General features: G+C 64.6%; 49 protein-coding genes and 1 tRNA gene (2 of these 50 cut by a window edge). 39 read left to right on the plus strand and 11 right to left on the minus strand.

Annotation, left to right across the window (positions count from 1 at the left end):
* From holB to gyrA, 32 genes are all read left to right on the plus strand, one after another.
* Positions 1-31, plus strand: partial view of a DNA polymerase III subunit delta' gene (gene holB, locus OUZ49_RS14740; RefSeq protein WP_266151248.1) — the 3' portion only. It extends 905 nt beyond the left edge of the window; only the last 31 of its 936 coding nucleotides appear in the window; the start codon falls outside the window, past its left edge; the stop codon is at positions 29-31.
* Positions 32-111: 80 nt separating this feature from the next.
* Entirely contained in the window at positions 112-1737 is a 1626-nt protein-coding gene (locus OUZ49_RS14745) for an ArnT family glycosyltransferase (protein ID WP_266151249.1), read from the plus strand.
* Position 1738: 1 nt separating this feature from the next.
* Positions 1739-2668 (plus strand): PIG-L deacetylase family protein, encoded by a 930-nt coding sequence (locus OUZ49_RS14750; RefSeq protein WP_266151250.1) that lies wholly within the window; start codon positions 1739-1741, stop codon positions 2666-2668.
* A 157-nt stretch (positions 2669-2825) separates the two neighbouring features.
* Positions 2826-3182, plus strand: a complete 357-nt coding sequence (locus OUZ49_RS14755; protein WP_266151251.1) for a PilZ domain-containing protein — start codon at positions 2826-2828, stop codon at positions 3180-3182.
* Between the two features lie 270 nt (positions 3183-3452).
* On the plus strand, positions 3453-3809 hold the full coding sequence (locus OUZ49_RS14760; protein ID WP_266151432.1) for an NADH-quinone oxidoreductase subunit A: 357 nt from the start codon (positions 3453-3455) through the stop codon (positions 3807-3809).
* Positions 3800-4357, plus strand: a complete 558-nt coding sequence (locus OUZ49_RS14765; protein WP_266151252.1) for a NuoB/complex I 20 kDa subunit family protein — start codon at positions 3800-3802, stop codon at positions 4355-4357. The genes OUZ49_RS14760 and OUZ49_RS14765 overlap by 10 nt, the downstream gene beginning before the upstream one ends.
* A 14-nt stretch (positions 4358-4371) precedes the next feature.
* Complete coding sequence (locus OUZ49_RS14770; RefSeq protein WP_266151253.1) at positions 4372-5100, plus strand: NADH-quinone oxidoreductase subunit C; 729 nt, start codon at positions 4372-4374, stop codon at positions 5098-5100.
* A 2-nt stretch (positions 5101-5102) separates the two neighbouring features.
* Positions 5103-6356, plus strand: a complete 1254-nt coding sequence (locus OUZ49_RS14775) for an NADH-quinone oxidoreductase subunit D (RefSeq protein WP_266151254.1) — start codon at positions 5103-5105, stop codon at positions 6354-6356.
* A gap of 18 nt (positions 6357-6374) precedes the next feature.
* Positions 6375-6902, plus strand: a complete 528-nt coding sequence (nuoE, locus tag OUZ49_RS14780) for an NADH-quinone oxidoreductase subunit NuoE (RefSeq protein ID WP_266151255.1) — start codon at positions 6375-6377, stop codon at positions 6900-6902.
* Positions 6903-6914: 12 nt separating this feature from the next.
* Positions 6915-8225 carry an NADH-quinone oxidoreductase subunit NuoF gene (gene nuoF, locus OUZ49_RS14785; RefSeq protein WP_266151256.1) on the plus strand — a complete coding sequence of 437 codons (1311 nt, stop codon included), beginning with the start codon at positions 6915-6917 and terminating at the stop codon, positions 8223-8225.
* Complete coding sequence (gene nuoG, locus OUZ49_RS14790; RefSeq protein ID WP_266151257.1) at positions 8222-10543, plus strand: NADH-quinone oxidoreductase subunit NuoG; 2322 nt, start codon at positions 8222-8224, stop codon at positions 10541-10543. Before nuoF ends, nuoG begins: the two co-directional genes overlap by 4 nt.
* A gap of 4 nt (positions 10544-10547) precedes the next feature.
* Positions 10548-11576: an NADH-quinone oxidoreductase subunit NuoH gene (gene nuoH / locus OUZ49_RS14795; protein WP_266151258.1), complete on the plus strand. Its 1029-nt coding sequence runs from the start codon at positions 10548-10550 to the stop codon at positions 11574-11576.
* Between the two features lie 8 nt (positions 11577-11584).
* Positions 11585-12076: an NADH-quinone oxidoreductase subunit NuoI gene (gene nuoI / locus OUZ49_RS14800; RefSeq protein ID WP_266151259.1), complete on the plus strand. Its 492-nt coding sequence runs from the start codon at positions 11585-11587 to the stop codon at positions 12074-12076.
* A 13-nt stretch (positions 12077-12089) separates the two neighbouring features.
* Positions 12090-12740, plus strand: coding sequence for an NADH-quinone oxidoreductase subunit J (locus tag OUZ49_RS14805; RefSeq protein WP_266151433.1), 651 nt, complete (start codon positions 12090-12092; stop codon positions 12738-12740).
* Complete coding sequence (gene nuoK, locus OUZ49_RS14810; protein ID WP_266151260.1) at positions 12737-13042, plus strand: NADH-quinone oxidoreductase subunit NuoK; 306 nt, start codon at positions 12737-12739, stop codon at positions 13040-13042. The genes OUZ49_RS14805 and nuoK overlap by 4 nt, the downstream gene beginning before the upstream one ends.
* A 4-nt stretch (positions 13043-13046) precedes the next feature.
* Entirely contained in the window at positions 13047-15092 is a 2046-nt protein-coding gene (nuoL, locus tag OUZ49_RS14815) for an NADH-quinone oxidoreductase subunit L (RefSeq protein WP_266151261.1), read from the plus strand.
* Between the two features lie 13 nt (positions 15093-15105).
* On the plus strand, positions 15106-16614 hold the full coding sequence (locus tag OUZ49_RS14820; RefSeq protein ID WP_266151262.1) for an NADH-quinone oxidoreductase subunit M: 1509 nt from the start codon (positions 15106-15108) through the stop codon (positions 16612-16614).
* Between the two features lie 12 nt (positions 16615-16626).
* Positions 16627-18066 (plus strand): NADH-quinone oxidoreductase subunit NuoN, encoded by a 1440-nt coding sequence (gene nuoN, locus OUZ49_RS14825; RefSeq protein ID WP_266151263.1) that lies wholly within the window; start codon positions 16627-16629, stop codon positions 18064-18066.
* A gap of 112 nt (positions 18067-18178) precedes the next feature.
* Positions 18179-18255: transfer RNA gene (locus OUZ49_RS14830), tRNA-Met, on the plus strand.
* Between the two features lie 220 nt (positions 18256-18475).
* On the plus strand, positions 18476-18994 hold the full coding sequence (locus tag OUZ49_RS14835) for a ribosome maturation factor RimP (RefSeq protein WP_266151265.1): 519 nt from the start codon (positions 18476-18478) through the stop codon (positions 18992-18994).
* A 47-nt stretch (positions 18995-19041) separates the two neighbouring features.
* The gene (gene nusA / locus OUZ49_RS14840; protein WP_266151267.1) at positions 19042-20547 is read left to right on the plus strand and encodes a transcription termination factor NusA; all 1506 of its coding nucleotides are present in this window, start codon (positions 19042-19044) and stop codon (positions 20545-20547) included.
* Positions 20548-20672: 125 nt separating this feature from the next.
* Positions 20673-23555: a translation initiation factor IF-2 gene (gene infB / locus OUZ49_RS14845; RefSeq protein WP_266151268.1), complete on the plus strand. Its 2883-nt coding sequence runs from the start codon at positions 20673-20675 to the stop codon at positions 23553-23555.
* 161 nt (positions 23556-23716) lie between these two features.
* Positions 23717-24100 carry a 30S ribosome-binding factor RbfA gene (gene rbfA, locus OUZ49_RS14850; RefSeq protein WP_266151269.1) on the plus strand — a complete coding sequence of 128 codons (384 nt, stop codon included), beginning with the start codon at positions 23717-23719 and terminating at the stop codon, positions 24098-24100.
* Positions 24100-25053: a tRNA pseudouridine(55) synthase TruB gene (gene truB, locus OUZ49_RS14855; protein WP_266151270.1), complete on the plus strand. Its 954-nt coding sequence runs from the start codon at positions 24100-24102 to the stop codon at positions 25051-25053. The genes rbfA and truB overlap by 1 nt, the downstream gene beginning before the upstream one ends.
* 138 nt (positions 25054-25191) lie before the next feature.
* Positions 25192-25461 (plus strand): 30S ribosomal protein S15, encoded by a 270-nt coding sequence (gene rpsO / locus OUZ49_RS14860; RefSeq protein WP_266151271.1) that lies wholly within the window; start codon positions 25192-25194, stop codon positions 25459-25461.
* Between the two features lie 80 nt (positions 25462-25541).
* The gene (gene pnp, locus OUZ49_RS14865) at positions 25542-27647 is read left to right on the plus strand and encodes a polyribonucleotide nucleotidyltransferase (RefSeq protein WP_266151272.1); all 2106 of its coding nucleotides are present in this window, start codon (positions 25542-25544) and stop codon (positions 27645-27647) included.
* Between the two features lie 269 nt (positions 27648-27916).
* Positions 27917-28996 carry a poly(R)-hydroxyalkanoic acid synthase subunit PhaE gene (locus tag OUZ49_RS14870; RefSeq protein ID WP_266151273.1) on the plus strand — a complete coding sequence of 360 codons (1080 nt, stop codon included), beginning with the start codon at positions 27917-27919 and terminating at the stop codon, positions 28994-28996.
* Positions 28997-29005: 9 nt separating this feature from the next.
* A complete protein-coding gene (locus tag OUZ49_RS14875) occupies positions 29006-30073 on the plus strand; it encodes a class III poly(R)-hydroxyalkanoic acid synthase subunit PhaC (RefSeq protein WP_266151274.1) in 1068 nt (355 codons plus the stop codon).
* Between the two features lie 26 nt (positions 30074-30099).
* Entirely contained in the window at positions 30100-30285 is a 186-nt protein-coding gene (locus OUZ49_RS14880; protein ID WP_266151275.1) for a PspC domain-containing protein, read from the plus strand.
* Positions 30286-30352: 67 nt separating this feature from the next.
* The gene (mtnA, locus tag OUZ49_RS14885) at positions 30353-31366 is read left to right on the plus strand and encodes an S-methyl-5-thioribose-1-phosphate isomerase (RefSeq protein WP_266151276.1); all 1014 of its coding nucleotides are present in this window, start codon (positions 30353-30355) and stop codon (positions 31364-31366) included.
* Positions 31363-31773 (plus strand): GtrA family protein, encoded by a 411-nt coding sequence (locus OUZ49_RS14890; RefSeq protein WP_266151277.1) that lies wholly within the window; start codon positions 31363-31365, stop codon positions 31771-31773. The genes mtnA and OUZ49_RS14890 overlap by 4 nt, the downstream gene beginning before the upstream one ends.
* A 138-nt stretch (positions 31774-31911) precedes the next feature.
* Entirely contained in the window at positions 31912-34530 is a 2619-nt protein-coding gene (gyrA, locus tag OUZ49_RS14895; RefSeq protein ID WP_266151278.1) for a DNA gyrase subunit A, read from the plus strand.
* A 99-nt stretch (positions 34531-34629) separates the two neighbouring features.
* On the opposite strand, the gene OUZ49_RS14900 is transcribed toward gyrA, so the two are convergent.
* Complete coding sequence (locus OUZ49_RS14900; RefSeq protein ID WP_266151279.1) at positions 34630-35109, minus strand: peroxiredoxin; 480 nt, start codon at positions 35107-35109, stop codon at positions 34630-34632.
* Between the two features lie 230 nt (positions 35110-35339).
* Between OUZ49_RS14900 and OUZ49_RS14905 the strand changes: the two genes are divergently transcribed.
* Positions 35340-36242 (plus strand): DnaJ C-terminal domain-containing protein, encoded by a 903-nt coding sequence (locus tag OUZ49_RS14905; RefSeq protein WP_266151280.1) that lies wholly within the window; start codon positions 35340-35342, stop codon positions 36240-36242.
* Positions 36243-36301: 59 nt separating this feature from the next.
* On the opposite strand, the gene pilH is transcribed toward OUZ49_RS14905, so the two are convergent.
* From pilH to OUZ49_RS14950, 9 genes are all read right to left on the minus strand, one after another.
* Entirely contained in the window at positions 36302-36667 is a 366-nt protein-coding gene (pilH, locus tag OUZ49_RS14910; protein ID WP_266151281.1) for a twitching motility response regulator PilH, read from the minus strand.
* A 342-nt stretch (positions 36668-37009) separates the two neighbouring features.
* Positions 37010-38014, minus strand: a complete 1005-nt coding sequence (locus OUZ49_RS14915; RefSeq protein ID WP_266151282.1) for an oxidoreductase — start codon at positions 38012-38014, stop codon at positions 37010-37012.
* A 31-nt stretch (positions 38015-38045) separates the two neighbouring features.
* Positions 38046-38642 carry an LOG family protein gene (locus tag OUZ49_RS14920; protein ID WP_266151283.1) on the minus strand — a complete coding sequence of 199 codons (597 nt, stop codon included), beginning with the start codon at positions 38640-38642 and terminating at the stop codon, positions 38046-38048.
* Positions 38643-38818: 176 nt separating this feature from the next.
* Positions 38819-40243, minus strand: a complete 1425-nt coding sequence (gene lpdA / locus OUZ49_RS14925; RefSeq protein ID WP_266151284.1) for a dihydrolipoyl dehydrogenase — start codon at positions 40241-40243, stop codon at positions 38819-38821.
* Between the two features lie 146 nt (positions 40244-40389).
* The gene (gene sucB / locus OUZ49_RS14930) at positions 40390-41592 is read right to left on the minus strand and encodes a dihydrolipoyllysine-residue succinyltransferase (RefSeq protein WP_266151285.1); all 1203 of its coding nucleotides are present in this window, start codon (positions 41590-41592) and stop codon (positions 40390-40392) included.
* 20 nt (positions 41593-41612) lie between these two features.
* The gene (locus tag OUZ49_RS14935; protein WP_266151286.1) at positions 41613-44459 is read right to left on the minus strand and encodes a 2-oxoglutarate dehydrogenase E1 component; all 2847 of its coding nucleotides are present in this window, start codon (positions 44457-44459) and stop codon (positions 41613-41615) included.
* A gap of 258 nt (positions 44460-44717) precedes the next feature.
* Positions 44718-45665: a GNAT family N-acetyltransferase gene (locus OUZ49_RS14940; protein ID WP_266151287.1), complete on the minus strand. Its 948-nt coding sequence runs from the start codon at positions 45663-45665 to the stop codon at positions 44718-44720.
* Positions 45662-46855, minus strand: coding sequence for a cupin domain-containing protein (locus OUZ49_RS14945; protein WP_266151288.1), 1194 nt, complete (start codon positions 46853-46855; stop codon positions 45662-45664). The genes OUZ49_RS14940 and OUZ49_RS14945 overlap by 4 nt, the downstream gene beginning before the upstream one ends.
* A gap of 45 nt (positions 46856-46900) precedes the next feature.
* The gene (locus OUZ49_RS14950) at positions 46901-47650 is read right to left on the minus strand and encodes a sulfite exporter TauE/SafE family protein (protein ID WP_266151289.1); all 750 of its coding nucleotides are present in this window, start codon (positions 47648-47650) and stop codon (positions 46901-46903) included.
* Positions 47651-47849: 199 nt separating this feature from the next.
* Here OUZ49_RS14950 and OUZ49_RS14955 point away from each other — a divergent pair, with 199 nt between their 5' ends.
* The 4 genes from OUZ49_RS14955 (at position 47850) to OUZ49_RS14970 (ending at position 53874) form a co-directional block, all read left to right on the plus strand.
* The gene (locus tag OUZ49_RS14955; protein ID WP_266151434.1) at positions 47850-49619 is read left to right on the plus strand and encodes an assimilatory sulfite reductase (NADPH) flavoprotein subunit; all 1770 of its coding nucleotides are present in this window, start codon (positions 47850-47852) and stop codon (positions 49617-49619) included.
* 1 nt (position 49620) lies between these two features.
* The gene (cysI, locus tag OUZ49_RS14960) at positions 49621-51315 is read left to right on the plus strand and encodes an assimilatory sulfite reductase (NADPH) hemoprotein subunit (RefSeq protein WP_266151290.1); all 1695 of its coding nucleotides are present in this window, start codon (positions 49621-49623) and stop codon (positions 51313-51315) included.
* Positions 51312-52034: a phosphoadenylyl-sulfate reductase gene (locus tag OUZ49_RS14965; RefSeq protein WP_266151291.1), complete on the plus strand. Its 723-nt coding sequence runs from the start codon at positions 51312-51314 to the stop codon at positions 52032-52034. Before cysI ends, OUZ49_RS14965 begins: the two co-directional genes overlap by 4 nt.
* Before the next feature lie 70 nt (positions 52035-52104).
* Positions 52105-53874: a bifunctional sulfate adenylyltransferase/adenylylsulfate kinase gene (locus OUZ49_RS14970; RefSeq protein WP_266151292.1), complete on the plus strand. Its 1770-nt coding sequence runs from the start codon at positions 52105-52107 to the stop codon at positions 53872-53874.
* A 57-nt stretch (positions 53875-53931) separates the two neighbouring features.
* Here the strand turns inward: OUZ49_RS14970 and OUZ49_RS14975 are convergent, their stop codons facing one another.
* On the minus strand, positions 53932-54951 hold the full coding sequence (locus OUZ49_RS14975; RefSeq protein WP_266151293.1) for a LysR substrate-binding domain-containing protein: 1020 nt from the start codon (positions 54949-54951) through the stop codon (positions 53932-53934).
* Between the two features lie 340 nt (positions 54952-55291).
* Here OUZ49_RS14975 and cysG point away from each other — a divergent pair, with 340 nt between their 5' ends.
* Together cysG and cysK are read left to right on the plus strand one after the other, a co-directional pair.
* Positions 55292-56728 (plus strand): siroheme synthase CysG, encoded by a 1437-nt coding sequence (gene cysG / locus OUZ49_RS14980; RefSeq protein ID WP_266151294.1) that lies wholly within the window; start codon positions 55292-55294, stop codon positions 56726-56728.
* Positions 56729-56816: 88 nt separating this feature from the next.
* On the plus strand, positions 56817-57671 hold the 5' portion of the coding sequence (cysK, locus tag OUZ49_RS14985; RefSeq protein ID WP_266151296.1) for a cysteine synthase A. It continues 87 nt past the right edge of the window; only the first 855 of its 942 coding nucleotides appear in the window; it begins with the start codon at positions 56817-56819; the stop codon falls past the right edge of the window.

Below are 57671 nucleotides of genomic sequence, written 5' to 3' on the forward strand. Positions count from 1 at the left end.
GCTGCTGGAATTGCTTGCCCGCTGGCGCTGATGGTGCGCCTTCGGGCGCCTGGAAGGCGGGCCCGGGATCAGGGAAAGCTGGCAGACAGGCCGTCTGCCTAGGCTTGCCGGATGAAGTCCCCGCTGCAGCACCGTGTCCCTGTTTGGCCCTGGCTTTGTTTCCTGCTCCTGCTGGTACTCCGGCTGGTGTGGTTGAACGCGTACACGCTCAATTCCGATGAAGCACAACATGCCCACGTGTCGTGGGCGTGGACGCAGGGGCTGTTGCCGTATCGGGATGTCTTCGACAACCACGGCCCCTTGTTTGGTTGGTTGCACTCGCCGCTGTTGAGGCTGCTCGACGGGCGTGCCGACGTACTGACCTGGCTGCGCCTGGCCATGCAGGTCTGGTATGTCGTGGCGGTCGGCGCCGTCGGCTGGATGGGCCTGCGTCTGTATGGCTGGCGGGTCGCCGTGGTCGCCATGCTCGTCGCCGGATTGTTTCCTCGTTTCTTCATCGTGAGCGGGCAGTTTCGTACCGACGACCTGTGGACGGCCCTGTGGCTTGCCGGCCTCGCCTGCGTGGTTGGCGCACCTGCGCGCACCTGGCGCTATTTCCTGGCCGGACTCTTGGTTGGCTGCGCCCTGTCGGTGTCGCAGAAAACGCTGGTGTTGGTGGTCACCGCCTTGGCCGCCGCCGCCGTGGTCCGGCTGATGCAGCCGACTGAGGTCGTACCGGGCGTATGGCGGCGCTGGACGGCGGCGGCCGTGGGCCTGCTGCTGGTTCCGGCCATTTTCGTCGGCTGGTTCGCCTGGCATCACGCGCTGGGCGACGTTTGGTACGGGCTGGCGGGTTACAACGTGGGCGGTGCGAAAAAGCGCCATGCCGCGCTGAACCTGCTGTGGTTCCTGGTGCTGGCGGGGGCGACGATTGCGGTGGCCGCGCGTGCGATCCGTCAGCGCGGGCTGCGCGACTTTGACTGGCCGGTTTTCCTGGCCTTGCAGAGCGGCCTGTACCTCCTGCTGATCTGGTTTGTCTGGCCCTTGATCACCAAGCAGGATTTCCTGCCGGCGGTTCCGTTGCTGGTCCTGGTGGCGTGCGGGTGGGCTTCGCATTGGGGCTGGTTGAGCGCGCGGCCGCGACTTCGCCGTGCCCTGGTGGTCCTGATCCTTGCCGGCGAACTGGTGACCGTCATCGCCTATGCGCCGCCGTGGCAGGACAATCTGGCGCCGCAGCGCGCCGAACTGGCCCTGGTACTACGCTATACCGACAAGACGGATACGGTGATGGATACCAAGGGCGAGTCGATTTTTCGCGAGCGTCCGTACTACCCGGTGCTGGAAAGCCTGGCCATGCGCCGGTTGCGGCGTGGGGAAATGGCCGACACGATTGTCGACGAGCTGGTGAGCCATTGCACCATGATGACGACGGCGCATCGCTTGCCCGAGGCGAGCAAGCGTTTCCTGGAGGGCAACTACGTGCCGGCGGGTCCGAATGTGTGGGTGGCGGGACGCATGCTTCCCTCGCAATCAGTCGATCAGGTCATCGACGTGGCCTTGCCAGGCGACTACGTGCTGACCGACGGGCAGGCGCGTCTGCGTGCAAGCCTGGATGGTGCGCCGGACGCCGACCACTGGTTTCTTGATCGAGGCCGTCACCATTTGAAGGTGGCCGAGGGCAAGCCCGTGGCCCTGGTCTGGAGCAAGGCGTTTGACCGCGGCTGGCGGCCGCTTTCGTCTTATGGAGAGGGCGGTTGATATGGCGTTGAGTCTTAACGCCGACACACGCTTGCTGGTGGTAGCCCCTCATCCCGATGACGAATCGATTGCGACGGGCGAGCTGATCCAGCAGGTGCGGGAGACGGGCGGTGACGTCCAGATCCTGCTGCTGACGAATGGCGACAACAACCCCTGGCCGCAGCGCTGGGTGGAGCGGCGCCTGCGTATCGGGCCCGACGACCGCCGCCGCTGGGGTGCGCGTCGACGGGCCGAAGTAGAGCGGGCCTTGCATCAGTTGGGCGTGGATCCGGTCGCCTTGCATCCGCTCGGCTGGCCCGACATGGGCGTTACCGAGCGGCTGTTCGAGGACTTCAACCCGTCGGTAGCTGCCTTGAGCGCCTGCCTCGACGCGTGTCGGCCGAATCTCGTGGCGATGCCGGCGCTGGGTGACCACCATCCGGATCACGGTGCCGCACACGTGCTGGTTCGCCTGGCGGTGTCGCAGTGGCAGGCGGGAGCCCCGGAGATGCTTGCCTATCTGGTTCACGGCCGTGAAGGCGAGGTGACGGGCAAGGTGAAGCTCGACTCCTCGGTCGGCCTGCATGCGAACAAGCTGGCTGCGCTGGCATGTCATCAAAGCCAGATGGCGCTCAGCGGCAAACGCATGCGCCGTCTGGCCGGCCGCGCCGAGCGCTATCGGTCGATCAAGGGCGACGGCCCGCGCGAACCTGCGCCAGTGCTGCCCTGGGTTCCGCCAGCGTCGCTGCATCGCTGGCTCCGACTGACCGTGGTCGACAGCAGCGGCGTCCACGACTGGTCCTGGTCGAAGGCGCCGATCAGCCAGGACGGGCAGGGTCGGTACGTGCTGCACGGCTTGGCCGAAGGGCGCTCGGGCCCGGGTTTCGCCAAGTTGCATATGTATGTGCCTTCGCCATGGATCTTCGATCGCTGGGGTTGGTGCGAGCTCTAGGCATCGGTGCCGAGCCTGGCGTGTTACGCGCGGCACCGGTGAGTGCGCCCGGCAGGCCATCACATTCCGTCGACACATCGCTTTACGCTCGCCCCCTGTGATCGCTAGGATGCGGCATGCGGGGTCTGCCACCCCAGCGGTTTGCAGGAGCACAGCCATGAACCCGGCCATTGCCGCCCGCCAGGGCATCATTTCGTTGAAGATCAAGGACACGGCCGCGCTTTACAACGCGTACATGCCCTATCTGAAGCATGGCGGCCTGTTCGCGCCCACGGCGCAGCGCTATGCCCTGGGTGACGAGGTGGTGCTGCTGATCAATCTGACCGACGAGGGCGAGCGCCTGTCCGTGGCCGGCAAGGTGGTCTGGGTCACCCCGGTCGGTGCCCAGGGCAACCGCACGGCGGGCATCGGCGTGCAGTTCAACGAGTCATCCGATGGCGAAGTGGCCCGCACCCGCATCGAGAATATCCTCGCCGGCATGACCGCCTCCGAGCGCCCCACGCACACGATGTAATTCCTTGCGTTGCCGGCGCTACCAAAGTCGCAGACAGATCGTGCGCAAAGTCCCCTGTTGATAGCCGTCAAGGCTTGTTGTTGTTAAGCGCACTGATACAATGTCGCGATTCCCGACCTTGATCGTGGAAAGTCGGACGTTCGTGGCCTGAACAACGCGCGCGATCGTGGCGGATAGCCCTGGCCTTGACTGGCCTGCCGAACCCAGTTGCCGGACCGTTTACCCCGACGGTCACTGATGCGCCATGAAGGCGCGGAGGTACGCTCCATCGTGCTTGCCGAATACTGGCCCATTCTGCTGTTCATCGGCGTCGCCGCCGGCCTTGGCGTGGTCCTGCTGGTCATTGGCCTGCTGGCGGGTCCGCGTCGTCCCGAAGCAGACAAGCTCTCGCCTTACGAGTGCGGCTTCGAAGCATTCGAAGATGCGCGCATGCGCTTCGACGTGCGCTACTACCTGCTGGCGATCATCTTCATCATCTTCGATCTGGAAATCGCGTTCCTGTTCCCGTGGGCCGTGGTGTTCCAGAAGATCGGCCTGACCGCGCTCATCGAGATGGCGCTGTTCCTGCTGCTCTTGGTCATTGGTTTTGCTTACGTGTGGAAGAAGGGAGCACTGGAATGGGAGTGATCTCGTCGCTCGATCGGGTGATGCACAACCCGCAGCCGTTGAACCTGGTGGACGACATCCTGCGTCCGGTCGAGGACAACCCGATCATGCAGCGTGGCTTTGCCACCACCAGTGTCGATGCGCTGATGAACTGGGCACGTACCGGTTCGATGTGGCCGATGACGTTCGGCCTCGCCTGCTGCGCCGTGGAGATGATGCACGCTGGCGCCGCGCGACTGGACCTTGACCGCTACGGCGTGATCTTCCGTCCCAGCCCGCGCCAGTCCGACGTGATGATCGTGGCCGGCACCCTGGTCAACAAGATGGCCCCCGCGCTGCGCAAGGTCTATGACCAGATGCCGGAGCCGAAGTGGGTCATTTCGATGGGTAGCTGCGCCAATGGCGGCGGCTATTACCACTATTCCTATTCCGTGGTGCGCGGCTGCGACCGCATTGTGCCGGTGGACATCTACGTGCCGGGCTGCCCGCCGACGGCGGAAGCGTTGATCCACGGCATTCTGCAACTGCAGAAGAAGATCCGTCGTACCAACACCATCGCGCGTTCCTGAGGACGCAGCCAGCCATGACTGATACACCATCGAACTCGCTGGCCGAGCGCCTTTCTGCGCGATTCGGCGACACGCTGTCGATCAGCGTCGTACGCAACGAAGTGACCGCCGAGGTCCCTGCTGCCGATCTGCTCGCGGTGGCTACCGCTCTGCGCGACGAAGCACCTTTCAGCTTCCGTCTGCCGATCGACGTCTGCGGCATCGACTATATGGGCTACGGCCAGACCGAGTGGGACACCGAAACCGTTTCCGGTACCGGCTTCTCACGCGGCGTGGAAGGCGAGGCGATGGGCCGCTTCAACTGGGCCGATCGTCCGCGTGCCGATAGCCAGCCGCGCCGTTTCGCCGCCGTGATCCACCTGCTGTCGCTGGAACACAACCATCGCCTGCGTCTGCGCGTGTTCTGTGAAGACGACACGCTGCCGATGGTGCCGTCGCTGACCGGCATCTGGCCGGGCGTGAACTGGTTCGAGCGCGAAGCATTCGACCTCTACGGCATCGTCTTCGACGGCCACCCGGACCTGCGCCGCATCCTCACCGACTACGGTTTCGTGGGCCATCCGTTCCGCAAGGACTTCCCGCTGATCGGCAATGTCGAGGTTCGCTACGACCCCGAGCAGAAGCGCGTGGTGTACGAGCCCGTGTCGATCGAGCCGCGCGTGCTGGTGCCGCGCGTGATCCGTGATGACGCCGACCTGGTCCAGGCCAAGGCCGAGTCCGCCGACAAGTGGCGGGAGAATTGAGCATGCAGGAAATCCGCAACTACACGATGAACTTCGGCCCCCAGCATCCGGCTGCGCACGGTGTGCTGCGCCTGGTGCTGGAAATGGACGGCGAAACCGTCGTTCGCGCCGATCCGCATATCGGCCTGCTGCATCGCGGTACGGAGAAGCTGGCCGAGTCCAAGCCGTTCAACCAGTCGATCGGCTACATGGATCGCCTCGACTACGTGTCGATGATGTGCAACGAGCACGCCTACGTGCGCGCCATCGAGAACCTGATGGGTATCGAGGTGCCGGAGCGTGCGCAGTACATCCGCACGATGTTCGACGAAATCACGCGCATCCTGAATCACCTGATGTGGATCGGTTCCAACGCGCTCGACCTGGGTGCGATGGCCGTGTTCCTGTATGCGTTCCGCGAGCGCGAAGAGCTGATGGACGTCTACGAGGCGGTGTCGGGCGCGCGCATGCACGCGACCTATTACCGTCCGGGCGGCGTCTACCGCGATCTGCCGGCACAGATGTCGCAGTATCGCGAGTCGCCCTGGCACAAGGGCAAGGACCTCAAGCGCCTCAACAGCTGGCGCGAAGGTTCCATGCTGGACTTCCTCGACGCGTTCACCGCGGATTTTCCCAAGCGCGTGGACGAGTACGAGGAACTGCTCACCAACAACCGCATCTGGAAGCAGCGCACCGTCGGCATTGGCGTGATCTCCCCCGAAAAGGCCCAGGCCTGGGGCATGACCGGCGTGATGCTGCGTGGGTCCGGCATCGAATGGGATCTGCGCAAGAAGCAGCCGTATGCCAAGTACGCCGAAGTGGATTTCGATATCCCGGTGGGCGTGGGTGGCGACTGCTACGACCGTTATCTGGTGCGTGTGGAAGAAATGCGCCAGTCCAACCGCATCATTGCGCAGTGCGTGAAGTGGCTGCGGGCGAATCCCGGTCCGGTGATCGTGCAGAACTTCAAGGTCGCGCCGCCGCATCGCGAAGACATGAAGCAGGACATGGAAGCGCTGATCCACCACTTCAAGCTGTTCACCGAAGGCTACGGCGTGCCCGCGGGCGAGACCTACGCCGCAGTGGAAGCGCCCAAGGGTGAGTTCGGCTGCTACCTGGTTTCCGATGGCGCCAACAAGCCGTTCCGCGTGCATCTGCGCGCGCCGGGTTTTGCCCACCTGTCGTCGATGGACGTCACCGTCAGTGGCCACATGTTGGCCGACGTGGTGGCGATGATCGGTACTTATGACCTCGTGTTCGGCGAAGTCGATCGCTGAGCCCGGAGGAAAGCACCCATGAAAGCAACCGGAAATTTCGAGCAGGTCAAGAATGTCGACCCGCTCGTCGTACTCAACGACCACACTCGTCATCACATCGAGGAGTGGGTGGCACGCTTTCCGCCGGATCGCAAGCGCTCGGCGCTGATCCAGGCGCTGTTTGCCGCACAGGAGCAGAACCACGGCTTCCTGACCGACGAGCTGATCACCGCCGTGGCGAAGTATCTCGAACTGCCGGCGGTCTGGGCTTATGAGGTCGCCAGCTTCTACTCGATGCTGGAGACCAAGCCGGTCGGCCGCAACAACGTGGCGATCTGCACCAATGTCTCGTGCTGGCTCAACGGCGCCGAAGACCTGGTGAGGCATGCCGAGAAGAAGCTGGGCATCAAGCTCGGCGAGAGCACGCCGGATGGCCGCGTGTATCTCAAGCGCGAAGAAGAATGCATCGCCGCCTGCGCCAGCGCGCCGGCGATGACCGTCAATGGTCACTACCACGAGCGTCTCACGGCCCAAAAGGTCGACGAGATTCTCGACGGTCTCAAGTAAGGGCAGGGCGCAATGGCATACGGACCGGCACCCCAGGAACATCAGGTCGTCTACACCACGCTGCATTTCGACAAGCCGTGGGCGATGGACAGCTATACCCAGGTCGGTGGTTACGAAGCGTGGAAGAAGATCCTCGCCGAGAAGCCCGACCCGAACGCGTTGATCGAAGAGATCAAGAAGAGCAACCTGCGCGGCCGCGGTGGCGCAGGCTTCCCGACCGGCTTGAAGTGGTCCTTCATGCCCAAGGGCACGATGCAGAAGTACATCCTCTGCAATTCGGACGAATCCGAGCCGGGCACCTGCAAGGACCGCGACATCCTGCGCTTCAACCCGCATGCGGTGATCGAAGGCATGGCGATCGCGTGCTATTGCACCGGTTCGACCGTGGCCTACAACTACCTGCGTGGCGAATTCCATCATGAGCCGTTCGAGCATTTCGAAGAGGCGCTGAAGGAAGCGTACGCCGCGGGTTTGCTGGGCAAGAACATCCAGGGCACCGGCCTCGATGTGGACATCTATGGCGCGCTCGGCGCCGGTGCCTACATCTGTGGCGAAGAAACCGCGCTGATGGAATCGCTGGAAGGCAAGAAGGGCCAGCCGCGCTTCAAGCCGCCGTTCCCGGCCAACTTCGGCCTGTACGGCAAGCCCAGCACGATCAACAACACCGAAACCTATGCCTCGGTGCCGGCCATCCTGCGCAAGGGCGCGGACTGGTTCCTGGCGCAGAGCAAGACCAAGAACGGCGGTCCGAAGATCTTCTCGGTTTCCGGCTGCGTGCAGAAGGGCGGCAATTTCGAGGTGCCGCTGGGCACCACGTTCGACGAGCTGCTGGAAATGGCCGGTGGCCTGCGTCCGGGCCGTACGCTGAAGGGTGCGATTCCCGGTGGCGTGTCGATGCCGGTGCTGCGTGCCGAACAGCTCAAGGGTCTGCCGTTCGACTACGACACCTTGCGCGACCTGAAGACCGGTCTGGGCTCGGGCGCCATCGTGGTGTTGGACGACACCGTCTGCACCGTGCGCTTCACCCGCCGCATCTCGCAGTTCTTCCACAAGGAATCCTGTGGCCAGTGCACGCCGTGCCGCGAAGGCACCGGCTGGATGCATCGCGTGCTGACCCGCATCGTGGACGGCCAGGGCACCATGGATGACCTGCATCGCCTGAAGGCCATTGCCGGCCAGATCGAAGGCCACACCATCTGCGCATTCGGCGAAGCCGCGGCGTGGCCGGTGCAGGGCTTCCTGCGCCAGTTCTGGGATGAATTCGAGTACTACATCGTCAACGGCCGCTCGATCGTCGACGACAAGCTTGGAGCCGCCGCATGAGTGCGCAGCCCGTCGCCCCCGCTCTTGATCTCCTGAATATCGAGATCGACGGCAAGCCCACGCAGATCCGCAAGGGCGCCATGATCATCGAGGCCGCTGACGCCATTGGCGTCGCGATCCCGCGTTTCTGCTATCACCGCAAGCTGCCGATCGCCGCGAACTGCCGCATGTGCCTGGTCGAGGTGGAAATGGGCGGCAAGCCCATGCCCAAGCCCCAGCCGGCCTGCGCCACGCCGGTGGCCGAAGGCATGAAGGTAAAGACCCGCACCGACGTCGCGCTGAAGTATCAGAAGGACGTGATGGAGTTCCTGCTGATCAACCATCCGCTCGACTGCCCGATCTGCGATCAAGGCGGCGAGTGCGAACTGCAGGACGTGGCGCTGGGTTATGGCCGCAGCGTGTCGCGCTATACCGAGCGCAAGCGCACCATCGCCGACGAAAACCTCGGCCCGCTGGTCGCCACCGAAATGACCCGCTGCATCCAGTGCACACGTTGCGTGCGCTTCACCAGCGAGATCGCCGGCACCTACGAACTGGGTGGCATGAGCCGCGGCGACAACCTGCAGATCGGCACCTATATCGGCAAGACCATCGAGACCGAGCTGTCGGGCAACATCATCGACGTCTGCCCGGTGGGCGCGCTCACCAACAAGCCGTTCCAGTTCCAGGCGCGCGCCTGGGAGCTGGTGGCGAAGCCGTCGATCGCCTATCACGATGCGCTCGGTTCCAATCTGTGGCTGCATACGCGCCGCGGTGAGGTGCTGCGCACGGTGCCGCGCGACAACGAATCGATCAACGAGTGCTGGCTCTCCGACCGCGACCGTTACAGCCATCAAGGCCTGTACGCCGCCGATCGCGTCAGCGCGCCGCAGGTCAAGCGCAACGGCCAGTGGCAGACCACCACCTGGGAAGACGCGCTTGGCGCCGCCGTCGAATCGCTGAAGCAGTCCGCCGGCAGCGACCTGGGCGTGCTGGTGCATCCGGCCACCACCAACGAAGAAGGCGACCTGCTGGTGCGCCTGGCGCGTGGCCTGGGCAGCGCGCATATCGATCACCGCCTGCGTCAGCTCGACTTCGCCGACAACGCCGCAGCCCAGGCATTTGCCAAGCCGGTGGCGGAGCTGGATCACGTCAAGGCCGCACTGCTGGTCGGTTCGGACCTGCGCCATGAGCTGCCGCTGGTCAATCACCGCATCCATCAGGCGGTGAAGAAGGGCGCCAAGGTTTACGCCGTCAATCCGGCGAGCTTCAACTTCAACTACAAGCTGGCTGGCGAAGCGATCGTCGCGCCGCAGGCCCTGGTCGATGCGCTGTTGGCGCTGGCCAAGGCCGCCGTCGAGGCAGGTGCCGCGGCACCGTCCGCACTGGCTGCCGCGATCAATGGCGCGTCGTTCGACCAGGGTGACCAGGACGCCATCGCTGCACTCAAGAGTGGCAGCGCCGTGGTGATCCTCGGCGAAGCCGCCGTGACGCATCCGCAGGCCTCGTGGCTGCGCGCCGTTGCCCGCTTCATCGCGGAAGCGACCGGCGCGGGCTACAACGAGCTGCCCGTCGGCGCCAATGCGCTGGGCCTGGCCCGCGTCGGCGTGCTGCCGAGCAATGGCGGCCTCGATGCGCAGGCCATGCTGGCCCAGCCGCGCAAGTCGTATGTGCTCTACGGCGTCGAGCCGCAGGACGTGGCCGATGGCGCCGCCTTGCTCAAGGCCTTGCGCGGTGCCGAACGTATCGTGGCGTTCTCCGCCTATGCCGGCCCGGTGCTGCGTGAGGTGGCCGACGTGATCCTGCCGATCGCGCTGCTGCCGGAAAACGACGGCACCCTGGTCAATGTCGATGGCTTGTCGCAAAGCGTGGCTGCCGGTGCGAAGGCACCGGGCGAGGCACGTCCAGGCTGGAAGGTGCTGCGTGCCCTGGGTGGCGTGCTGAAGCTTGCGGGCTTCGAGTTCGACGACCTGGCGGGCCTGCGCGAAGGCATCGTCGAGCGCGGTCATCAGCAGCGCCCGGAACTGGCGGCGCGTCCGGCGGTTGCCGGCCTGAGCCGCCTGGCCACCTGGCCGATCTATCGCACGGATGCCGTGCTGCGTCGCGCGTCCGCCCTGAGCGCCCACCCGTTGAACCGGGCGCCAACCGTGCGCGTCAATGCCGACGAGGCACAGCGCCTGGGCCTGGGCGAGGGCGTGGCAGTGCGCGTTGCCGATGCAGTGCTGTCGCTGGTGATCGATGTGAGTGTGCCCGATGGCACGGCATGGATCGAAGCTGCACACGATGACACCGTCACGCTGCCGCCTTACGGCGCGGCCCTCACCCTGAGCAAGGCGTAAGCACATGGGCGATCAGATTCTCAACCAGCTCATCTGGCCGGTGATCTACATCCTGGCCATCGTGCTGCCGCTGGTCATCGCGGTCGCGATGTTCGTGTACTGGGAGCGCAAGGTCATCGGCTGGATGCACGTGCGCATGGGGCCGAACAAGATCGGTCCCCTCGGCCTGCTGCAGGCCTTCGCCGACGTGGTCAAGCTGCTGCTGAAGGAAGTGATTCTTCCGACCGAAGCGAACAAGTTCCTGTACTACCTCGCTCCGATGCTGGCGCTGATTCCGGCGCTGGCGGCCTGGGCCGTGGTGCCGTTCAACGAGCAGATGGTGCTGGCCAACGTCAATGCCGGCGTGCTGTACCTGCTGGCGATGACCTCGCTGGGCGTGTACGGGATCATCCTTGCCGGCTGGGCCTCCAACTCGCGTTACGCCTTGCTCGGCGCGATGCGTTCGGCGGCCCAGGTGATCTCCTACGAACTAGCCATGGGCCTGTGCCTGGTATGCGTGCTGGTGCTGGCCGGTTCGCTGAACCTCACCGACATCGTGCATGCGCAGACTGGCCACAAGGGCATGTTCGACTGGTTCATGTGGCCGCTGCTGCCGGTCTTCATCATCTACTTCATCTCGGGCGTGGCCGAAACCAACCGCGCGCCGTTCGACGTGGCGGAAGGCGAGTCGGAAATCGTCGCCGGCTTCCACGTGGAATATTCGGGCTCGGCGTTCGCGCTGTTCTTCCTGGCCGAATACGCGAACATGATCCTGGTCAGCTTCCTGGCCGCGATCCTGTTCATGGGCGGCTGGCTGTCGCCATTCCCGGCCTCGTGGGGCTTCATCGGGCAGGGCAGTTTCCTGTGGCTGTTCATCAAGGCCTTTATTTTCGCCTTCATGTTCCTGTGGTTCCGCGCCAGCTTCCCGCGCTACCGCTATGACCAGATCATGCGTCTGGGCTGGAAGGTATTCATTCCCATCACCATCGTCTGGGTCCTCGTCGCCGGCTGCATGAAGTATTTCGGCTGGGTCACCGTCGGCACGGGAGGCTGAAGAGAACCATGTCCCGCATTTCGCACTATTTCAAAAGCCTGCTACTGATCGAGCTGTTCAAGGGCATGGCACTGACCATGCGCTACATGTTCAGCCCGAAGTACACGATGCGCTACCCGATGGAGCACATCCCCAAGTCGAACCGCTTCCGCGGCCTGCATGCCCTGCGTCGTTATCCGAACGGCGAAGAGCGTTGCATCGCATGCAAGCTGTGCGAGGCAGTGTGCCCGGCCCTGGCCATCACCATCGACTCGGCGCCGCGCGAGAGCGACGGCCAGCGCCGCACCACGCGCTACGACATCGACCTGTTCAAGTGCATCTTCTGCGGTTTCTGCGAAGAGAGCTGCCCGGTCGACTCGATCGTCGAGACGCATATCCACGAGTATCACTTCGAGCAGCGTGGCGAGAACGTGGTGACCAAGCCGCAGCTGCTCGCCATTGGCGACCGCTTCGAGCAGGACATCGCGGCGGCTCGCGCTCAAGACGCTGCGTATCGTTGAGGACACTATTGTGATCGATCCCTCTGTGTTCCAACTCATCTGTTTCTACGCGTTCTCCGCGGTCACCATCGGTGCCGCGCTGGGCGTGATCAGCCTGCGCAACACGGTGCACGCCGTGCTGGCCCTGGTGCTCACGTTCTTCAGCACGGCCTGCATCTGGCTGCTGGCGGAAGCCGAGTTCCTGGCCATCGCGCTCATCGTGGTCTACGTCGGCGCGGTGATGGTGCTGTTCCTGTTCGTGGTGATGATGCTCGACATCAAGCAGGAGCATATCCGCGAAGGTTTCATCAAATACCTGCCGGTCGGCATCATCGTGGCCCTGATCATGCTGGGCGAGATGCTGGCGATGATCGGCGTGCGCGCCATGCATGCCCAGGTGATGGGCGCCAACCCGGCCACCGTGGCAGGCATGTCCAATACGGAATGGCTGGGTACGGCGCTGTACACGCAGTTCCTGCTGCCGTTCGAAATCGCCGCGCTGATTCTTACCGTCGGCGTGGTGGCGGCCGTCGTGCTGACCCTGCGCCAGCGCACCGGCGTGCGCCACCAGGCGGCTTCGCAGCAGGTCCTCGTCAATCCCCGTGATCGCATTCGCGTGGTGAAGATGGCGGCGGAAGTCCCCGCCGCGCCGCAGCCGGCACCGGGCAAGGAGTCCACCCCATGATCACGCTTTCGCATTTCATCGTGCTCGGCGCTGTCTTGTTCAGCATCGCCCTGGCCAGCCTCTTCATCAACCGCAAGAACGTCATCGTGCTGCTGATGTCGATCGAGCTGATGCTGCTGGCGGTGAACATCAACTTCGTCGCGTTCTCCCGTTTCATGGGCGATGCGGCAGGCCAGGTGTTCGTGTTCTTCATCCTTACCGTGGCCGCGGCGGAAACCGCCATCGGCCTGGCGATCCTGGTGTTGCTGTTCCGCAATCGCAGCACCATCAACATCGCCGAAATCGACAGCATGAAGGGCTGACCCGATGGAATTGTCCACCTCCATTCTGCTGACCATCGCCCTGGCACCGCTCGTCGGCTGCCTGCTCGCGGGCTTCTTTGGTCGCATCATCGGCCGCGCCGGTTCGCATACCGTCACCATTCTCGGTGTGGCGATTGCCTGCGGCCTGTCGTTCTACGTGCTGTACCAGCTCACCACCGGCGGCGCGCCGGTCTATAACCAGAACATCTATACCTGGTTCGAGATCGGTCGCTATACGGCCAACGTGGGCTTCCTGATCGATCGCCTCACCGCCATGATGATGGTGGTGGTGACCTTCGTGTCCTTGCTGGTGCATATCTACACCATCGGCTACATGGCGGATGACGACGGTTACCAGCGCTTCTTCAGCTACATCTCTCTGTTTACCTTCTCGATGTTGATGCTCGTGATGAGCAACAACTTCATGCAGCTGTTCTTCGGCTGGGAAGCCGTGGGCCTGGTGTCGTACCTGCTGATCGGCTTCTGGTTCAAGCGTCCCACGGCGATCTTCGCCAACCTGAAGGCGTTCCTGGTCAACCGCGTGGGCGACTTCGGTTTCCTGCTCGGCATTGCGGCGATCCTGTATTTCCTCAATACGCTGGACTACGCCACCGCCTTCGGCAACGCCGACAGCCTGGTCGGTAAGACCCTGCAGATCACCCAGAACACCCATTGGGACGCCGCCACCGTGATCGGCATCCTGTTGTTCATCGGTGCGATGGGCAAGTCCGCCCAGGTGCCGCTGCACGTGTGGCTGCCGGATTCGATGGAAGGTCCGACCCCGATCTCGGCACTGATCCACGCGGCGACGATGGTGACCGCCGGCATCTTCATGGTCGCGCGCATGTCGCCGCTGTTCGAGCTGTCGGATACCGCGCTCAGCTTTGTGATGGTGATCGGCGCCACCGGTGCCTTGTTCACCGGCCTGATCGGCATCGTGCAGAACGACATCAAGCGCGTGGTGGCGTATTCCACGCTGTCGCAGCTCGGTTACATGACCGTGGCGCTGGGCGTGTCCGCCTATGCGGGCGCGGTGTTCCACCTGATGACCCATGCGTTCTTCAAGGCGCTGCTGTTCCTGGGCGCGGGCTCGGTGATCATCGCCATGCACCATGAGCAGGACATGCGCTACATGGGCGGCCTGCGCAAGTACATGCCGATCACCTGGATCACCATGTGGATCGGCTCGCTTGCCCTGTGCGGCGTGCCGTTCTTCGCCGGCTTCTATTCCAAGGACGCGATCATCGAGGCGGTGGGCGAGTCGCACCGCTGGGGCGCCCATTACGCTTACTTCTGCGTGATGGCCGGTGCCTTCGTGACCGCGCTGTACACGTTCCGTCAGATGTACCTGACCTTCCATGGCAAGGAACGCTTCGTCGTGGTGCACGACCACGGTCATGGCCATGACGAGCACCACCATGACTCGCACAAGGATGACCACGGTCACCACGATGCCGGCATCATGCACGAGACGCCGAAGGAGTCGCCGTGGGTGGTGACCCTGCCGCTGATCCTGCTGGCGATTCCGTCGATCATCGTCGGCGCGCTCGCGGTCAAGCCGCTGCTTTACGGCGAGTGGTTTGGGTCCGCCATCCATGTCAACGAAGCGAACAACGTGCTCGGCGAGTTGGGCAAGGAATTCGACAACTGGTTCTCGGCGGCACTGCATGGCTTTGGCCAGCTGCCGTTCTGGCTGGTGGCCGCGGCTTTCGCCATTCAGACCTACATCTATCTATTCAACCCGGCCGTGGCCGAGCGCATCAAGAACGCGCTGAAGCCGGTCTACAACACGCTGAACCACAAGTACTGGTTCGACGCGGTGTACTACATCGTCTTCGCGCGCGGCGGCATCGCGCTCGGTCGTGCGCTGTGGAAGGGCGGCGATGCCGCCGTGATCGACGGCGTGCTGATCGACGGTTCGGCGGGTCTTGTCCAGCGGATCGCCGGCGGCGTGCGCCGTCTGCAGTCCGGCTACCTCTATCACTACGTCTTCGCGATGATTCTCGGCCTAATCCTGCTGCTTGGCGGGTATTGGCTGGTCGGGCAATAAGGGAACCAGCTCCATGTTCAATCATTTGCTCAGCCTGCTGATCTGGCTCCCCGTCGTGGGTGCCATCCCCGTGCTGCTCGCCGGCTCGGGCCGACCCAACGTGGCGCGCTGGACGGCGCTGCTGGTGGCCGTGATCACCTTCGTTCTCAGCCTCTACCTGCTGCCGCAGTACAACGCGGCCGACAGCGCCAAGCAGCTGGTCGAAAGCCATGTATGGATCGCCTCGCTAGGCGTCCACTACAGCCTGGCCGTCGACGGCATCTCGGTGGCGCTGATCCTGCTCACCTGCTTTGTCGGCATCCTGGTGATCGTCGGCGCGTGGGAGGTCATCCAGGACAAGCCGCACCAGTACATGGCGGCGATGCTGGTGCTCCAGGGCTTGATGATCGGCGTGTTCTGCGCCACCGACGCCTTGCTGTTCTACGTGTTCTTCGAGGCCATGCTGATCCCGATGTTCATCCTCATCGGTGTCTGGGGCGGTCCGCGTCGCGTCTACGCCACCCTGAAGTTCTTCATTTACACGTTCTTCGGCTCGATCTTCATGCTGGTCGGCCTGATCTACCTGTACCTGAAGGCCGGCTCGTTTGACCTGCAGGTGCTGGCGGCGCTGCCGCTGACCTTGAAGGAACAGAGCTGGCTGTTCTTCGCCTTCCTCATCGCGTTCGCGGTGAAGGTGCCGATGGTGCCGGTGCATACCTGGTTGCCGGATGCCCACGTGGAAGCGCCTACCGGCGGTTCGGTGGTGCTGGCGGCGGTGATGCTGAAGATCGGTGGCTACGGTTTCCTGCGCTTCTCGCTGCCGATCGTGCCGGATGCGTCTGAAGCCTATGCCTGGCTGGTGATTGGCCTGAGCCTGACCGCCGTGGTCTACATCGGCTACATCGCGCTGGTGCAGGAGGACATGAAGAAGCTGGTGGCGTATTCGTCCGTGGCGCACATGGGCTTCGTCACGCTGGGCATCTTCATCGCCTTCATGCTGGTGCGTGGCGCGGGCAATATCGACGCGGCCAAGCTGGGCATGCAGGGCGCCATGGTGCAGATGATCTCGCACGGCTTCGTCTCGGGCGCGATGTTCTCGTGCATCGGCGTGCTGTATGACCGCCTGCACACCCGCCAGATCAAGGACTACGGCGGCGTCATCAACGTGATGCCGTGGTTCGGCTTCTTCTACGTGCTGTTCGCCATGGCCAACAGCGGCTTGCCGGGCACCAGCGGTTTCGTGGGCGAGTTCCAGGTGATCCTGGCCAGCTTCCAGGCCAATCCGTGGATTGCGCTGTTCGCTGCCTTCACCCTGATCATCGGCGCGGCCTACACGCTGTACATGGTCAAGCGCGTGCTGTGGGGCGATATCCACAACCCGCACGTGGCCGAGATGAAGGACATCAACGGCCGCGAGATCTTCGTACTTGGCGCCTTCGCCGCCGCCGTGCTGGCACTGGGCATCTGGCCGCAGCCGCTGATCCACCTGATGGATTCGTCGGTGACGCAGCTGGTGACGCAGCTTGGCAATCACAAGGTTTAAGCAGGACTGATCATGCCGAATATCAATGACATTCTGATCCTGTTGCCGGAGCTGTATCTGGTGGTGGCGGCGTGCTTGCTGCTACTGCTGGATGCCTTCATGAAGCCGGAGCAGCGACCCATGCTGCATTGGCTCTCGGTCGCGGTGCTGCTGGTGGCCATTTACCTGGTGATCGCGGGCCAGCCGCCGCAGGCCGTGACTGCCTTCAATGGCATGTTCGTGCGCGATGGCGTGGCCGAGGTGCTCAAGGTCTTTGCCTTGCTCACCACGGCGCTGGTGTTCATCTACGCCAAGCCTTACCTGGTCGATCGCAAGCTGTTCCTGGGCGAGTTCTACACGCTGACCATCTTTGCGGTGATCGGCATCATGCTACTGGTCTCGGCCGGCAACCTGCTGACGGTGTACCTCGGCCTGGAACTGTTGACGCTGTCGTCGTACGCCCTGGTCGCGCTGAATCGCGATTCGCGCCTGTCGTCGGAAGCGGCCATCAAGTACTTCGTGCTGGGTGCACTGGCCTCGGGCATGCTGCTGTACGGCATGTCGATGGTCTACGGCGCGACCGGCACGCTGAGTCTGGCGAACCTGCATGGCGCAGCCCTGCATACCGGCATGCCGCAGCTGCTGATCTTCGGCCTCATCTTCATGGTCGTCGGCATCGGCTTCAAGCTTGGTGCGGCGCCGTTCCACATGTGGATCCCGGACGTTTACCAGGGCTCGCCCACCGCGGTGACGATCTTTATCGGCTCCGCCCCCAAGCTGGCCGCGTTCGGCATGGCGTATCGCCTGCTGGCCTCGGGCCTGGGCGACCTGTCGCAGCATTGGCAGCTGATGCTGGCGGTGCTGGCCGTGCTGTCGCTGGCGATCGGCAACCTGGTCGCCATCGTGCAGAGCAACCTCAAGCGCCTGCTGGCCTACTCGACCATTTCGCACATGGGTTACCTGCTGCTGGGCCTGGTCAACGCAGGGCCGGAAGGCTATGCGGCGGCCCTGTTCTACGCGATCAGCTATGCGCTGATGAGCACCGCTGCCTTCGGCGTGATCCTGGCGCTAGCCCGTGCAGGCTTCGAGTGCGAAGAGATCGACGATCTGAAGGGCCTCAACCAGCGCTCGCCGTGGGCTGCGTTCCTGATGATGCTGGTGATGTTCTCGCTGGCGGGCGTGCCGCCGCTGTTCGGCTTCTTCGCCAAGTTGCTGGTGCTGCAGGCCGCGATCCACGCCGGCATGATGTGGCTGGCCATCGTGGGTGCGGTGTTCGCCATCGTCGGTCTGTATTACTACCTGCGCGTGGTCAAGGTCATGTACTTCGACAAGCCGGTGGAAGGCACCGAAATTCGCCTGCAAAGCGATGCCTCGGTGCGCGTGGTGCTGTCGTTGAATGTGTTGGCCTTGCTGGTGCTCGGATTTGGCTGGGGCCCGCTGTTCGGCTGGTGCCAGCGCGTGTTTGTCGGCTGATGGTCGGCGTGGCGGAAGTACTCCGTCACGCAGGCATCAGACGATTTTTTGAAAATATTCACGAAAAAGCTTGCAAGAATTCGGCCATCTCGTTAATATTCTCGGACTCTGATGCGGGGTGGAGCAGTCTGGCAGCTCGTCGGGCTCATAACCCGAAGGTCGCAGGTTCGAATCCTGCCCCCGCTACCAGATCTTTCTTAGAACAAGAAAGCCTCCTCGTGAGGCTTTTTTGTTGGGCGCATGGAAGCGTCGCACGTGCGTCACATGCCGCTTCGATGCGGCATGCGCTGGTGCCCCGGAAAGAGTCTGTATGGGTCGGGACATCGGCGAGTGCGCTCTTTCTAAGAGCAGGGAAATGGGCCGCTTGAGCCCATTTTTTGTTTCTGGCGATGGTAACGGTAGGCGAACTATGGATACGCAGGCACTGGCTCAACGCTTCTCTGAAGTTCTGGCCGATCTGGGCGTGGAATGTATTGGCGTGGAGTTCACCCCGTCGCAGGGGCAGAGTACTCTGCGGGTCTACCTGGACGTGCTCGACCAGGGTGGCGAGAGCCGCGAAATCGGTCTCGACGACTGCGAGTCGGCCAGCCGCGAGCTGTCGGCGCTGCTGGACGTGGAGGACCCGATCCCGGGCCACTACGTGCTGGAGGTTTCTTCCCCGGGCATCGATCGCCCGCTGTTCACCGCGGCGCAGTTCGCCAAGGTGACCGGTGCGGAAGTGAAGGTATTGCTGAAGGCACCGCTGGAAGGTCGTCGCCGCATGCGCGGCAAGGTGGTGTCGGTCGAGGGCGAGCGTATTTCGCTGGAAGGCGAAGGCAAGACCTTCGAGTTCGAACATGGCGCGGTGGAAAGCGCGCGCGTGGTACCGGATTGGGTGGCGCTCGGTTACGTGCCGCAGCCCAAGCCGGGCAAGAAGCCTACGAAGTAATCAATCGAAAGCGATCGGGCGCTGATGGCGTCTACGGAGTTGCTGCAATGAGCAAAGAACTTTTGCTGGTGGTTGACGCGGTTGCCAATGAAAAGGGCGTGCCGCGCGAAGTGATTTTCCTGGCGATGGAAGCGGCTCTCGCATCCGCCGCCAAGAAGCGTTACCCGGACGAAGATCCGGATATCCGCGTGTCCATCGATCGCCATACCGGCGACTATGAGACGTTCCGTCGCTGGGAAGTCATCGCAGACGACGGTGAGATGGAATCGCCGTTCCACCAGGTGCGTCTGATGGACGCCGTCGACGAGCGCGAGGGTGCGCAGGTCGGCGAGTACATCGAGCAGCAGATCGAAAACGCCGAATTCGGCCGCATCGCCGCCCAGGCCGCCAAGCAGGTGATCGTGCAGCGCGTGCGCGAGGCCGAGCGCCAGCAGGTGGTCGATGCGTTCCAGGAGCGCGTGGGCGAACTGGTCACCGGCATCGTCAAGCGCGTCGAGCGCGGCAATGTCTATCTGGACCTGGGCAGCAATGCCGAGGCCTTCATCCCGCGCGACAAGACGATTCCGCGCGAGTCGGCCCGCGTTGGCGACCGCGTCCGCGGCTACCTCTACGAAGTGCGCTCGGAAGCCCGCGGCCCGCAGCTGTTCGTGTCGCGCGCCGCACCGGAATTCATGATCGAGCTGTTCAAGCTCGAAGTGCCGGAAGTCGGCCAGGGCCTGGTTGAAATCAAGGGCTGCGCCCGCGATCCGGGCGACCGCGCCAAGATCGCCGTGGTCGCCCACGACACACGCACCGATCCCATCGGCGCCTGCATCGGCATGCGCGGTTCGCGCGTCCAGGCCGTGTCGAACGAGCTCAATGGCGAGCGCGTCGATATCATCCTGTGGCACGAGAATCAGGCCCAGTACGTCATCAATGCGATGGCGCCGGCGGAAGTGCAGTCCATCATCATGGACGAGGAAAAGCACTCCATGGACATCGCCGTGGCCGAGGACAAGCTGTCCCAGGCCATCGGTCGCGGTGGCCAGAACGTGCGCCTCGCCAGCAAGCTCACCGGCTGGCAGCTCAACGTGATGACCCAGGACCAGGTCGCCGCCAAGAGCGAGGCCGAGCAGGAATCCGCCCGCCAGCTGTTCATGGACAAGCTGGAAGTGGACCAGGAGATCGCCAACATCCTGGTGCAGGAAGGCTTCTCCAGCGTGGAAGAAATCGCCTATGTGCCCAGCGCCGAGCTGCTGGCGGTGGAAGGCTTCGACGAGGACATCGTCGAGGAACTCCGCGCCCGTGCCCGCGACGCGCTGCTGACCGAGGCACTGGCCGTGGAAGAAGGCATCGACGAACATCAGCCGTCGGGCGAGCTGTTGGCGCTGCCGGGCATGGACGAGGCCACCGCGTATGCGCTGGCTTCGCGTGAAGTGGTGACGGTGGACGATCTGGCCGATCTGGCGGTTGACGACCTGATCGATATTGAAGGCATGGACGAAGATCGCGCCGCGGCGCTGATCATGGCTGCACGTGCGCCGATGATCGCGCGTCTGGAGAAAGGTGGCTAACCGCGGACGGCAGCGCCCTGGACGGGCGCGCCGAGGAGAGCTGAAAGGCTCTCCACCAGGGATGGGGGTGGACGTGCAGGCGAGGCCGCACGGACTTAGCGCGGGAACGGCGGAGAAAGAACACGATGTCGGACGTTACAATTAAGCAACTCGCCAAGGTACTTGGCATGCCGGTAGACAAGCTGCTTGGTCAGCTTGGCGAGGCCGGTATGAAATTCTCCGATCCGGAGCAGATCATCAGCAGCACCGAAAAGGTGAAGCTGCTCGGATTCCTGCGCCGTACGCATGGCAAGAGCGAAGTCGCCACGACCGAGGCGGAGGACAGCTCGCCGCGGCAGATCACGCTCAAGCGCCGCAAGGTCAGCGAACTCAAGGTCGCTACCCCGGGTGCACGCGGTGCCACCGCCGCCAAGACGGTCAACGTCGAAGTGCGCGCCAAGCGTACCTACGTCAAGCGCAGCGTCATTGCCGAAGAGGCGAATGGCGACGTCGAGCGCGAGGACGCCGTGCGCAAGCTGCATGAATCGCAGCAACAGCGCGAGCATGAAGAGGCCGAGCGCGCCGAGGCCGAGCGCCAGCGCCACGAAGAGGCCCAGCAGCGTGCCGAGGAAGCCCAGCGCCAGCGCGAGGCCGAGGAAGAGCAGCGCCGCCAGCAGGCCGAGGCCGAAGCGGCCGCGCATGCCAAGGCACAGCAGGCAGCCCAGGCTGGCCAGGTCGAAGCGCCTGCGGCCGAGTCCGTGGCAGCCCCGGTAGTCGCCGAATCGACCCAGAAGGCTGCCGAGAAGGCGCCGGTGGTCGAGGCCGCCCAGCCGGCGCAGCGCGTCGATCACAGCGTGTTCGGCATGATCGTGCCGACCATCCATGAGCCGCGCCGCCGCGAAAAGAAAGTCGTGATCACGCCGGCCCCGGTGGTTGCGCCTGCGCGTCCGGCGGCTCCTGCCGCGGCGACGCCGGCCGCAGCGTCCGGCGCGCCCCATCGTGCGGGCGGCAATGCGCCGGCCAATACCGGCAACAGCGCCCCCAGCGCGAACGCCAATGCGAACAAGCCACGGCATGGTCGCGATCGCGACGAAGGCCCGGGCGGCAAGCGTTTCGCCGGTGGCGAACTGCACTTGAGCGACGCCGATCGTGCCCGCCGCTCCAACAAGCGTGGCAAGCCTGGCAAGGGCTCGGGTCGTGAAGCGTCGCGTGGCGGTTCGGCCGCTGCCGCCGGTACCCACGGCTTCTCCCGCCCGACCGCGCCGGTGGTGCGTGAGGTCGTCGTTGGCGACAACAATGTCGTCGCCGATCTCGCCCAGAAGATGGCGGTCAAGGGTTCGGAAGTGGTCAAGGCCCTGTTCAAGATGGGCGTCATGGCCACCATCAACCAGACCATCGACCACGACACCGCCGTGCTGGTGATCGAGGAACTCGGTCACACCGCGGTGGCGGCGAGCGAAAACAACGCCGAGGCCACCCTGGCAGCTCACACGCAGAGCGCGGAGCTGGAAGGCGAGAAGAAGCCGCGTCCGCCGGTGGTCACCATCATGGGCCACGTCGACCACGGCAAGACCTCGCTGCTCGACTACATCCGTCGCACCAAGGTTGCGTCGGGCGAAGCCGGCGGCATCACCCAGCACATCGGTGCCTACCACGTGGAAACGCCGAAGGGCGTCATCACCTTCCTGGATACCCCAGGCCACGCGGCATTCACCTCGATGCGCGCACGCGGCGCCCAATCCACCGATATCGTGGTGCTGGTCGTGGCAGCGGACGACGGCGTGATGCCGCAGACGGCGGAAGCCGTGCAGCATGCACGCGCCGCCAAGGTGCCGCTGATCGTGGCGCTCAACAAGATGGACAAGTCCGACGCCAACCCGGACCACGTCAAGCAGGGCCTCGGCAACCTGGAAGTGATTCCGGAAGAGTGGGGTGGTGATACCCCGTTCGTGCCGGTGTCGGCCAAGACCGGCATGGGCATCGACGCCCTGCTGGACGCCATTTCGGTGCAGGCCGAAGTGATGGAGCTGACGGCGGTCGAGGACGGTCCGGCCTCCGGCGTGGTGATCGAATCCAGCCTGGATCGCGGTCGCGGCCCGGTGGCCACGGTGCTGGTGCAGCAGGGCACGCTCAAGCGCGGCGACTTCGTCGTCTGCGGCATTGAATACGGCCGCATGCGTGCGCTGATCGACGAGAACGGCAAGCAGGTGCAGGAAGCCGGTCCGTCGATTCCAGTGCAGGTGCTGGGTCTGTCCGGCGTGCCGGAATCGGGCGACGACTTCGTGGTGGTGGCTGACGAACGCCTCGCCCGCGAAGTGGCGGCCGAACGCCAGCTCAAGCGCCGCGAGACCCGCATGGTCAGCAAGGCCAACCGCCTTGAAGACATCATGGCCCAGATGAGCCAGGGTGCCGACCAGCAGACGCTGAATATCCTGGTCAAGGCCGACGTGCAGGGTTCGGTGCAGGCGCTGCGCGAGTCGCTCAGCCAGATCGGCAACGAGAACGTGAAGGTCAACGTGATCGCGGCCGGCGTCGGCGGCATCACCGAGTCCGACGCCACCCTGGCGGCCGCCTCCAAGGCCCTGGTGATCGGCTTCAACGTGCGTGCCGATGCCTCGGCCCGCAAGGTGATCGACACCTCCGGCCTGGACGTGCGCTACTTCTCGATCATTTACGACGTGATCGACCAGGTGAAGCAGGCCGCTTCCGGTCTGCTCGGCAAGGAAGTGCGCGAAGAGATCATCGGCGTGGCCCAGGTCCGCGAAGTGTTCCGCAGCTCCAAGTTTGGTGCGGTCGCCGGCTGCATGGTCATCGAAGGTACGGTCAAGCGCAGCAAGCCGATCCGCGTGCTGCGCGACAACACCGTGGTCTTCCAGGGCGAGCTGGAATCGCTGCGCCGCTTCAAGGACCTGGTCGACGAAGTGCGCAACGGCATGGAATGCGGTATCGCCGTGAAGCAGTACAACGACGTCAAGGTCGGCGATCAGATCGAATGCTTCGAGCGTATCGAGGTGGCCCGCACGCTGTAAGCGCCAGGGACGAGAGGTGAGTAGCGAGGGCGCGAAAACCTGACGTCTGGCATCTCCGAAGCCCGGGCAACTTTGTCCGGGCTTCGCGTTTCTCCGTAAACTGCGACGGTGGCGCCCTCGCTACTCGTCCCTCGCCCCTAGCGGCGTTTCAGGAGGCTTCCATGCCCTCACGCGATTTCAAACGTACCGACCGTGTCGGTGCCGAACTGCGCCGCGAACTGGCCCTGCTGGTCCATGCTGCCGTGCGCGACCACGGCCTGCCCTCGGTCAGCGTGTCGGATGTGGAGGTCACCCGTGACCTCGACTGGGCCACGGTCTGGGTCACCGCCCTGCAGCCGGAGCGTTCCACCGAGGCGATGAAGGCGCTCAAGGAGCTGGCCATCGAATTTCGGCGTGAACTGTCGCGCACCATGCGCCTGCGCCGGGTGCCCGAGCTACGCTTCAAGTACGACGACTCGGTCGACAAGGGCGAGCGCATCGAAAGCCTGCTGCGGCAGGACAGTGCGCGCGCGGCCGGTACCAACGAGGAAGACGCCGAAGACTGATGAGCCGGAGGCGACTGAAGCCACGCGAACGATTTCGCGACCTGCATGGCATTGTGCTGCTGGACAAGCCGCTCGGCTTGAGCTCCAACCAGGCGCTGCAGGCCGTGCGCAAGGGTATTTTCCAGGCGGAGAAGGGTGGCCATACCGGCGCGCTCGATCCGCTGGCCAGCGGCTTGCTGCCGCTGTGTTTTGGCGAAGCCACCAAGCTCGCCGGCATGCTGCTGGGCTCGCGCAAGGCCTATCTGGCGGAGTGTCGCCTTGGCATCACCACCACGACGGCGGATCTGGAGGGCGAGATCGAGCTCGAGCGCCCGGTGCCAGCCTTGACCGACGAGGTTATCGAGCAGGCGCTAGCCAAGTTGCGTGGCCGTATCACCCAGGTCCCCCCGGCGTATTCGGCGATCAAGCAGGATGGCGAGCGGCTTTACGTCAAGGCGCGGCGTGGCGAGGCGGTGGACATTCCCTCGCGCGAAGTCGAGGTCTACCGCCTTGAGCTGGTGTCGCGTAGCGAAAACAATCTGAGCTTTTACGTGGAGTGCGGCTCGGGCACCTATGTGCGTAGCCTGGCGGTGGATCTGGGCGAGGACCTGGGTTGTGGCGCACACCTGGTGGCCTTGCGCCGCCTGTGGGTCGAGCCGTTCAGGGAGCCCGCGATGGTGACGCTGGAGCAGCTGCAGGCCGCGGCGGCGCAGGGCGACGAGGCCTTGCTGCCCTGGCTGTTGCCGGTGTCGGCCGGCCTGGCTGGCCTGCCTTCGCTGCCGCTGGACGCGGAGCGCACCCTGGCAGTCTCACAGGGGCAGCAGATTCCGCTGGACCCGTCGATGACGGGACAGCTGGCGGTCTACGCGGACGATGGCCGCTTGCTGGCGCTGGGCGAGGCGGTAGACGGAAAGTTGCGCATTGTGCGCGGTTTCAATCTGCCGTCGCCGGGTGCAAATAGCCGTCAACCATGACGGTCTTGTTGTCATAGGGCTCCGGTCGTTACAATACGGAGCTTGTTTAAGACTTTTCATTCATCAAGGCGAAGCTTGCGCAACGTCATCATGTGACGTTGCGCAAGCTTCGCATCCGCTTTTAAGGAAGAGATACTCATGTCCCTCACCGTTGAACAGACCAGCAAGATCATTGCTGACTTCGGCCGCGTGCCGAACGACACTGGCTCCCCGGAAGTCCAGGTTGCCCTGCTGTCGGCCCGCATTGACCACCTCACCGGTCATTTCAAAGAGCACAAGCAGGATCATCATTCCCGCCGTGGCTTGTTGCAGCTGGTAAATCGCCGCAAGAGCCTGCTTTCGTACCTGAAAGATCGCGACCTGGCTCGCTATCAGACCCTGATTGAGCGCCTCGGCCTGCGCCGTTAAGTTGATATTTGCGTTCATGCTTGAACGCGAAGATCACGAAGTGGCCATCCCTGGCCACAACCCCAATTCAGGAAAAGACCGTGGCGAAAGTAACCAAGTCATTCCAGTACGGTAATCACGAAGTCACGCTGGAGACGGGCGAAATCGCCCGCCAGGCTTCTGGTGCCGTGATGGTCAGCATGGGCGGCACTGTGGTGCTCGTCACCGTGGTGGCCGCGTCCAAGGCGAAAGAGGGGCAGGATTTCTTCCCACTCACCGTCGACTACGTCGAGAAGTTCTACTCCGCCGGTCGCATCCCGGGTGGCTTCTTCAAGCGCGAAGGCCGCCCGACCGAGAAGGAGACGCTCACCTCGCGTCTGATCGATCGTCCGGTGCGCCCGCTGTTCCCGGAAGAGTTCAAGAACGAAGTGCAGGTCATCGCACAGGTCGTCTCGTTGAACCCCGAGATCGACGGCGACATCCCGGCCATGCTGGGTGCTTCCGCTGCGCTCAGCCTCGCCGGCATCCCGTTCAAGGGCCCGATCGCCGCTGCCCGCGTCGGCTACGCCGACGGCAAGTACCTGCTTAACCCGACCGCCACCGAGCTGAAGACCTCGGCGCTGGATCTGGTCGTTGCGGGTACCTCCAATGCCGTGCTGATGGTGGAGTCCGAAGCCAAGCTGCTGTCCGAGGACGTCATGCTCGGCGCGGTGGTGTTCGGTCACCAGCAGATGCAGACCGCGATCCGCGCGATCGCCGAGCTCGCCAGCGAAGCGGCCAAGCCGTCGTGGGACTGGCAGCCGCCGGCCCGCAACGAGTCGCTGATCGCCGCGCTGAAGGGCGCCGTCGGCAACAAGCTGGAAGAGGCTTTCCAGGTGCGCGACAAGCTGCAGCGCCGCGACGCGATCTCCGCGATCAAGTCCGACGTGCTGGAATCGCTGAAGGGCGAAGCCGAGCAGAAGGGCTGGGCGACTGCCGACCTGGCGAAGGAATTCGCTGAGCTCGAATACCACACCATGCGCGACAGCGTGTTGAAGACCAAGGTGCGTATCGACGGCCGTAACCTGGACGACGTCCGCCCGATCACCGTGCGCGTCGGCGTGTTGCCGCGTACCCACGGTTCGGCGCTGTTCACCCGCGGCGAAACGCAGGCGCTGGTTGTGACCACGCTCGGCACCACCCGCGATGCGCAGATCATCGACGCGCCGGAAGGCGAGTCGAAGGACGCCTTCCTGTTCCATTACAACTTCCCTCCGTTCTCGGTGGGCGAGGCTGGTCGCTTCGGCGCGCCGAAGCGTCGTGAAATCGGCCATGGTCGTCTCGCCAAGCGTGGCGTGCAGGCGGTGAAGCCGACGATCGAGGAATTCCCGTACGTGATCCGCGTGGTCTCCGAGATCACCGAGTCCAACGGCTCCTCGTCGATGGCGTCGGTGTGCGGCTCGTCGCTGGCCATGATGGACGCGGGCGTGCCGCTGAAGTCGCCGGTGGCCGGTATCGCCATGGGTCTGGTCAAGGAAGGCAACGACTTTGTCGTGCTGTCCGACATCCTCGGTGATGAAGATCACCTGGGTGACATGGACTTCAAGGTGGCCGGTAGCGCCGACGGTATCTCCGCGCTGCAGATGGACATCAAGATCGACGGTATCACCGAAGAAATCATGCGTACCGCGCTGGCCCAGGCCAAGCAGGGTCGTCTGCATATCCTCGGCGAGATGGCCAAGGTCATCACCACCGCCCGTTCGGAGATGAGCGAGTACGCCCCGCGCCTGCTCACCATCAAGATCCACCCGGACAAGATCCGCGAAGTCATCGGCAAGGGCGGCGCCACCATCCGCTCGATCACCGAAGAGACCGGCACCACCATCGACATCACCGACGACGGCACCGTGGTCATCGCCTCGGTCAACCGTGAGGCGGCCAACGCCGCCAAGGCGCGCATCGAGCAGATCGTGTCCGACGTCGAGCCGGGCCGCATCTACGAGGGCAAGGTCGCCAAGCTGATGGACTTCGGTGCGTTCGTCACCATCATGCCGGGCAAGGACGGCCTCGTGCACGTCTCGCAGATTTCCAGCGAGCGCGTCGAGAAGGTCTCCGACAAGCTGAAGGAAGGCGATATCGTCAAGGTAAAGGTGCTGGAAGTGGACAAGCAGGGCCGTATCCGCCTGTCCATGAAGGCCGTGGCCGAGGACGAAGGCGCCAACGCCTAAGTCCGCCGCAAGGCAGGACCCTGCAAAAGCCCGGCAAATGCCGGGCTTTTGCTTTTGTTGAACGGGACTTCGAGACGATTGTCCTCACACGAGCCGTCATCCCAGCCTTCGCTGGGATGACGATGAGGTGGGACTGGTGCGCCGCTGTGGCGTGACTGGTAGGTATGGCCGGGGCACCGACACCTGGCCCCGGCCCCGCCCAACGGGTTTTTTGCGACCGCTGTCATCGGCTTTTGCTAGGATGCAAGCGATTCGACGAGGATGCGGGTATGGCCGACCAGGCAAGTGATTTGTTGAAGGATTACCAGGCGATGGCAAAGCAATCCTGGGATTCCTGGACTCGATACCTGCAACAGCAAATGGCTGGAACCTCACCGTTCGCGCATGCCGCTGGCATGCCGCACGGCGGCAGCGGCGATGACTTGCTCGCGCGTAGCATGGCGGCCCTCAAGGGCTACGGTGAATGGTTGCAAGGGGCGGCCGGCAGCGGCCTGGGGCAGGCGGGCGGCGACTGGCAGCAGTCGCTGAATCAGATGTTTGCCGGGCTTGGCGGCCAGCCGTTCGCCCATGCCTTCGCCAGTATCGACAACGAATCGGCTCGCAGCTTCACCCAGCTGTGGCAGTCCTGGCTGCAGGCGACCCAGGCCGGCGCGGCAGGCCACGCCTTTGATGTCGAGCACATGGCCGCCTTCGGCTATACGCGCGAGCGTCAGCTGCATCAGCAAGCCATGGCAGCGGCGATGCGCGACTATCTTGATTGGGCTGGCAAGTACCAGGCCCTGATCCAGCGCGCCAATACCGAAGGCCTTGAGCGCCTGAAGCTCAAGCTGGCCGATCTCGGCGATTCGAAACAGCAGATCGACTCGCTCAAGGCACTCTATGACTTGTGGGTCGATGGTGCGGAAGAGGCCTATGCCGAGATCGCACTGTCGGACGAGTTCCGCCACGTCTACGGCGCAATGACCAACGCACAGAGTCGCCTGCGCCTGCTACAGCAGGAACAGCTCGATGCGTTTTGCCGCGAACTGGGCATGCCCACGCGCAGCGAGGTCACGGCCCTGGGCAAGCGCCTGCAGGAGCTGCGCCGCGAGCTGCGTGCCACGTCGTCCAACGCCGGCGCCGATGAAGTCTCCGCCTTGCGCGCGGAAGTCGCCGCGCTGAAGCGGCAGCTCGCCGACCAGCCCGCGGCGGAGAAAGTCATCGCCAAGAAGCCGGTTGCCAAGAAGTCTCCGGCGCGTAGCAGCAAGCGCAGCGCCGACGACGAGATGGTCCGTCGCAGCAGCAAGCCAGCCGCGGCCGTGGTTGCCCGCAAGTCCGTCGTGCGCGGTGCCACGCGCACGCGCAAGTAAGGAGTGTCCATGTTTCCTCCCGTACGCCTCGACCCCGCCGCGCTGATGGGCGAAATCTCGGCCTTCCAGCGCAAGCTCAGCGCCGGCCTGGGCAATCTTGCACACCAGCAAGAGCCCGAATACGCGAATACGCCGCGTGAAGCCGTGTACCGAGAAGACAAGCTCACGGTCTGGCACATGAAGGGGCAGGGCAAGCCGACGGCAAAGACGCCGACGCTGATCGTCTATGCGCTGGTCAACACGGTGTGGATGACCGACCTGCAGGCCGACCGTTCGCTGGTGCGCAACCTGCTCGAGCAGGGCGAGGATATTTACCTGCTCGACTGGGGCTATCCCGACGCCGCCGATCGCTGGCTGGGCCTGGATGACTACATCAACGGCTATCTCGATCGCTGCGTGGATGCGGTGCGCAGGCATGCCGCCGTCAACGCGGTGAACCTGCTCGGCATCTGCCAGGGCGGCACGTTCTCGCTGTGCTACGCGGCAATCCAACCGGAGAAGGTCAAGAACCTCGTCACCATGGTGACGCCGGTGGATTTCCAGACCCCGGACAACATGCTGTCGCATTGGTCGCGCGAACTGGACGTGGACCTGTTCGTCGACACCATGGGCAATATCCCGGCCGAACTGCTCAACTGGGTTTACCTCACGCTCAAGCCGGTTCGACTGAACCAGCAGAAATACGTCGGCCTCGTCGATGTGCTCGACAACCCGAAGGAACTGGCGAATTTCCTGCGCATGGAACGCTGGATCTTCGATTCGCCGGATCAGGCGGGCGAGGCATTCCGCGAATTCATCAAGGACTTCTACCAGCAGAACAAGCTGATCAAGGGTGAGGTTGTGATTGGCGGCAAGCCGGTGGACCTGGGCCTGATCACCCAGCCGGTGCTGAATATCTTTGCCGAGCAGGATCACCTGGTACCGCCGGATGCATCGCGCGCACTGGGTCGCCATGTGGGCACGACCGATTACACCCAGCTCGCTTTCAAGGGCGGACATATCGGCATCTACGTGTCCGGGCGCGCCCAGCGCGAAGTGCCCCCGGCGATCCATCAATGGCTCAGCTCACGAAGCTGACGCACCCTCACGAGATCTGACTGGCCATGGACAAGCGCCTTTATCGTTCACGCAGTGACCGGAAGATTGCGGGTGTCTGCGGCGGTATCGCCGAACACTTTGGCTGGGACCCCACGCTGGTCCGCCTCGGCTGGGTCCTGCTTACCCTGATGGGTGGCTCCGGTATCTTGATCTATCTGATTCTTTGGCTGGTCATGCCTGAGGCACCCTGAATATCAGCGGCGTCTTTCTGCCGTTTTTCGTCAGCCCGTCTTTCGTTTTCACCGAGTAGCAAGACACATGGATTACGACCGTTACGACCGCATCCGCGCCGTGCAATGGCAAGGCGATCATCTGCGCCTGCTGGATCAGCGCCTGCTGCCCCAGGAAGAGCACTGGATCGACTGCGCCAGCGCCGCCCAGGTAACCCAGGCGATCAAGGATCTGGCCGTCCGCGGCGCGCCCGCGATCGGCATTGCGGCGGCCTGGGGCGTGGTGCTTGGAGCCAGGCAGGGCGAGTCGCTCGACGCCGTGCTGGCGATGTTGCGCGCTGCGCGCCCCACCGCGGTGAACCTGATGTGGGCGCTGGACCGCATGAAGGCGCGCATCGCCGCTGGTGCCGATGCGGCGGCGCTGGAGCGCGAGGCGCAGGCGATCCAGGACGAGGACCTTGCCGCCAACCGCCATATGGGCGAACTCGGCGCCGCCTTGATTGCCCCGCAATCGGGCGTGCTCACGCATTGCAATACCGGCTCGCTGGCCACGGCGGGTTACGGCACCGCGCTGGGCGTCATCCGCGCCGGCGTGGCGGGCGGTCGCATCGAGCAGGTGTTCGCGGGCGAGACGCGGCCCTGGCAGCAGGGCGCGCGCCTGACCATGTGGGAATTGGTGCGCGACGGGATTCCGGCCAAGCTCATCGCCGATTCCGCTGCCTCGCATCTGATGCGTTCGGGCGCGGTGCAGTGGGTGATCGTGGGCGCCGATCGCATCGCTGCCAACGGCGATACCGCGAACAAGATCGGTACCTATCAGCTCGCCATTGCCGCCCGCCATCACGGCGTGAAGTTCATGGTGGTGGCACCGTCCTCGACCGTGGACATGGCTACCGCGTCGGGCGAGGAGATCGAGATCGAGCTGCGTGACGCGGCCGAACTGCTGTCCGTGGCCGGGCGCCGCACCGTGGTCGACGGTGCCGAAGCGTGGAATCCCGTGTTCGACGTGACGCCGGCCGACCTGATCGACGCCATCGTCACCGAGCGCGGCGTGATCGAGCGCCCGAACACGCTGGCCATGCAGGCGCTGTTCGGCCAATGAGTCTGCGTCGCCAGGTTTTGATGTTCACCGTAGGCGGTGTGATCGGCCTGGTGGTCGATGCCGGTGGGGTGCAGGCCCTGGTGAGCTTCGCGCACTGGAATCCGTACCTGGCGCGCCTGCTTTCGTTCCTTGCGGCGGCCACCGCCACCTGGTTGTGGAACCGCCGCTACACGTTCGCCCAACACAGCAGCGGACGCTCCCTGCTGGCCGAGTGGCTGCACTGGATCGCCTTGATGAGCGTGGGCGCGGTGGTCAATTACGGCGCCTATGCGGCGATTCTGTTGGCTTATCCGCCCCTGGTGCGCTGGCCGGCGATCGCCGTGGCGGCGAGTTCGGCGACGGCGGCGCTGGTCAATTTCGCGACAGCCCGCGGCATGCTTTTCAAGGATGCCAAGACGCCGACGTAAGTCATTGATTTTCAATGTGAAAATACTGTGAATCTGGCGACAAACGTGTTACACTTCTGAGGTTGCCTCCAAGGTCGCTGACGTACACGCATGAGGCGTGTGCAGGGCGACCTTTCTCATCATCACGGAAGCCGATTGATGGCAGAACTCGCCAAAGAAGTCATTCGCGTCAATATCGAAGACGAGATGCGCCAGAGCTATCTCGATTACGCCATGAGCGTGATCGTGGGACGCGCCCTCCCTGATGTACGCGATGGTCTCAAGCCGGTCCACCGCCGCGTCCTGTTTGCCATGAACGAACTTGGCAACAACTGGAACAAGGCCTACAAGAAGTCGGCCCGCGTGGTCGGTGACGTGATCGGTAAATACCACCCGCATGGCGACGCATCCGTCTACGACGCGATCGTGCGCATGGCGCAGCCGTTCTCGCTGCGCTACATGCTGGTCGATGGCCAGGGTAACTTCGGTTCGGTCGACGGCGACAACGCGGCAGCCATGCGTTACACCGAGGTGCGCATGGCGCGCCTCACGCAGGAGCTGCTGGCCGATATCGACAAGGACACCGTCGACTTCGGTCCCAACTACGACGAAAGCGAACACGAGCCGCTGGTACTGCCCACGCGCGTGCCGAACTTGCTGATCAACGGTTCGGCCGGTATCGCCGTGGGCATGGCGACCAATGTGCCGCCGCACAACCTCACCGAAGTTGTCGCCGCGACGATCGGCCTGATCGACGATCCCTCGTTGTCGATCGACGACCTGATGCGCTACATCCCGGGTCCGGATTTCCCGACCGCGGGCATCATCAACGGTTCCTCCGGCATCATCGAGGCCTACCGCACCGGCCGTGGCCGCATCCTGGTGCGTGCGCGCACGGAGATCGAGACCGAGTCGAACGGTCGCGAGACGATCCTCATCCACGAGCTGCCGTACCAGGTCAACAAGGCTCGCCTGATCGAGAAGATCGCCGAGCTGGTCAAGGAAAAGAAGCTCGAAGGCATCAGCGAGCTGCGCGACGAGTCCGACAAGGACGGCATGCGCGTGGTCATCGAGATCCGCCGCGACTCGATGGCGGACGTGGTGTTGAACAACCTGTTCCAGCAGACCCAGTTGCAGGTTACGTTCGGCATCAACATGGTCGCCCTGTTGGACGGCCAGCCGCGCCTGCTCAACCTCAAGGAAATCCTCGAGGCGTTCATCCGTCATCGTCGCGAAGTGGTGACGCGCCGGACCATCTTCGATCTGCGCAAGGCCCGTGCACGCGCGCATATCCTGGAAGGCCTCACTGTCGCCCTCGCCAATATCGACGAGATGATCGAGCTGATCCGCACCTCGCCGTCGCCGCAGGAAGCGCGCGAGCGCATGCTGGCGCGCAAGTGGCAGCCCGGTATGGTGAGCGCGCTGCTGGGCGCCGCCGGTGCCGAAGCCTCGCGTCCGGAAGACATGGATCCGCGCGATGGCTTGAAGAGCGATGGCTACCAGCTGTCCGAAGTGCAGGCCCAGGAAATCCTGCAAATGCGCCTGCACCGCCTCACCGGCCTGGAGCAGGACAAGCTTTCCGACGAATATCGCCAGATCCTCGATACCATTCGCGGCCTGATCGAGATCCTCGAAGATCCTGCGCGCCTGCTCGCGGTGATCCGCGACGAGCTGCAGGTGATCAAGGACGAATTCGGCGATGAGCGTCGGACCGAAATCCAGCATTCGCAGGAAGACCTCAACGTTCTCGACTTGATCGCGCCGGAAGACGTGGTCGTCACGCTGTCGCACACGGGCTACGTGAAGCGTCAGCCGGCCAGCACGTATCGCGCGCAGCGACGCGGCGGCAAGGGACGTTCGGCTTCCGCACTGAAGGACGAGGATTTCGTCGAGCAGCTGTGGGTGGTCAATACGCATGACACCTTGCTGGCCTTTACCAGCATTGGTCGCGTGTACTGGCTCAAGGTGTACCAGATGCCGGAGTCGGGCCCGAACGCGCGCGGCAAGCCGATGGTCAACCTGCTGCCGCTGGGCCAGGGCGAGAAGGTGCAGGCCGTGCTGCCGGTGCGCGAATACACCGAAGATCGTTTCGTGTTCTTCGCCACCAAGCAGGGCACGGTGAAGAAGACGCCGCTCACCGAGTTCGCGTTCCAGCTGCAGAAGGGCAAGATCGCGATCAATCTCGATGAAGGCGATGCGCTGATCGGCGTCGAACTCACCGATGGCAACAGCGACGTGCTGCTGTTCGCGTCCAACGGCAAGACGGTGCGCTTCGACGAGTCGGAAGTCCGTTCCATGGGTCGCACCGCCACCGGCGTACGCGGCATGAAGCTGGCCGAAGAGGCGAGCGTGGTCTCGCTGATCGTGGCGGCCGAAGGCGACATCCTCACCGCGACGGAACGAGGCTACGGCAAGCGCACCACGCTGGACGAGTTCCCGAAGAAGGGCCGCGGCACGCAGGGCGTGATCGGCATCCAGTGTTCGGAGCGCAATGGCGCCCTGGTGGCTGCGACGCAAGTGACCGAAGCCCACGAGCTGATGCTGATCTCCGACCAGGGCACCCTGGTCCGTACGCGTGTGGCGGAAATCTCGCAGCTGAGCCGCAACACCCAGGGCGTCACCTTGATCCGTTTGCCAGCCGAGGAGTCGCTGGTGAGCGTGGTGCGTCTGGATGCGGAAGTGGAAAACGGCGAAGGCGAAGAAGGGCAGGTGCAAGAAGGCCAGGGTCACGAAGGCCAGGCGGAGCCGGGCGTTGATACGCCGACCGACGCCGAGTAAGCCAACGCTGCACGCCTAACAAAAAACCCGGCCTGGCCGGGTTTTTTTTTGTGTGCGCTGGATGCAGGATGTCTCGCGCAACAGCGGTGTTGCCGCTGCTCAGCCGATGGCTTCGAGCATCGCCTCGGCCGTCGACACGCGAAATTCGCCAGGCGCCTCGACCTGCAGCTGCTTCACCACGCCGTTCTCGGCGTACAAGGCGAAGCGCTTGGCGCGGAGGCCCATGCCGTAGGCGCTGCCGTCCAGCTCCAGGCCCAGCGCGCGAGTAAAGGCGCCGTTGCCGTCGGCCAGCATCAGCAGTGCATGCGGTACCTGTTGCGAGCTGGCCCATGCCTGCATCACGTAGGCATCGTTGACGGCCAGGCACATCACCTCGATGCCGCGCGCCTGGAACTCGGCGAAATGCTGCACGTAACCGGGCAGGTGGCGGTTGGAACAGGTGGGGGTGAAGGCACCAGGCACGGCAAACATCACCACCTTGCGTCCGGCAAACAGTGGGCCGGTCTGGGTCTGGGCGATTTCGGCACCGATGGTGCGGATCTCGACGTCGGGCAGCGAATCGCCCACTTGGATGCTCATGGCGGAAGGCCTGTCGCGTTGGGAGGAGGAACCGGATGCTAGCGCCAGCCGGGGTGGCTTGTCGCCTTGAATCACACTGTTTTCGCACCCATTTCGCCATACAGAGGGTGGCGCTGGGTCGCTACGCATGACCGTTATTGGATCGGGCGGATCCTGCCTTGCAGGCAGATTCGCGGGGCACGATGATTTCCCGCGTGTCCGAGTGAGCAGGTTTCCGCCGGGGAGTGGCAGTGGAATTCAAAGATTATTACGACATTCTTGGCGTAAAGCCGGAGGCGACGGAGGCAGAGATCAAGGTCGCCTACCGCAAGCTGGCGCGCAAATACCATCCGGACAAGAACAAGGACGCCGGGGCGGAGGAAAAATTCAAGGCCATCAACGAAGCCAACGAAGTGCTTCGCGACCAGGAAAAGCGCCGCGCTTACGACGAGCTGCGCGCTGGCGGTTATCGCGGTGGCGAGCAGTTTCGCCCGCCGCCGGGTTGGGGCCAGAGTCACGGCTTCGACTTCGGTGGCGACGGCGGTGGCGACTTCAGCGATTTCTTCGAGAGCCTGTTCGGACGCGGCGGTGCTGGTCCACGCGCCGGCGCACCGCGCGCGCGTCGTGGAGGTGACGTGCATGCGCACGTGCAGATCGACCTGCAGACCGCTTTTGACGGTGGACGCACGCGGCTGGCCTTGCAGGATTCCAGTGGCGGCGAGCGCGTGCTCGAAGTGAAGATTCCTGCCGGTATCCAGCCAGGCCAGGTGATCCGCCTGGCCGGCCAGGGTCACGCCGGCATGGGTGGCGCGCCCAACGGCGACCTGCTGCTGGAAGTCGGCATTCGGGACGACGCGCGCTTCCGTCTGGATGGCCGCAATGTCTTGCATGTGCTGCCGATTGCGCCCTGGGAGGCTGCCCTGGGTGCCACGGTGCCGGTGCCGACCCTGGCGGGCACGGTGGACTTGCGCATTCCGGCGGGTTCCCAGTCAGGGCGCAAGCTGCGACTCAAGGGGCGTGGCCTGCCGGGTGCGCACCCGGGCGATCAGCTGGTCGAGCTGTCGATCCGCGCGCCCGTGGCGGATAACGATGCCCAGCGTTCCGCCTATGAATCCCTGCGCGATCAATTTGCCGATTACGATCCCCGGCATTGACCCGCTTTCAAGGCAAAAAAAACGGCGCTGAGCGCCGTTCTTTTTTGCCCTGTCGACCGTCAGGCGGGCAACAGCTCCTTGAGCGTCGTCACCAGTTCCTCTTCCTTGATCGGCTTGGTCACGTAGGCTTTCGCGCCCTGGCGCAGTCCCCATACCTTGTCGGTTTCCTGGTCCTTGGTAGTGATCAGCACGACCGGGATATGCGAAGTCTCCGGGTCCTTGCTGATCGTGCGGGTGGCCTGGAAACCGTTGAGGTTCGGCATCACCACATCCATCAGGATCAGGTCGGGACGCTCACGCTTGGCCGCTTCCACGCCCGCCGCGCCGTCCTCGGCGGTAAGGGCCTCATGCCCGAGCTTCTCGACGATGCGCTTGATGCCCAGCAACTGCGACGGCGAATCGTCGACGATCAGGATGCGTGCCATAAGGTGATATTCCCCTTGTTGTTTCGATGGATTCTAAGACGCTGTCGTGGAGCTTCCAAGCGTGACCGTCAGGCCGCCTGGCCTAGGGATGCTCTGATCTATTCAATGAGGGTGTCACCGGTTCTGTCTGCCCGCAGATGTGTGCTGCGTCGGCGAAGGCAGGCTGGCTGCCTGTCGAGACGGCGCGGCGCGCAGCTGCGGGCAGACAGAACCGGCCCTTCGGGTGATGTCCAGAAAGCCCGCAGGCCGCGGTGCGCGGCTTGCCCAGGCAGCCAGCCTGCGCCGCGCCACGCCCCACACCCTGCGAACATTCTGGACATCATGCCACCCTCATTGAATAGATCAGAGCATCCCTACGTGTACCAGAGTACGCCCAAAGGATTCGCCAGCGAGCATGCGGCCGAAAACTTCCGGCAGTTGCTCGAGCGTGACCTCGCGCGTGGCGATGCGTTCAAGATGCTGCGGCTTCCAGTCGCTGGCCAGATGCGCCCAGACGCGATCACGGATGTCACGTGCCGTACCGGCAGACGCAATGCCCAGCAGGCTGGCGCCGCGGATGATGAAGGGCATTACCGTACTTTCGAGTCCGATACCCCCGGCATTGCCGCAGATGGCGACGTTGCCGTAGGGGGCGATCAACGGCAGCAGGCCGGCCAGCATGCTGCCGCCCACGTTGTCCAGCGCGCCACCGAAGCGCACGGAATCCATTGGCTTGCCGCTGAAGGCGAGCTGGTGCCGGTCGATGCATTCGGCCGCACCCAGGTCACGCAGGAAATCGAAATGGGACGCCTTGCCGCTGATCGCGTGCACGGCGTAGCCGGCGCGGGTAAAGATGTCGATCGCCAGCATGCCCACGCCACCGGTGGCGCCGGTGACGGCGATCGGTCCCAGTGTCGGCGTCTGCTGGTTGTCCTGCATGCGCAGCAAGGCCAGCGCGGCCGTAAAGCCGGCTGTACCGATGATCATGCTGTCACGCAGGCTCAGGCCTTTCGGCAGCGGAATGGTCCAGGCCGAGGGCAGGCGAATGTACTCGGCGTAGCCGCCGTCGCGCGTTTCCGACAGACCGCTGCCGGTGCACAGCACGGCGTCGCCTTCCTTGAAAGCGGGATCGCTGGATGCGACCACGTGGCCGGCCACGTCGATGCCGCCATTGAGCGGGTATTGCCGAAGGATCTTGCCCTTGCCGGTGCCGGCTAGGGCGTCCTTGAAGTTGACCGAGGAGTACGCCACCTGGACCAGCACTTCGCCCGGCGAGAGCGCCGTGGCGCTGATTGTTTCGAGGCCGCCGCGGTAACCCGCGTCGTCGTTGTGGATGCGGAAAGCGCGGAATGCGTTGGGTGTGCTCATGGTCAATCCTGTCGAGGAGTCGTCGGGCCGCTCAGGCCTTCACGCTGCTACGGTCGATCCATTTGGGCGTGCGCTGGCCCTCGTAGCCTTCCATCCAGTCGAACAGCTGTCCCATGTCCTGACCGAACCATACACTCTCGCGCTGTTCGGGGCGCACGAAGCGCTCTGCCACCATGTGATCCATCATCGCGCGGAGCTGTCCGTAGTAGCCGCGCACATCGAGGAAGGCGCAGGGATAGCGATGCAGACCAAGCTGCGCCCAGGTCAACATTTCGAACATTTCGTCCATGGTGCCGAAGCCGCCGGGTAGCGCGACAAAGGCGTCGGACAGTTCGTACATGCGCGTCTTGCGCTGGTGCATGGTGTCGACGACGACGATCTCGGTCAGGCCGGTATGGGCCACTTCGAGCTCGACCAGCTGGCGCGGAATGACCCCGATCACCTGGCCGCCGCCAGCCAGTACCGCATTGGCCACGGTGCCCATCAAGCCGACTTTGCCGCCGCCATAAACGAGCGCGATGCCGCGCCGGGCCATCTCGGTGCCGAAGGCGTGTGCCTGGTCGACGTAGTCAGGATGACTGCCGCTGCTGGAGCCGCAGTAGACGCAAAGGGCAGAGGGTTGGGGCATGGGGGAATGGGGTAGGCGGGGGTAACAAAGGCCCGCCATGCCGGCGCAAGCCGGCATGGCGGCGGTGGGTGTTAGCTACGTATATGCCACAAAAGCGAACGGCCCGCTCATGTCGCCACGAGCGGGCCGTGGATCTCGTGACACAGGCCCTACTCGGCCGGCACGAGATGACGCCCTTAGTTGCCCTTGTGGATGGCGCGCTTGTCGACCGACAAGGCGGCCTCGTGCACGGCTTCCGACAAAGTCGGATGCGCGTGGACGATGCGCGCCAGGTCTTCCGACGAGCCCTTGAACTCCATCGCCACCACGCACTCGGCGATCAGTTCGGACACGCCCGGGCCCACCATGTGCACGCCGAGGATGCGGTCGGTTTCAGCGTGGGCCAGCATCTTCACCATGCCGATTGCCTCGTTCATGGCGACGGCGCGGCCGATCGCGGCGAACGGGAAGGTGCCGACCTTGTACGGGATGCCTTCGGCCTTGAGCTGGGCTTCGGTCTTGCCGGCCCAGGCGATTTCCGGCTCGGTGTAGATGACCCACGGCACGGTGTCGAGGTTGACGTGACCGGCCTTGCCGGCGATCCACTCAGCCACCGCCACGCCTTCCTCGGAACCCTTGTGCGCCAGCATCGGGCCGCGCACAGCGTCACCGATGGCCCACACGCCGTTCACGCCGGTGTGGTTGTGCTCGTCGACCACGATGCGGCCGCGCTCGTCCAGCTTCACGCCGGTGTCGGCAGCCAGCAGGCCGTCGGTGTAGGCGCGACGGCCCACGGCGACGAGCAGCTTGTCGACGACCAGTTCGTGTGCGCCGTCCTTGTCCTCATAGGTCAGGGCGATCTCATTCTTCTTGATCTCGGCCTTGGTGAGCTTCGCGCCGAGCTTGATGGCCAGGCCCTGCTTGGCGAATTCCTTCGCGGCGACCTTGGCGATGTCGGCATCGGCGACGCTGAGGAAGTCCGGCAGCGCCTCGAGCACGGTCACGTCCGCACCCAGGCGCTTCCACACGCTGCCCAGCTCCAGGCCGATCACGCCCGCGCCGATCACGCCCAGGCGCTTCGGCACCTCGGTGAAGTCCAGCGCGCCGGCGTTGTCGACGATCATCTTGTTGTCGAACTTGGCGAACGGCAGCTCGATCGGCACCGAACCCGAGGCCAGGATCACGTTGGTGGCGCTGATGGTCTGCTTGGAGCCGTCATTGCCGGTGATCTCGACATCGTTGCCCTTGAGCAGCTTGCCGGTGCCGAAGAACGGCGTGACCTTGTTGGCCTTGAACAGCTGACCGATGCCGCCGGTGAACTGCTTGACGATCTTGTCCTTGCGGCCGATGAAGGTCGCCATGTCGACCTTGGCGCCGTCCACGGTGATGCCGTGCACCGGCAGGTTGTGGGCGATGTTGTAGTACTGCTTGGACGAATCCAGCAGCGCCTTGGACGGGATGCAGCCCACGTTGAGGCAGGTGCCGCCGAGGGCCTGCTTGCCGTCCTTGCCGACAAACGCGTCCACGCAGGCGGTCTTCAGGCCCAGCTGCGCGGCGCGAATCGCGGCCACATAGCCGGCAGGGCCTGCACCGATGACGATGACGTCGAATTTTTCGCTCATGGTTTTTCCTTGCGGCGTGGCGCGCTAGGGGGGCGCGGCACATGAAATGCGGGGGAGGGATGCGGCGAGCGTGAATAAGGTCTCACGTTTCGCCGCCAGAGCTCCGTTACCTATTGGCATGGATCGCCGAGGCGATCCATGCGCGCTCAAATGCCGAGCAGCATGCGCTGCGGGTTCTCAAGCTGGTTCTTGATATCGACCAGGAACAGCACCGCGTCCTTGCCGTCGATGATGCGGTGGTCGTAGCTCAGCGCCAGGTACATCATCGGCGCGGCGATCACCTGGCCGTTCTCGACGATGGCGCGCTCCTTGATGGCGTGCATGCCCAGGATGGCGCTCTGCGGCGGGTTGACGATCGGCGTGGAGAGCAGCGAACCGAAGGTGCCACCGTTGGTGATGGTGAAGGTGCCGCCCTGCAGGTCGTCCAGGCCCAGCTTGCCGTCACGCGCCTTCTTGGCGTAATCGACGATGCCGCGCTCGACGTCAGCGAAGTTCATGTCCTGCACGTCGCGCAGCACCGGCGTCACCAGGCCCTTGTCGGTGGAGACGGCGATGGAGATGTCCTGATAGCCGTGATAGACGATGTCGTTGCCGTCGACCGAGGCATTGACCAGCGGGTGGCGCTTCAGCGCTTCGGCAGCAGCCTTCACGAAGAAGCTCATGAAGCCCAGCTTCACGCCGTTGGCCTTCTCGAACGACTCGCCCAGCGCCTTGCGCATCTTGACCACTTCGGCCAGGTTCACCTCGTTGAACGAGGTCAGCATGGCGATGGAGTTCTTCGACTGCATCAGGCGCTCGGCGATGCGCGCGCGCATGCGGGTCATCGGCACGCGCTCTTCCGGACGGGCGCCCGGCGTCGGCTTGGCAGCCGGCGCAGCGGCGGCAGACGCGCCACCCTTGCCGTAGTTCACCAGGTCTTCCTTGGTCACGCGACCGTCGCGGCCGGTACCGGCGACCTTGGAGGCGTCGATGTTCTGTTCGGTGGCCACGCGCAGGCCGGCCGGCGACAGGTCGGCATTGCCGGCGGCAGTCTGCGGAGCGGCAGCGGCGGGTGCGGCGGCCGGAGCCGGCGCAGCAGCGGCGGGAGCGGCAGCCGGAGCAGCGGCCACGGCACCTTCCTCGATCACCGCGATGACCTGCTGGCTGGTCACCGTGTCGCCGGTCTGGAACTTCAGTTCCTTGATCACGCCATCGACCGGGGCGGGCACTTCCAGCACGACCTTATCGGTTTCGAGGTCGACCAGATTCTCGTCGCGCTTCACTGCATCACCGGCTTTCTTGTGCCAGGTGGCGATGGTGGCGTCGGAGACGGACTCGGGCAGGACGGGGACTTTGACTTCGATAGACATATGGAATCCTTGGGGGTCTCTTATTCTGCCGCGTGATCGGTGCCGATCGGTGCGACCAGCGCCTGCTCGACGAGTGCTGCCTGTTCGGCGACATGGGTATTGAGGTGGCCAGCGGCCGGCGCCGGCGAGCGCGCGCGTCCCGCGTAGGACAGGCTTTGCTTGCTGCTGACACAGGCCTGCAGGTGGTGGCGGATCTGGAACCACGCGCCCTGGTTCATCGGCTCTTCCTGACACCAGATGACTTCCTTGGCGGCCGCGTATTTTTCCAGCTCGGCGGTGACTTCCGGACGCGGGAACGGGTACAGCTGTTCCACGCGCACGATGGCCACGTCGGTGAGGCCGCGCTTCTCCGCGTCCTCCAGCAGGTCGTAATAGACCTTGCCCGAGCACAGCACCACGCGCTTGACCTTCTTGGCCGGCAGCTCGCGATGCTCCGGGATCACCAGCTGGAAGCCGCCGGTGGCGAGCTCGTCCAGGGTGGACACGGCCAGCTTGTGGCGCAGCAACGACTTCGGCGTCATCACGATCAGCGGCTTGCGCGTCGGGCGCACCATCTGGCGGCGGATCATGTGGAAGGCCTGGGCCGGCGTGGTCGGCACGCAGACCTGCATATTGTCGAGCGCGCACAGCTGCAGGAAGCGCTCGATGCGCGCCGAGGAGTGCTCGGGGCCGGCGCCTTCATAGCCGTGCGGCAGGAACAGCGCGAGACCGCACAGGCGGTTCCACTTCGCTTCGCCGGAGCTGATGAACTGGTCGATCACCACCTGGGCGCCATTGGCGAAGTCGCCGAACTGGCCTTCCCAGATATTGAGCGTGTACGGATCGGTGGTGGACTGGCCGTACTCGAACGCCATCACCGCTTCTTCGCTGAGCAGCGAGTCGATGATCTCGACGTCAGCGCCGTCGCGCACGTTCGCCAGCGGCATATAGGTATAGCCGGTGTTCTGGTCGTGCAGCACCGCATGACGATGGAAGAACGTGCCGCGACCGCAGTCCTGGCCGACCAGGCGCAGGTTGTAGTTCTCGTCGATCAGCGTGGCGTAGGCCAGGTTTTCGGCGAAACCCCAGTCACCGGCCAACTCGCCGCTGGCCATCTTGGCGCGGTCGTCGTAGATCTTGGCGACGCGTGCCTGCAGGGTCAGGTCCTTCGGGTACTTCAGCAGCTGATTGGCCAGCTCGACCAGGCGCTGCTTGTCCACGCCGGTGTTGGCCGGGGTGGACAGCTTGCCGCCGATGAAGACGTCCCAGTCGACCTCGATGTCCTTGACCAGGGCCGTGGTCAGCTCGGTCATCGGCTCGCCGGCTTCGAGGCGGGCACGATAGTCGTCGAACATCTTCTGCGCGTCGCCGTCAGCCAGCAAGCCATCCTTCACCAGCCGCTGCGCATACAGATCGCGGGCGGTGGGGCGCTTGCGGATGATCTGGTACATCACCGGCTGGGTGGCGGCCGGTTCGTCGGCTTCGTTATGGCCATGGCGGCGGTAGCACACCAGGTCAAGCACGACGTCCTTGCGGAACTGCTTGCGGAAGTCGTAGGCCATGCGGGTGGCCTGGATCACGGCCTCCGGGTCGTCGCCGTTCACGTGGAACACCGGCGCGTTGACCATCTTGGCCAGGTCGGTGCAGTACAGGGTGGAACGGGCGTCCTGCGGATTGGAGGTGGTGAAGCCGACCTGGTTGTTCACCACGATGTGCAGGCTGCCGCCGATCTTGAAGCCGCGGGCCTGCGACATGTTGAACAATTCCATGTTCACGCCCTGGCCGGCCAGCGCCGCGTCGCCATGCACCAGCACGGCCAGCGACTGCTTGTGCTCGGTATCGCGGCGGCGCGTCTGGCGCGCGTGCACGGAACCGGCGACCACCGGATTGACGATTTCCAGATGCGACGGGTTGAACGCCAGCGCCACGTGGGTGCCGCCGTTCGGCGTCTTGACGTCGGCGGAGAAGCCCAGGTGGTACTTCACGTCACCCGAGTGCGCCGGATCATCCGGATGGTCGAACTTGCCTTCGAACTCGTTGAACAGCGTGCGCGGCGGCTTGCCGAGGATGTTCACCAGCATGTTCAGGCGGCCACGATGGGCCATGCCGATCACGACTTCCTTGATGCCGTTGTCGCCGGCGGCGCGGACCACGTCGTCCACCATCGGGATCAGGCTGTCGCCGCCTTCCAGCGAGAAGCGCTTCTGGCCGACGTACTTGGTGTGCAGGTAGCGCTCCAGGCCTTCGGCGGCGGTCAGCCCGGCCAGCACGCGCTGCTTGCCCGCCTTGTCCAGACCGGCGCTGCCATTGGCCTGCTCGAGACGGGTGTAGATCCAGTTACGCTGCTCATGATTGCTGATGTACATGAACTCGGCGCCGAGCGTGTTGGTGTACACCTGCTTCAGTCGCGCGATCAGGTCGCGCAACTTCATGCGCTGGCCACCGCCGGCAAAGTTGCCGCAGTCGAACGCGGTGTCCAGGTCGGCGTCGCTCAGTCCGTGGAACGACAGCTCCAGATCCGGCGCCGGCAGCTTTTCAGCCAGGCCGAGCGGGTCAAGATTGGCAGCCAGGTGGCCGCGCGAGCGATAGGCGGTGAGGATGCGCAGCACGCCAGCCTGCTTGCGGGCGTGGGCGTCGTCCATCGGGCCGGCAACCGTGGCAACCGCGCTGCGGCGCTGCTTTTGCGCGGCCTCTATACGCGCAATGGCCGCAGAGTGGGGAACGTCCCCGGACTCGCGGCCTTTGAAGGATTCGAAATATTTGCTCCAGTCGGCGGAGACCGAGGACGGGTCTGCCAACCAGGATTCATAGAGCTGTTCGATATATTCGGCGTTGCCGCCGGCGAGTTGGGAGGATTCGAGGAACTCGCGGATCAGATTAGTGCTCACGTCACCACCGGTGAGGAAGGAAGGCTTTCAGCCGTTCCGACCGGGGGGGACGGATGGCTGGGAAAAATCCTGTTAATTATAGCCTCGTGCTGCTGCGACGCGGCAAGCCGAAGCGTCCATCCAAAGTGGGGTTGATGCGCCATATTTCGAGCCCCGGGGTATCGACCATCGTCGTAGAGCGCTGTTTTTCACCGACTCATGGCATTTTCGTGACGCCTAGACACCTGCGCCAAAGCCGTAGTGTCGTTCAGCCAGCGGCTAGAGATCGAGCGGCTGCAGCGCGCTGGCCCGTGCCGAACGCTCCCACACTTCATTGAAGTGCTGCAGCAGCGGCGCCTGCGCCGCGCGGTCAGCCAGGGCGGCGCGGCCGGCAGCACGCTGAGCGTCGGGCTGGAACAGGTAGCCACCCTGGTCGGTGAGCAGGTAAGACGAGCTGTAGGCCAGATCGAGCTCCTCGAGCGGCGTCCGCACCAGCAACACGCTGGGCAGGCGCTGGGCGAGGGCGATCAGGCGGTGGCTATCGCGCAACGCGGCTGCCGGGTCGTGCAGCAGGATACGAATCTGGGCGCCGCGGCCCGAGGTGGCGATGCGGCGCAATTCGGCCAGTTCCTGCGCGCTGGCATAGACGTCATCGGTCAGACTGGGTTGATAGATGGACAGGCGACAGCCTGCCTCGCTCAGCAGGCGCTGGCGGCTGGCAGCGATATCGCTGCGGCTGTTGGCGGGCAGTGCATCGGCCGAGGCCACCGGATGGCTGGGTTCCGCCCGCTCGAGCTCGAGGCGCATGGTCTGGTGGATGAGCCCGGCATCCTCGAACCTGTCGCCAACAGCCACGAATCCTTCGCGCTGGTAGAAGGCGATGGCTGCGATCTGGGCATCCAGGGTGACCTGGGTCTGGCCCTGGGTTCTGGCCCGGGTGACCAGCTCGCGTAGCAGCGCGGCACCAACGCCCTGGTTGCGCCACGGCTGACGCACGGCGACCCGGCCGATCTTCCCTTGCGGGGTGAGGCGGGCGCAGCCGATGGCCTCACCCTGGCCGTCACGTGCAAGCAAATGAACGGAGACGGTATCCAGCTCGTCCCGTTCGAGTGCCTCGGGCAGGCGGTGTTCCACCAAGAAGACTTCCCGACGAAGGTCGCACAAGGCCTGGCATTCGCTGGCGCGAGCCCAGTCGGCGCTTTCGACGTGGAAGTCCTGCAGCTTCATCGGCGGCGCGTTTTGCGGGCGACCAGGTGGCCATCATTGACCAGCGCCAGCAGCAGGGTGCGCTCGGCGGCTGGGATCTTCTTGCCAGGACTCAACTCGCGCTCGCGGCACAGGCGTTCGGCCAGTTCGATCGATGCCGGATACGCATGGCCGTTGACGAACAGCGTGGCATCACGCTTGCCACGTGCCCAGGCCATGCGGGCCCAGGGATGGCGCAGCAGCTGCGCACCGCCATCCAGCTGCTTGAGCAGGGCGGCCTCGGTCACCGGCTTCTCGGGTGGCACCGGCACCTGGGCATTGCGATAGCGCGTGATGAAGCGTCCAAACCAGTCGATCAGGGTGAGTTCGTCCAGCGCCGCCGCAAACGGCAGGGACTTCTTCAGGCGGGCGACAGCGGCGCGATCGATCTCGCCGACGGCCTTGGCGGGGCTGAGGTCGGCGTCGCTGTAACGCAGTTCGTCGGGCAGGCGCTCGGCCAGGTAATCGGCAAGGTCGCCGGTGAGTTCGGCCTGCGAGGGCGCGCGCATGCCGACCGAGATGGTCATGCAGGGGCCGCCGAAGGCAATGCCGTCATGCGGTGCACCGGGCGGCAGGTAAAGCATGTCACCCGGGTCCAGCAGCCATTCGTGGTCGGGGTCGAAGTGCTGCAGCTGCTTGAGCTCCACGTCAGGGCGGAAATCCTTCGGTGCATCCGGGTCGGTGCTGATCGCCCAATGGCGCTGGCCAATGGCCTGCAGCAGGAAGACGTCGTACTGATCCACGTGCGGGCCCACGCCGCCGCCGGGCTCGGCGTACGAAATCATGATGTCGTCCATGCGCCAGCTGGGCAGGAAGCTGAAGCTCGTCAGCAGGGCCGCGACGTCGGCATCCCACTTGTCCACGTCCTGCACCAGCAGGGTCCAGTTGCGTTCCGGCGTCTTGGCGAAATCGGCCTCGCTGAGCGGGCCGGTCTTGACCTGCCAGCGATCGCGCTTTTCATCATGCACGATCAGGCGTGACAGGGCCGACTCCTCACAGGCGAGGCCGGCCAGGTCGTCAGGTTCGATGGGCGACTCGAAATCGGCAAAGGCCTGGCGGATCAGCAGGGGGCGCTTCTGCCAATAGTCGCGCAGGAATTGTGCGGGGCTCATGCCCAGCGGCTGCTTGGCGCTGCCGCGGACTTCGATGGGGAGGGGGCGGGATGTGCTCATTCGCTTATTCTAAGCGAATAGCGAGACGGGCTCGGTTGACCGCGATCAGTGACCCAGGAAGATTCGCGCCACGTTGTTGAGGCCGATCGCCAGCACGGCGAGCGCGGCCAGCACGGTGGCCGCACGAGGGGGCATCTTGCGCGCCAGCAAGGCGCTCACGGGCGCGGCTAGCACGCCGCCAGCGATCAGGCCCAGCACCGAGCTGCCATGGGGCAGGCCGACCTGCATGAAGAAGCTGATGCTGGCCACGGCGCTGACCACGCATTTGGCCAGGTGCACGGTGCCGATCACCATGCGCGGCCTGACCCCGCGAGCCACCAGGGTAGGGACGCTAAGCGCGCTCCAGCCGCCGCCAGCGACCGCGTCGGCAAAACCGGCGAGCAGGCCCAGCGGGCGGGTGATGCGGGGTGTTTCGTCATGCAGGCGATGGCCCCGGACCGGGCGAAACAGCAGGAACAGGCCCATGCCGATCAGGTAAGGGGTAAGCACCAGTTTCATCCAGGCGGGCGGCACATGGCTCACCACGTACACGCCGAGGGTGGCGCCGATCGCCCCGGGGACCACCAGGGCCCAGAACAGCCGCCGCAGCACGTTGCCGGCCATCAGATGGCTGATGCCGGAGGCGCCGCAGGTGAAGGTTTCCGCATAGTGCACGCTGGCGCTGGCCAGTGCCGGCGGTACGCCCAGCGCCAGCAGCAAGGCCGCCGAGGTGACGCCGTAGGCCATGCCTAGTGCACCGTCGACGAGCTGGGCGAGCGCGCCGATGACGGCGTACGTAAGAAAATCCGTAGGCATGGGCTATGGGAAAGGGTCGATGGCGCCAGTGTAGGGGAGTCCCGCTCCTTATTGGAAATAAGCGCGTGGACATATGGATATGCCAACACGTCCTTTCACATGACGTGTAGTGATGACTACTTTGGGTGGCCAGAAGTATGGACGTCCAAAGGAAGTCGATGTGAACGCGGTCGTTGCGACAGAAATCCGTCCGGCATCCATGGACAGCGAAAGGCTGTCGGCGCTGGAGCGGCTGGCCGAAGGCCTCGGTCCGGCCGAGCTCTACTGGGTCGCCGCCTGGAGCGCCGCCCGGGCCGATCAGCTGCAACGAGGCCTTGTCGGCATCCAGGCAGCGCCGGCAAAGGCGGCCCATGATGCGCTGACCATCGTCTATGGCAGTCAGACCGGGCAGGCCAAGCGCATCGCCACCCAGCTCAGCGAACGGGCCGCGGCGGCAGGACTGTCCGTACGGCTGGTGCGGGCCGATGCTTATTCCCAGCGCGAGCTGGCGAAGGAGAAGCATCTCGTCGTCGTGATCAGCACCCAGGGCGACGCCGAGCCGCCGGATGATGCGCGTGGCCTGGTCGAATTCGTGCTGGGCAAGCGCGCGCCCAAGCTGGCGGGCCTGCGCTACGCCGTGCTGGGCCTGGGCGATTCCAGTTATCCGCAATTCTGCGCCATCGGCCGCCAGCTCGACGAGCGTCTGGCCGAGCTTGGCGCCGCGCGCTTTGCGCCATTCGGCGAGGCCGATGTGGATATCGAGGCAGTCGCCGGGCCTTGGGCCGAACAGGCGCTCGAGCAGGCGAAGAAGCTGGTGGGCGCGCAGCCGCCGGCGGCGCGCGTGGCGACACTGCAACCCGTGCCCAGCCGGGCCACGCACTCGCGTGAACGCCCGTTTGCAGCATCCGTACTGGATAACCAGACGATCGTCGCGCGTGACGCCGCGCGCGATGTGCGGCACGTGGAATTGTCACTGGAAGGATCCGGCCTCAGCTATCAGCCCGGCGACGCCGTGGGCGTGTGGCCGCAGAATCCACCCGGCCTGGTGCAGCAATGGCTGTCGCTGCTGCAGCTGGATGGCGAACAGCTGGCGAACCACGACGGGCGCAGCCTGCCGTTGCGCCAATGGCTGACCAGCGAGCGCGAATTGACGCGGCTCAGTCGACCCCTCATCGCGGCCCTGGCCGACGCCAGCGGCGATGAAGGCCTGGCCCAGCTGTTGCGGCCGGATCAGTCGCGCGCCCTGGCGACCCTGCTCAGCGACCATCAGCCGATCGACCTGTGGCGGCGCCATCCGGCGGCCTGGTCGGCGGAAGAGCTGGTCGCCGCACTGCGCCCGTTGACGCCTCGGCTGTACTCGATTGCCTCGAGCCAGAAAGTCGTCGGTGACGAGGTTCATCTCACGGTCGCCACGGTGGACTACATCGCACATGGCGAGCGGCACTGGGGCGCGGCTTCGTCCTTCATCTCTGCGGCCAACGACGAACGCCGCCTGCCCATCTATATCGAAGCGAACGAACGCTTTCGCCTGCCGAAGGACGATGCGCGCGACGTGATCATGATCGGTCCGGGTACCGGCGTGGCGCCGTTCCGGGCGTTCGTGCAGGAGCGCCGCGAGACCGGCGCACGCGGGCGCAACTGGTTGTTCTTCGGCAATCGCCATTTCACCAGCGAATTCCTCTACCAGCTGGAATGGCAGGCGGCCCTGCGCGATGGCTCGCTAAACCGCCTCGACCTGGCGTTCTCCCGCGATGGAGCGTCCAAGATTTACGTGCAACAACGACTGCGTGAGCAGGGTCGCGAGTTGTATGCGTGGCTGCAGGAAGGTGCGCACTTGTATGTCTGCGGCGACGCGAACCACATGGCGAAGGATGTGCACGCGGCCCTGATCGACGTGGCGATCGCCCATGGTGGCCAAACGCCGGAACAGGCCAAGGAGTGGCTGGGCGAGCTTTTGCAACAGGGCCGTTATGCCCGGGACGTGTACTGAGATGACGACGCCACCTTCGGACCTCGAACGCATCAAGGCCGCCAGCCGCTTCCTGCGCGGTGGCATTGCGGAAGGCCTGCGTGATCCGATCACCAATGCCATCAGCGACGACGACAACAAATTGCTGAAGTTCCACGGCAGCTACCTGCAGGATGATCGCGACCTGCGCGACGAGCGTCGTCGCCAGAAGCTCGAGCCCGCGTATTCCTTCATGCTGCGCGCGCGCCTGCCATCCGGCGTGGTGACGCCTGCGCAATGGCTGGTCTATGACCAGTTGGCGCGCGACTACGCCAACGGCACCCTGCGCATCACCACGCGCCAGACCTTCCAGTGGCACGGCATCATCAAGCACAACCTGAAGCCGACGATTGCGGCCATCCACGCCTCCTTGGCCAGCACCATCGCCGCCTGCGGCGATGTCGTGCGCAACGTGGTGAGCACGCCGAACCCGGTCGAATCTTCGGCGCATGCGCTCGCTCATGCCTGGGCTGCGCGGCTTTCCGACGAGTTGGCGCCGCGCACGCGGGCCTATCATGAGATCTGGCTCGACGGTGAGCCGCTGGTGGATGAACCGAAACAGGAAGAACCGCTGTACGGGGCGACCTATCTCCCGCGCAAATTCAAGATCGGTCTGGCGATTCCGCCGCTGAACGATATCGATGTGTTCGCGCAGGACCTGGGACTCATCGCCATCATCGAAGCGGGCGAGCTGCAAGGCTTCAACGTGGCGGTAGGCGGTGGCATGGGTGCGACGCACGGCGATCCCAGCACCTATCCGCGGCTGGCCAGCGTGATCGGCTTTGTCAGGGCCGAGCAGTTGTTCGAAGTGGCCGAAGCCGTAGTCGCCGTCCAGCGCGACTGGGGCAATCGCAGCGAGCGCAAGCACGCCCGCCTGAAGTACACCATCGATCATCGCGGCCTGGACGCGTTCAAGGCCGAGGTGGAGGCGCGGCTTGGCTTTGCGCTGCTGCCCGAACGCCCGTATCAGTTCGACCATAACGGCGATCGCTACGGGTGGATCGAAGGCTCCGACGGCCGCTGGCATCTGACGCTGCATATCGAGGCGGGTCGGCTGGCCGACGTCGGCGAGCGCCGTTGGCTCACCGGCCTGCGTGAACTGGCGAAAGTACACGAAGGCGATTTCCGGCTCACCTGCAATCAGAACGTGATCATCGCCAACGTGGCCGCCGAGCAGCGCGCGCGCATCGACGCCATCGTCGAGGCGCATGGGCTGGATGGCTACCATCGGCAGAGCGGTATCCGCCGTCATGCGGTGGCCTGCGTGGCGCTGCCGACCTGCGGATTGGCGATGGCGGAGGCCGAGCGGTACCTGCCGGACCTGTTGCCCAAGCTTGAGGCCCTGCTGGAAACCCACGGCCTCGCCGATGCACCGATCCTGCTGCGCCTGTCCGGCTGCCCGAATGGCTGCTCGAGGCCTTACCTCGGTGAAATCGCCCTGGTCGGGCGTGGGCCGGGCCGCTATGACTTGCGGCTGGGTGCGGATTTTCGTGGGCAGCGGCTCAACCAGACCTATCGCGAGAATGTCGACGAGCAGGCTATCCTCGAAGCGCTGTCACCGCTGTTCGCGAGTTATGCGGCGCGGCGCGCGCCGGGTGAGCATTTTGGCGACTTCCTGCTGCGTACAGGTGTCGTCGATACCGCGTCACGGCGGATCCCAGTGGAGCTGGTGGCATGAACGAGGCGCTGCTCAAGGATGCACAGCATGATCCGGCAGCACTGGAAATCCTGAACCAGTGGCTCGAAACGCTCAGTGCGGAAGAGCGTGTGGCCTGGGCGCTCGAATACTCCGCTGGCACGCACGTGCTCTCATCGAGCTTCGGGGCGCAAGCGGCCGTGTCCCTGCATCTGCTGACACGGCAGCAACCCGCGTTGCCGGTGGTGCTCATCGACACGGGTTACCTTTTTCCCGAGACCTATCGCTTTATCGACGAACTGCGCGATCGCCTGTCCTTGAATCTCAGGATCTATAGCGCGCCGCAAAGCGCCGCGTGGATGGAAGCGCGCGAAGGTCGCCTGTGGGAACAGGGTATTGCGGGGATCGACCGCTACAACCAGCTGCGCAAGGTGGAGCCCATGCAGAGGGCGTTGAGCGAACTGAAGGCAGGCACCTGGTTCGCCGGACTTCGGCGCAGCCAGGCGCGAACGCGCGCCGCCATTCATGTCGCCGAGCGCCGCGACGGCCGCTGGAAGTTTCATCCCATCGCCGACTGGACCGACCGCGATGTGGGCCAGTACCTGCGCCGCCACGACCTGCCTTATCACCCGCTGTGGGACCAGGGCTACATCTCGATTGGCGATGTGCACACCACGCATCGATGGGAGCCCGGCGCGGATCTCGACTCGACGCGCTTCTTCGGCCTCAAGCGCGAGTGCGGACTGCACGGCCTCACCTGATCCGCCGACACCCCATGATTTACTCCAGCGTCCTGCGCTGGCCGCTACCCCGATCAAACAAGAAAACACCATGAGCCAGAGCGCTGTTGCCCAAGCCAATGTTTCCTCACCCGGACACCTTGAAGACCATCAACTGATTTCCCCGCACGGCGGCGTACTCAAGGAGTTGTACCTGTCGCCTGTGGAGGCCGAGCTGCTGAAGCACCGCAGCGCCGGACTGCCGGGCGTTGACCTCGACACCCGCCAGCTGTGCGATCTCGAATTGCTTTTGAATGGTGCATTTTCGCCGCTGGAAGGGTTTCTCACCCAGGCTGACTACGATCGGGTGGTCGACGAGCTGCGCCTGGCCGACGGCACGCTGTGGCCGATACCCATCACACTGGACGTCAGCGAGGACTTCGCCGCGCGGCTCGCGCCGGGCAGTGAGGTGGCCCTGCGCGACAGCCAGGGCGTGCCGCTGGCCGTGCTGACCGTGGAGGACATTTATCGGCCCGACCGCGAGCATGAGGCCTTGCGCGTCTTCGGCACCACCGACCGCACGCATCCTGGCGTGGCGGAGTTGCTGGAACGCTATCGTCCGGTGAACCTCGGTGGCTGTGTGCGTGGCATCCAGGCGCCCGCGCATTACGACTTCGCGGAGTTGCGCGACACGCCCCGCCGATTGCGCGAATGGTTCGAGGCGAACGGCTGGTACCGCATCGTCGCATTCCAGACGCGCAACCCGATGCATCGTGCCCATCGCGAACTGACCCTGCGCGCGGCCCAACAGGTGGGGGCGAAGCTGCTGTTGCAGCCCTCGGTGGGGCGCACCAAGCCGGGCGATATCGATCATTTCACCCGCGTGCGCTGCTATCAGGCCTTGCTGCCGCAATATCCGGCGCACAGCGCGCGGCTTTCGCTGCTGCCTTTGGCCATGCGCATGGGCGGCCCACGCGAGGCGCTATGGCACGCCATCATCCGCAAGAACTACGGCGCCAGCCATTTCATCGTGGGGCGCGATCACGCCGGCCCCGGCAAGGACGCCAGCGGCAAGCCGTTCTATGGTCCCTTCGACGCACAGCATCTGCTGGAGCGTCACCAGGACGAGCTGGGCATTCGTATCGTGCCGTTCCCGGCCATGGTGTATGTGGCGAACCGCGATACCTACCTGCCGTCCACCGAAGTGCAGTCCGACGACGAAGTGCGCGATATCTCCGGCACCCAGCTACGCCAGCATCTGCAGGAAGGCAGCGAGATCCCCTCATGGTTCAGCTTCCCCGAGGTGGTGCAGATTCTGCGCGAACGGCATCCCGCCGAAGCGACGCGTGGCTTTGCGCTGTTCTTCACCGGACTCTCCGGCGCGGGCAAGTCCACCATTGCCCAGGCGGTGGTGGCACAGCTGCTGGAAAGGACCAGCCGCGCGGTCACCGTGCTCGACGGCGACGAGGTGCGCAAGCATCTGTCGAAGGGGCTCGGTTTTTCGCGCGAGGATCGCGTCGCCAACGTGACGCGCATCGGCTACGTCGCGAGTGAGATCGTGCGTCATGGCGGCATCGCGGTGTGCGCGCCGATTGCACCTTACGCGGACTCGCGCGCCCAGGCGCGCACGCTGGTGGAAGAGCATGGCGACTTCATCGAAATCCATGTCGCCACGTCGCTGGAAGTGTGCGAGGCGCGCGATCGGAAAGGTCTCTACGCGCAGGCACGTGCCGGTACCATCACCCACTTCACCGGCATCAGTGACCCCTACGAAGCACCGGAACAACCCGAGCTTCGTGTGGACGGCAACGCCGCTGAGCCATTGGTGCTGGCCCGCCATATCGTGTCGCTGCTGCAACAGCGGGGCTTGCTGGGAAACTGAGGGCTGACCCGCGCCAGGCGCCGGGGAAGGTCGGCATGGACCATTCCCCGGGGCTGTTCAATGCGCCTCGACTACCGGCTCCACCACCTTGCTCGGCACGCGTCGCTCACGCCAATGCGGTACGCCCGGCCAGTTCACGCTGCCGACGCCGGCGTTGGCCAAGGCGTTGCTGACCGCGCGACGTTCCAGATGTGGTGCGAATACGCCGATGAAATCGAGCGCGTATTCGCGCAGCACGCTCTCCTTGCGCAGCACGATCCAGGTGATGCACGGCGCGAACAGGTGATCGGCGCTCAGCTGGCGCAGATCCGTGTCGTGTTCCGGCTGGAATGCCATCTCCGCCAGCACGCCAATGCCCAGGCCTTCGCGCACGTATGTCTTGATCAGGTCGGCGTCACTGGCCGTCATGGCAATCTGTGGTTGCAAGTTGGCTGCGTGGAAAGCCCGGGTCAGCGACGAATCCGGCTTGAGCGACGAGTCATAGCTGATCAGCGGTAGCGCGGCCAGTTGTTCCAGCGTGGGTGGTCGGTTGCGCCGGGCCAGCGGGTGATCGTGCGGTGCCACCACGATGCGATTCCAGCGATAAGCGGGCAGGGCGATGCCACTCGGCGGGGGAGCGCCCGCCGTGGTGCTGACAATGGCCAGGTCGACAAGGCCGCCTTCTAGCAGGGAAATGACGTCCGAGTCGCTGACCGGCTGCAGGTGCACGCTCACCTGCGGATAGCTGCGGCTCAGCGCCGCCACGGCGCCGGGCAGGGCAAAGCGCGCCTGGGTATGCGTGGTGGCGATGCGCAAGGTGCCGTGCGCCTCGTTGCGAAGATTGGCGGCGATGGAACGGATATTGGCCGCTTCGGCCAGGATCGTGCGCGCGCGCTCAAGCACCTGGGTGCCTGCGTGGGTGATCGCATGCAGGCTGCGACCCTTGCGGTGGAACAGCTGGAAGCCCAGCTCGTCCTCAAGCTGCCGCAGCAGCTTGCTCAAGCCCGGCTGGGTGGCGTGCACCCGCTCGGCCGCGAGCGTGATGTTGAGTCCGGCGTCGGCAATGGCGACCAGATAGCGCAATTGGGTAAGAGTCATGGCGTGGGTTCCGCAGGCGATCGAGAAGATGGTGGCTCGGGCTCGCAGGGCGGATACATCGCATCACGCGGCGCGACACGGACCGCTCGCGCTGGCAGCGGGTGACATCGATGCTGATGGCTTTGCGATGGTGGTCCAAGGCGCTTCCGCGTCGGTTCTGATGGTTAATTAGACGTCTATACAGCGGTTGTTGCGTTGCGTCAATGCTTTTGGCGCGGCAGCCGGGACTTATAACCGGCGGGCATATCGGTGGACGCACAAATCATTTGTGCGTCGGCGGGTGCTTGCCTAGCGTGGGTCGGAGCGCTAGGCGCTTCCCCCTGACGGAGCCTGTGGATCGATGAAGCTGTACCCCTTGTTCGCGGATCTCTCCGGGCGCCCGGCCTTGGTGGTTGGCGGCGGCGCGGTCGGCGAACGCAAGGCGGCTGCGCTGCTGGAGGCGGGAGCGCGCGTGACGGTGGGTGCTCCCAGGCTCAGTCCCGGCTTGCAGGCGTGGGTGGATCAGGGGCGCATCGAATGGCGCGCGGGCAGCTTCGAGGAAGCCTGGCTCGACGATGCCTGGCTGGTGATTGCCGCCACCGATGATCCAGCCCTGCACACGCGGATCGCCGCGTTGGCCGAGGCGCGGCGCCTGCTCGTCAACGTGGTCGACGATGCGGCCTTGTCGAGTTTTCATGTGCCGGCGGTGATCGATCGCGCCCCGGTGACCATCGCCATTTCTTCCGGTGGCCACGCCCCCATGCTGGCGCGTCTGCTGCGCGAGCGACTGGAGGTATTGATTGATCCAGTGATCGGTCCCTTGGCTTCGCTGCTGGCCGCCATGCGTTCGCGCATCCGCGCGCGTCTGCCGGACCTGGCGGCGCGGCGGCGGTTCTACGATCAATTGTTCAGCAGTCCCGTACCGGGTCTGCTGCGAAGGCAACAGCCGGCGCTGGCCGAGACCGCGGTGAAACGCCTGCTGGATGCGACCAGCGCCAGTCCTGCCGGATCCGTGGTGCTGCTGGGCGCGGGCACGGGTGATCCCGGCCTGCTCACCTTGCGCGGCTTGCGTGCGCTCAACGAGGCCGACGTGATCCTGCACGACCGGCTGGTCAGTGCCGAGGTGCTCGCCTTGGCGCGTCGCGACGCCGAACGCATCGAAGTGGCCAAGCAGGCCGGCAACCATCACACCACCCAGGCCCAGATCCATGCGCTGATGCTGGAGCATGCCAGGGCGGGCCGCCGTGTCGTGCGGCTCAAGGGCGGCGATCCCTTCGTGTTCGGGCGCGGCGGCGAAGAGCTGGAGTTCCTGCAGGGACACGGCATTGCCTACGAAGTGGTTCCCGGCATCACGGCGGCATTGGCCTGCGCGGCCTACGCCGGGATTCCGCTGACCCATCGCGACCATGCCCAGTCGGTGCGCCTGGTCACGGCGCATTGCCAGGGATCGATCGACACGCTTGATTGGCAGGCGCTGGCGCAGGAGCGGCAGACGCTGGCCGTCTATATGGGAACCAGTGAATTGCCCGGGTTGCAGCAACGCCTGATCGCGCATGGCCGGGCCGGAACGACGCCGTTTGCGATCATCGAAAACGGCTCGCGCCCCGAGCAGCGCGTGATCACCGGTACTTTGTCGACCCTGGTCGAGCGCGCCACCGGCTACGACGTGCGCTCGCCCGCCTTGCTGATCATCGGCGAGGTCGCGGCGCTTGCCCCGACGCTCGCATGGTTTGGCCGTCCGCCGCTGGGAGCCGCGCTTCCGGTATCGTCGCCCGAGCCCGAGGCGCTGACCGCTTGACGTAACCTTTCCATGCGCCGGCGCACCATCGCGGGCGATTCTGCGCCTATCCGTACCCTCCTTTCATACCGTGCCACGGAGTGACCTCATGATTTACGACAGCATTCTCGACACCATCGGTAATACGCCCATCGTGCGCATTCATCGACTGGCGCCGAAACACGTGACCCTGTACGTGAAGGTTGAGGCGTTCAATCCGGCCGGTTCGGTGAAGGACCGCCTGGCTTACGCCATCATCATCGATGCGGAGCAGCGCGGCCTGCTGAAGCCGGGGCAAACGGTGGTCGAGGCCACCTCCGGCAATACGGGCGTGGCCCTGGCGGCCGTGTGCGCGGCGCGCGGCTATCCCTTCGTGGCGGTGATGACCGAGACGTTCTCCATCGAGCGACGCAAGCTGATTCGCGCCTACGGTGGCAAGGTGCTGCTGACGCCGGCGGCCGAACGCGGCAGCGGCATGGTGCGCAAGGCCAAGGAGCTGTCGGAGAAGCACGGTTGGTTCCTGGCGCGGCAATTCGAGAACGAGGCCAACCCGGCGTATCACCGCAACACGACGGCGCCGGAAATCCTGCGTGATTTCGCCGGTCGCCGGCTGGATTATTTCGTCACCGGCTGGGGCACCGGCGGCACCCTGACCGGCGTGGGCGAGGTGCTGCGGGTGGCACGTCCCGAGGTGAAGCTGATTGCCAGCGAGCCGGCCGGTGCGGCACTGCTGACAGGCAACGAATGGCAGCCGCACAAGATCCAGGGCTGGACCCCGGACTTCGTGCCGGCCGTGCTCAACCGCGACGTGGTGCACCAGATCCTGCCGGTGGACGATGTGCTGGCGCGAGACACCTCACGTGATCTGGCGCAGAAGGAAGGCATCTTCGTCGGCATCTCGGCCGGCGCCACGCTGGCGGCGGCACTCAAGGTCGCGAAGGACGCACCGGAAGGCTCGGTGCTG

The organism is Dyella halodurans, assembly GCF_026283925.1.
In the GTDB taxonomy this organism is placed as follows: Bacteria; Pseudomonadota; Gammaproteobacteria; order Xanthomonadales; family Rhodanobacteraceae; genus Dyella; species Dyella halodurans.

Excerpts from the sequence above, each read along its gene's own strand:
- OUZ49_RS14745 (WP_266151249.1), top strand. The coding sequence starts at position 112 with ATGAAGTCCCCGCTGCAGCACCGTGTCCCTGTTTGGCCCTGGCTTTGT.
- OUZ49_RS14750 (WP_266151250.1), top strand. The coding sequence starts at position 1,739 with ATGGCGTTGAGTCTTAACGCCGACACACGCTTGCTGGTGGTAGCCCCT.
- OUZ49_RS14755 (WP_266151251.1), top strand. The coding sequence starts at position 2,826 with ATGAACCCGGCCATTGCCGCCCGCCAGGGCATCATTTCGTTGAAGATC.
- OUZ49_RS14765 (WP_266151252.1), top strand. The coding sequence starts at position 3,800 with ATGGGAGTGATCTCGTCGCTCGATCGGGTGATGCACAACCCGCAGCCG.
- OUZ49_RS14770 (WP_266151253.1), top strand. The coding sequence starts at position 4,372 with ATGACTGATACACCATCGAACTCGCTGGCCGAGCGCCTTTCTGCGCGA.
- OUZ49_RS14775 (WP_266151254.1), top strand. The coding sequence starts at position 5,103 with ATGCAGGAAATCCGCAACTACACGATGAACTTCGGCCCCCAGCATCCG.
- nuoE (WP_266151255.1), top strand. The coding sequence starts at position 6,375 with ATGAAAGCAACCGGAAATTTCGAGCAGGTCAAGAATGTCGACCCGCTC.
- nuoF (WP_266151256.1), top strand. The coding sequence starts at position 6,915 with ATGGCATACGGACCGGCACCCCAGGAACATCAGGTCGTCTACACCACG.
- nuoG (WP_266151257.1), top strand. The coding sequence starts at position 8,222 with ATGAGTGCGCAGCCCGTCGCCCCCGCTCTTGATCTCCTGAATATCGAG.
- nuoH (WP_266151258.1), top strand. The coding sequence starts at position 10,548 with ATGGGCGATCAGATTCTCAACCAGCTCATCTGGCCGGTGATCTACATC.
- nuoI (WP_266151259.1), top strand. The coding sequence starts at position 11,585 with ATGTCCCGCATTTCGCACTATTTCAAAAGCCTGCTACTGATCGAGCTG.
- nuoK (WP_266151260.1), top strand. The coding sequence starts at position 12,737 with ATGATCACGCTTTCGCATTTCATCGTGCTCGGCGCTGTCTTGTTCAGC.
- nuoL (WP_266151261.1), top strand. The coding sequence starts at position 13,047 with ATGGAATTGTCCACCTCCATTCTGCTGACCATCGCCCTGGCACCGCTC.
- OUZ49_RS14820 (WP_266151262.1), top strand. The coding sequence starts at position 15,106 with ATGTTCAATCATTTGCTCAGCCTGCTGATCTGGCTCCCCGTCGTGGGT.
- nuoN (WP_266151263.1), top strand. The coding sequence starts at position 16,627 with ATGCCGAATATCAATGACATTCTGATCCTGTTGCCGGAGCTGTATCTG.
- OUZ49_RS14835 (WP_266151265.1), top strand. The coding sequence starts at position 18,476 with ATGGATACGCAGGCACTGGCTCAACGCTTCTCTGAAGTTCTGGCCGAT.
- nusA (WP_266151267.1), top strand. The coding sequence starts at position 19,042 with ATGAGCAAAGAACTTTTGCTGGTGGTTGACGCGGTTGCCAATGAAAAG.
- infB (WP_266151268.1), top strand. The coding sequence starts at position 20,673 with ATGTCGGACGTTACAATTAAGCAACTCGCCAAGGTACTTGGCATGCCG.
- rbfA (WP_266151269.1), top strand. The coding sequence starts at position 23,717 with ATGCCCTCACGCGATTTCAAACGTACCGACCGTGTCGGTGCCGAACTG.
- truB (WP_266151270.1), top strand. The coding sequence starts at position 24,100 with ATGAGCCGGAGGCGACTGAAGCCACGCGAACGATTTCGCGACCTGCAT.
- rpsO (WP_266151271.1), top strand. The coding sequence starts at position 25,192 with ATGTCCCTCACCGTTGAACAGACCAGCAAGATCATTGCTGACTTCGGC.
- OUZ49_RS14870 (WP_266151273.1), top strand. The coding sequence starts at position 27,917 with ATGGCCGACCAGGCAAGTGATTTGTTGAAGGATTACCAGGCGATGGCA.
- OUZ49_RS14875 (WP_266151274.1), top strand. The coding sequence starts at position 29,006 with ATGTTTCCTCCCGTACGCCTCGACCCCGCCGCGCTGATGGGCGAAATC.
- OUZ49_RS14880 (WP_266151275.1), top strand. The coding sequence starts at position 30,100 with ATGGACAAGCGCCTTTATCGTTCACGCAGTGACCGGAAGATTGCGGGT.
- mtnA (WP_266151276.1), top strand. The coding sequence starts at position 30,353 with ATGGATTACGACCGTTACGACCGCATCCGCGCCGTGCAATGGCAAGGC.
- OUZ49_RS14890 (WP_266151277.1), top strand. The coding sequence starts at position 31,363 with ATGAGTCTGCGTCGCCAGGTTTTGATGTTCACCGTAGGCGGTGTGATC.
- gyrA (WP_266151278.1), top strand. The coding sequence starts at position 31,912 with ATGGCAGAACTCGCCAAAGAAGTCATTCGCGTCAATATCGAAGACGAG.
- OUZ49_RS14900 (WP_266151279.1), bottom strand. The coding sequence starts at position 35,109 with ATGAGCATCCAAGTGGGCGATTCGCTGCCCGACGTCGAGATCCGCACC.
- pilH (WP_266151281.1), bottom strand. The coding sequence starts at position 36,667 with ATGGCACGCATCCTGATCGTCGACGATTCGCCGTCGCAGTTGCTGGGC.
- OUZ49_RS14915 (WP_266151282.1), bottom strand. The coding sequence starts at position 38,014 with ATGAGCACACCCAACGCATTCCGCGCTTTCCGCATCCACAACGACGAC.
- OUZ49_RS14920 (WP_266151283.1), bottom strand. The coding sequence starts at position 38,642 with ATGCCCCAACCCTCTGCCCTTTGCGTCTACTGCGGCTCCAGCAGCGGC.
- lpdA (WP_266151284.1), bottom strand. The coding sequence starts at position 40,243 with ATGAGCGAAAAATTCGACGTCATCGTCATCGGTGCAGGCCCTGCCGGC.
- sucB (WP_266151285.1), bottom strand. The coding sequence starts at position 41,592 with ATGTCTATCGAAGTCAAAGTCCCCGTCCTGCCCGAGTCCGTCTCCGAC.
- OUZ49_RS14940 (WP_266151287.1), bottom strand. The coding sequence starts at position 45,665 with ATGAAGCTGCAGGACTTCCACGTCGAAAGCGCCGACTGGGCTCGCGCC.
- OUZ49_RS14945 (WP_266151288.1), bottom strand. The coding sequence starts at position 46,855 with ATGAGCACATCCCGCCCCCTCCCCATCGAAGTCCGCGGCAGCGCCAAG.
- OUZ49_RS14950 (WP_266151289.1), bottom strand. The coding sequence starts at position 47,650 with ATGCCTACGGATTTTCTTACGTACGCCGTCATCGGCGCGCTCGCCCAG.
- OUZ49_RS14955 (WP_266151434.1), top strand. The coding sequence starts at position 47,850 with ATGGACAGCGAAAGGCTGTCGGCGCTGGAGCGGCTGGCCGAAGGCCTC.
- cysI (WP_266151290.1), top strand. The coding sequence starts at position 49,621 with ATGACGACGCCACCTTCGGACCTCGAACGCATCAAGGCCGCCAGCCGC.
- OUZ49_RS14965 (WP_266151291.1), top strand. The coding sequence starts at position 51,312 with ATGAACGAGGCGCTGCTCAAGGATGCACAGCATGATCCGGCAGCACTG.
- OUZ49_RS14970 (WP_266151292.1), top strand. The coding sequence starts at position 52,105 with ATGAGCCAGAGCGCTGTTGCCCAAGCCAATGTTTCCTCACCCGGACAC.
- OUZ49_RS14975 (WP_266151293.1), bottom strand. The coding sequence starts at position 54,951 with ATGACTCTTACCCAATTGCGCTATCTGGTCGCCATTGCCGACGCCGGA.
- cysG (WP_266151294.1), top strand. The coding sequence starts at position 55,292 with ATGAAGCTGTACCCCTTGTTCGCGGATCTCTCCGGGCGCCCGGCCTTG.